Source organism: Massilia frigida (assembly GCF_011682175.1).
GTDB lineage: Bacteria > Pseudomonadota > Gammaproteobacteria > Burkholderiales > Burkholderiaceae_D > Telluria_A > Telluria_A frigida.
In genome coordinates this window covers 1-57,671 of the sequence record NZ_WHJG01000029.1, presented here as the reverse complement: position 1 = coordinate 57,671, position 57,671 = coordinate 1, and the positions used below count along the sequence as shown (strand labels likewise).

At 61.8% G+C, this 57,671-nt stretch carries 34 protein-coding genes (1 of these 34 running past the window's edge); 19 read left to right on the top strand and 15 right to left on the bottom strand.

The window, feature by feature from the left end; genetic code table 11:
- The 7 genes from lanKC to F2P44_RS23670 all read left to right on the top strand — a co-directional run.
- On the top strand, nucleotides 1–2,582 hold the 3' portion of the coding sequence (lanKC, locus tag F2P44_RS23700; protein WP_167089938.1) for a class III lanthionine synthetase LanKC. It extends 97 nt beyond the left edge of the window; the window shows 2,582 of its 2,679 coding nt (coding positions 98–2,679); its start codon lies off the left edge, out of view; the stop codon is at nucleotides 2,580–2,582.
- Nucleotides 2,583–2,632: 50 nt separating this feature from the next.
- On the top strand, nucleotides 2,633–4,267 hold the full coding sequence (locus F2P44_RS23695) for an ABC transporter transmembrane domain-containing protein (protein WP_167089936.1): 1,635 nt from the start codon (nucleotides 2,633–2,635) through the stop codon (nucleotides 4,265–4,267).
- A gap of 269 nt (nucleotides 4,268–4,536) precedes the next feature.
- On the top strand, nucleotides 4,537–5,790 hold the full coding sequence (locus tag F2P44_RS23690; protein WP_223165093.1) for an ABC transporter permease: 1,254 nt from the start codon (nucleotides 4,537–4,539) through the stop codon (nucleotides 5,788–5,790).
- 10 nt (nucleotides 5,791–5,800) lie between these two features.
- Nucleotides 5,801–7,015 (top strand): ABC transporter permease, encoded by a 1,215-nt coding sequence (locus tag F2P44_RS23685; RefSeq protein ID WP_167089934.1) that lies wholly within the window; start codon nucleotides 5,801–5,803, stop codon nucleotides 7,013–7,015.
- A gap of 30 nt (nucleotides 7,016–7,045) precedes the next feature.
- Nucleotides 7,046–8,311, top strand: coding sequence for an efflux RND transporter periplasmic adaptor subunit (locus tag F2P44_RS23680; RefSeq protein WP_167089932.1), 1,266 nt, complete (start codon nucleotides 7,046–7,048; stop codon nucleotides 8,309–8,311).
- Nucleotides 8,312–8,319: 8 nt separating this feature from the next.
- On the top strand, nucleotides 8,320–9,027 hold the full coding sequence (locus tag F2P44_RS23675; protein WP_167089930.1) for an ABC transporter ATP-binding protein: 708 nt from the start codon (nucleotides 8,320–8,322) through the stop codon (nucleotides 9,025–9,027).
- A complete protein-coding gene (locus tag F2P44_RS23670) occupies nucleotides 9,024–10,283 on the top strand; it encodes a TolC family outer membrane protein (RefSeq protein WP_167089928.1) in 1,260 nt (419 codons plus the stop codon). Before F2P44_RS23675 ends, F2P44_RS23670 begins: the two co-directional genes overlap by 4 nt.
- A gap of 14 nt (nucleotides 10,284–10,297) precedes the next feature.
- On the opposite strand, the gene F2P44_RS23665 is transcribed toward F2P44_RS23670, so the two are convergent.
- The 6 genes from F2P44_RS23665 to F2P44_RS23640 all read right to left on the bottom strand — a co-directional run bounded on the left by F2P44_RS23665 (nucleotide 10,298) and on the right by F2P44_RS23640 (nucleotide 18,645).
- Nucleotides 10,298–11,161, bottom strand: a complete 864-nt coding sequence (locus tag F2P44_RS23665; RefSeq protein WP_167089926.1) for an SMP-30/gluconolactonase/LRE family protein — start codon at nucleotides 11,159–11,161, stop codon at nucleotides 10,298–10,300.
- A complete protein-coding gene (locus F2P44_RS23660) occupies nucleotides 11,158–12,219 on the bottom strand; it encodes an aldose epimerase family protein (RefSeq protein WP_370662742.1) in 1,062 nt (353 codons plus the stop codon). The genes F2P44_RS23665 and F2P44_RS23660 overlap by 4 nt, the downstream gene beginning before the upstream one ends.
- A gap of 22 nt (nucleotides 12,220–12,241) precedes the next feature.
- Nucleotides 12,242–13,204 (bottom strand): glycoside hydrolase family 43 protein, encoded by a 963-nt coding sequence (locus tag F2P44_RS23655; protein ID WP_267877625.1) that lies wholly within the window; start codon nucleotides 13,202–13,204, stop codon nucleotides 12,242–12,244.
- A 6-nt stretch (nucleotides 13,205–13,210) separates the two neighbouring features.
- On the bottom strand, nucleotides 13,211–14,578 hold the full coding sequence (locus F2P44_RS23650) for an MFS transporter (protein ID WP_167089923.1): 1,368 nt from the start codon (nucleotides 14,576–14,578) through the stop codon (nucleotides 13,211–13,213).
- Nucleotides 14,579–14,661: 83 nt separating this feature from the next.
- Nucleotides 14,662–17,277: a TonB-dependent receptor gene (locus F2P44_RS23645; RefSeq protein ID WP_167089921.1), complete on the bottom strand. Its 2,616-nt coding sequence runs from the start codon at nucleotides 17,275–17,277 to the stop codon at nucleotides 14,662–14,664.
- A gap of 87 nt (nucleotides 17,278–17,364) precedes the next feature.
- Entirely contained in the window at nucleotides 17,365–18,645 is a 1,281-nt protein-coding gene (locus F2P44_RS23640) for a glycosyltransferase (RefSeq protein WP_167089919.1), read from the bottom strand.
- 139 nt (nucleotides 18,646–18,784) lie between these two features.
- On the opposite strand from F2P44_RS23640, the gene F2P44_RS23635 reads away from it, so the two are divergent.
- Nucleotides 18,785–20,614 carry a DUF885 domain-containing protein gene (locus tag F2P44_RS23635; protein ID WP_167089917.1) on the top strand — a complete coding sequence of 610 codons (1,830 nt, stop codon included), beginning with the start codon at nucleotides 18,785–18,787 and terminating at the stop codon, nucleotides 20,612–20,614.
- A 31-nt stretch (nucleotides 20,615–20,645) separates the two neighbouring features.
- Here the strand turns inward: F2P44_RS23635 and F2P44_RS23630 are convergent, their stop codons facing one another.
- A complete protein-coding gene (locus tag F2P44_RS23630; RefSeq protein ID WP_167089915.1) occupies nucleotides 20,646–21,119 on the bottom strand; it encodes a hypothetical protein in 474 nt (157 codons plus the stop codon).
- Nucleotides 21,120–21,288: 169 nt separating this feature from the next.
- Here F2P44_RS23630 and F2P44_RS23625 point away from each other — a divergent pair, with 169 nt between their 5' ends.
- Nucleotides 21,289–21,495: a hypothetical protein gene (locus tag F2P44_RS23625; RefSeq protein ID WP_308610338.1), complete on the top strand. Its 207-nt coding sequence runs from the start codon at nucleotides 21,289–21,291 to the stop codon at nucleotides 21,493–21,495.
- 19 nt (nucleotides 21,496–21,514) lie between these two features.
- On the opposite strand, the gene F2P44_RS23620 is transcribed toward F2P44_RS23625, so the two are convergent.
- The 4 genes from F2P44_RS23620 to F2P44_RS23605 all read right to left on the bottom strand — a co-directional run bounded on the left by F2P44_RS23620 (nucleotide 21,515) and on the right by F2P44_RS23605 (nucleotide 26,907).
- Nucleotides 21,515–23,707, bottom strand: a complete 2,193-nt coding sequence (locus F2P44_RS23620) for a patatin-like phospholipase family protein (RefSeq protein WP_167089913.1) — start codon at nucleotides 23,705–23,707, stop codon at nucleotides 21,515–21,517.
- Between the two features lie 137 nt (nucleotides 23,708–23,844).
- Nucleotides 23,845–24,147 (bottom strand): YciI-like protein, encoded by a 303-nt coding sequence (locus F2P44_RS23615; RefSeq protein ID WP_167089910.1) that lies wholly within the window; start codon nucleotides 24,145–24,147, stop codon nucleotides 23,845–23,847.
- A 21-nt stretch (nucleotides 24,148–24,168) separates the two neighbouring features.
- Nucleotides 24,169–24,648, bottom strand: coding sequence for a cyanophycin metabolism-associated DUF1854 family protein (locus F2P44_RS23610; protein WP_167089908.1), 480 nt, complete (start codon nucleotides 24,646–24,648; stop codon nucleotides 24,169–24,171).
- Between the two features lie 3 nt (nucleotides 24,649–24,651).
- The gene (locus tag F2P44_RS23605; protein WP_167089906.1) at nucleotides 24,652–26,907 is read right to left on the bottom strand and encodes a cyanophycin metabolism-associated ABC transporter; all 2,256 of its coding nucleotides are present in this window, start codon (nucleotides 26,905–26,907) and stop codon (nucleotides 24,652–24,654) included.
- 289 nt (nucleotides 26,908–27,196) lie between these two features.
- Here F2P44_RS23605 and F2P44_RS23600 point away from each other — a divergent pair, with 289 nt between their 5' ends.
- The 8 genes from F2P44_RS23600 to F2P44_RS23565 all read left to right on the top strand — a co-directional run bounded on the left by F2P44_RS23600 (nucleotide 27,197) and on the right by F2P44_RS23565 (nucleotide 42,693).
- Nucleotides 27,197–29,386, top strand: coding sequence for a cyanophycin synthetase (locus F2P44_RS23600; protein ID WP_167089904.1), 2,190 nt, complete (start codon nucleotides 27,197–27,199; stop codon nucleotides 29,384–29,386).
- A 97-nt stretch (nucleotides 29,387–29,483) separates the two neighbouring features.
- Nucleotides 29,484–32,054 (top strand): cyanophycin synthetase, encoded by a 2,571-nt coding sequence (gene cphA, locus F2P44_RS23595; protein ID WP_167089902.1) that lies wholly within the window; start codon nucleotides 29,484–29,486, stop codon nucleotides 32,052–32,054.
- Nucleotides 32,055–32,513: 459 nt separating this feature from the next.
- Nucleotides 32,514–33,167 carry a CDP-alcohol phosphatidyltransferase family protein gene (locus F2P44_RS23590; RefSeq protein ID WP_167089900.1) on the top strand — a complete coding sequence of 218 codons (654 nt, stop codon included), beginning with the start codon at nucleotides 32,514–32,516 and terminating at the stop codon, nucleotides 33,165–33,167.
- Nucleotides 33,164–33,775, top strand: a complete 612-nt coding sequence (locus tag F2P44_RS23585; RefSeq protein WP_167089898.1) for a lysophospholipid acyltransferase family protein — start codon at nucleotides 33,164–33,166, stop codon at nucleotides 33,773–33,775. Before F2P44_RS23590 ends, F2P44_RS23585 begins: the two co-directional genes overlap by 4 nt.
- A gap of 10 nt (nucleotides 33,776–33,785) precedes the next feature.
- Nucleotides 33,786–34,718, top strand: a complete 933-nt coding sequence (locus F2P44_RS23580; protein ID WP_167089896.1) for a phosphatidate cytidylyltransferase — start codon at nucleotides 33,786–33,788, stop codon at nucleotides 34,716–34,718.
- 230 nt (nucleotides 34,719–34,948) lie between these two features.
- Complete coding sequence (pulA, locus tag F2P44_RS23575; RefSeq protein WP_167089894.1) at nucleotides 34,949–38,095, top strand: pullulanase-type alpha-1,6-glucosidase; 3,147 nt, start codon at nucleotides 34,949–34,951, stop codon at nucleotides 38,093–38,095.
- 199 nt (nucleotides 38,096–38,294) lie between these two features.
- Nucleotides 38,295–40,934: a TonB-dependent receptor gene (locus tag F2P44_RS23570; RefSeq protein WP_167089892.1), complete on the top strand. Its 2,640-nt coding sequence runs from the start codon at nucleotides 38,295–38,297 to the stop codon at nucleotides 40,932–40,934.
- 328 nt (nucleotides 40,935–41,262) lie between these two features.
- Nucleotides 41,263–42,693 (top strand): aldehyde dehydrogenase family protein, encoded by a 1,431-nt coding sequence (locus F2P44_RS23565; RefSeq protein WP_167089889.1) that lies wholly within the window; start codon nucleotides 41,263–41,265, stop codon nucleotides 42,691–42,693.
- 25 nt (nucleotides 42,694–42,718) lie between these two features.
- Here F2P44_RS23565 and F2P44_RS35175 read toward each other — a convergent pair whose 3' ends face one another.
- The 3 genes from F2P44_RS35175 to ahpC form a co-directional block, all read right to left on the bottom strand.
- On the bottom strand, nucleotides 42,719–43,318 hold the full coding sequence (locus tag F2P44_RS35175; RefSeq protein WP_223165092.1) for a PEP-CTERM sorting domain-containing protein: 600 nt from the start codon (nucleotides 43,316–43,318) through the stop codon (nucleotides 42,719–42,721).
- 297 nt (nucleotides 43,319–43,615) lie between these two features.
- Entirely contained in the window at nucleotides 43,616–45,217 is a 1,602-nt protein-coding gene (gene ahpF / locus F2P44_RS23555; RefSeq protein WP_167089887.1) for an alkyl hydroperoxide reductase subunit F, read from the bottom strand.
- 108 nt (nucleotides 45,218–45,325) lie between these two features.
- Nucleotides 45,326–45,889, bottom strand: coding sequence for an alkyl hydroperoxide reductase subunit C (gene ahpC, locus F2P44_RS23550; RefSeq protein ID WP_167089885.1), 564 nt, complete (start codon nucleotides 45,887–45,889; stop codon nucleotides 45,326–45,328).
- A gap of 229 nt (nucleotides 45,890–46,118) precedes the next feature.
- Here ahpC and F2P44_RS23545 point away from each other — a divergent pair, with 229 nt between their 5' ends.
- Nucleotides 46,119–46,412: a nucleotidyltransferase family protein gene (locus tag F2P44_RS23545; protein WP_167089883.1), complete on the top strand. Its 294-nt coding sequence runs from the start codon at nucleotides 46,119–46,121 to the stop codon at nucleotides 46,410–46,412.
- Complete coding sequence (locus F2P44_RS23540; RefSeq protein ID WP_167089881.1) at nucleotides 46,409–46,768, top strand: HepT-like ribonuclease domain-containing protein; 360 nt, start codon at nucleotides 46,409–46,411, stop codon at nucleotides 46,766–46,768. Before F2P44_RS23545 ends, F2P44_RS23540 begins: the two co-directional genes overlap by 4 nt.
- 165 nt (nucleotides 46,769–46,933) lie before the next feature.
- Here F2P44_RS23540 and F2P44_RS36430 read toward each other — a convergent pair whose 3' ends face one another.
- Nucleotides 46,934–57,352: a putative Ig domain-containing protein gene (locus F2P44_RS36430; RefSeq protein WP_187363406.1), complete on the bottom strand. Its 10,419-nt coding sequence runs from the start codon at nucleotides 57,350–57,352 to the stop codon at nucleotides 46,934–46,936.
- Between the last annotated feature and the right edge of the window lie 319 nt (nucleotides 57,353–57,671).

The window sequence follows — 57,671 nt, the reverse complement described above, 5'->3', positions numbered from 1 at the left end:
ACTATCAACCTGGCGAAGAGCTGATCAGCCTGGTCCGCCCCATGTTGGAAGGGCGCGCAGAGCCATGGAAAGTACATCGCTCGGACGTATGGACCCACATCCTTCCCGCCAACCGCACGGAATCGAACAAGCTTCCGGTCCAGGGGTGGAAAATTCACGTGTCTGCCATCGCGGCCAATTGCCGCAACCTGCTTGTCAAGGTTGCAGCCCTGGCGCTTGAGAACAATATTCAATTCAAGTTCGCCAATGACACCGAAACGCTCAAGATGATGACATCGAAGCGATGGTCACGCGGCGGATCCGGAAAATTTATCACGCTATATCCTCCTACCGACGAAAAATTCCGGGAAATCATCGAAAAGGCCTATGCGGTCTTGAAAGATGATATCGGTTCATACATCTTGTCGGACCGGCGCTACAAGGATAGTCGTTGCCTCTACTACCGCTATGGCGGCATTACTTCCGTTACCAAGCTGCTGTACACGAGCGAGAAACAGCCGGTCATTTTCTCACCGGATGGCGAGCAAATTCCGGATAATCGGACACCGTATTTCGAAACTCCCCCGTGGACGTCCGATCCGTTCCCCGAAGAACAGCCTGATCACGCCGAATTCACTCTGAATAACGGGCGCTACCTGGTGACGGAAGCGCTTGGTTTCTCGAATACGGGAGGAGTCTACCTTTCAACCGAAACGGCAAGCGGGCGACAGGTGGTGATCAAGGAGGCGCGCCCGTATATCGAGCTGGGTGAAGACGACATGGATGCCGTGGCGCGCCTGGTTCAGGAAGAAAAAATTCTCCGTTTGCTCGGTGGGACCGGCCTTGCTCCCGAAATCCACGACTCTTTCCGGGACTGGGAGAATTATTACGTCGTTGAAGAGTATTTTCCGGCTCCCGACATACGCCTGGTGATGCTGGAATCAAGCCCCTTGGTGGACACCCGGCCGTCCATCGCCGCCAGTGAAAAATTTTACAATATCTATAAAAAGGCATTTGGCAGTGCCCTGCGCGGCATGGCGCGTATTCACGCACAGGGCATCGTTATCGGCGACGTGTCGCCAAAAAACATCCTGGTTGACCGGGACAGCATGACGGTTCGATTCATCGACCTGGAAGGCGCATTCCGCCCTGGCATTGATGAGCCACAACGCCTGCATACGCCCGAGTTCCGCATCCCATCCAAGGGACGCGAGCTGAACAGCACCTACGACGACGATACGTTCGCGATCGGCGTGATCATGATGTATGCCATCTTCCCGATTGCTGCAATGCAGTTCCTGCGCGAAGATTTATTTAGCGCCGTCTTGCCGAGATTGGTGGCCGATGTGGGCTGGGCGAACACTCCGGCGCTCTCCATCATTACCCAGCTGGTCGATAATAAGATTACTTGCAGCCAGGCTGCCGACCTGCTCGAACAGAGTGAGTACACGATCGAGCAGCCGATCAAGCGGCGCCCCCTGGAACGGGATATGCCGATCGAAATCAGCGATCACATGGCGCGCTTCATTACTTCAAATTATCGGCTTGACAAGATATTCACCCTGTTCCCGGTCGACCCTTTTGGCCAGCGCGACAATCCGAGTTCGTTCGGTTTCGGCGCGACCGGCATTATTCATACGCTGTCGGCGTGCGGTTACGACATCCCCCTGCCCGCTCTCGAACGCCAACGCAATGAATTGGCGGCCCTTAAACTGGACGAGATCACCCCCGGGTTCCTGGTCGGTACCTCTGGCATTGCATGGTGTTCCTTGCTGGCGGGGGATCGGGAAACTGCGGAACGATTGCTCAAGCATGCAAATCACAGCCCGCTGACGCACGCCCATCACTCGCTTTATTTCGGCATGGCCGGCATCGGCATGGCCAATCTCGCCGCCTATCTCCGCTTGAAAGACGGCCGCTACCTGGACGCGGCAGTCAATCTGGCCATGACATTGGAGAAACAATCGAAAGAGAATGAACGCGGCGTGTACTGGGAGGAAGATGGCCAGGTGTGGATCGGTTTCGGTTATGGGCAAAGTGGCGTCGCGCTCTTTTTACTGCGCTTGTCCCAGGTTACCGGCGAGGAAAAATGGCGGGCCATGGGCAAGAAAGCCGTACTGTACGACATGTCCTGGGGCCGTGAACTGGAACCCGGCAACCTGACTGTCGCGGCGAACCCTGAGGACACCAGCACCTACGAACACTACATTGAAGAAGGTAGCGCCGGAATTGTAAAAGTAGCCATTCGCTACGGCCTGTGGGGCAGTGAATTGGATGGATTCATGGGTGATATCGATCGCAAATACGCCAGTTTCGCGGGCGTCATTTTCGGCCTGGCGGGCTTCGCTGACGTATTGATCGATGCCTACCGATATTCCAACGATAAAAAATACCTGACGATGGCGGACTCGTCTCTCCAGGGGATCATCGATCTTTACCTGTTGAAATTTGATGATGGCTACGCGACGCCAGGCGAAAACTTGTTCCGAATTACGTGCGATTACGCTACTGGCGTCGCCGGCGTCATGCGGACATTCCATCGGCGGGCAAACCCGGCGGAGGACGAATTTTGTCTGGATGAACTTGATCAACTTTCAGCGTGATGCAGTGATGACAGCGCCCGCAAGCCAATCCTGATATCGAGTCCCAGCAGATGAACACACAAAGTAAAGACAATCCCGGATCAAGCCGAAAGCTGGACGATTCATCGACATTCCGGAATTTTTTCAGCATGCTTGGCGCGGCAAAACGCCAATACTGGACCGCCTTGTTCTGTAATTGCGTCGCCGCCGGCTCGGAAACGATCATCCATCCCTTGCTGGTCAAGGAGATTTTTGACGGCGTCAATCAGGGAACCGAGCTTAGCCGGTTTGTGATGCTCGTGTTCTTCTATTTATTGCTCGGGGTTGTTCTCAATGTCATCGGCTACTATCTGTCGCTCTGGCAAATGAGAATAGACAACAAGATTGTGGCGGATATCAGCGGCCGGGTCCTGCATGCCTATTATGGCAAGGAGTACGGCGACGTATTGCGGGAAGGTAGTGGTTACTATCTCGCCAGAATCCGATCCGACGTCAAGGATGGCTTGGTACCGATGCTGATCCTGGTACGCCGGGCCACCATTTGTGCCGTCATGTTTGTCGGGCTTATCTCGGTTCTCATCATTCTTTCCTGGCAAGCGTTCCTGATCCTGGCCGCGCTGATCCCGGTTGCCACCTGGGTCAGCGTCAAGGTCAGCAAGAAGATTCGCCACCTGGCGCTCGTCGAGCGCGATAACGAAGCGTCGTTGATGGGGGTTCTTGCCAAATCGGTGGACGCGTTCAAAATGGTCCGCACCTACATGATGGTGCCGCAGACCCTCGACAAGTTCAATCGAACCATGGATGAGACGCTGGAATCCGGCTACCAAAAGCAGCGCGTCATTCGCCGCCTGCAAACTGCGAGTGATCTGACGATGAGCGTGTCCGATGCCTGTTCGATTTTCATCGGCTCCCTGTTGGTATTAAAAAAACAGATGACCATTGGCGCATATTTTTCCTTCATGAACGCATTTTGGCGATCGGCCACCACCTTGATCCAGATCTTCAGCCTGTCGGCTGAGCTGCATGCGCTCGGCGCTATCGTCAATCGCTTGAAGTCGTTTATCGGCGACCAGAATGCCGTCCCGTACCACAAGAGCGGCAGTGCCGTGGCGGCAAGCGGCATCAGCTACAGCTATGCCGATAACCAGGTCATCTCCGATTTTTCAATTCATGTCGAGCCGGGCACGCGCCTTCTGATTGTCGGCAATAACGGTTCGGGAAAAACCACGCTGGCGAACATGCTGGCCGGTTACCTGTCGCCGTCCAGCGGCCAGCTGGAACTGCCCCGGGAAATCAGCGCCGCGACCTTGCCGGTATTATTCCCGCCGATTCGCGTGCGCGACCTGGCAATCAAGACGGAACTATTCAAGCGCTTCATGATCGATAAGCCGGACATCCTTGATGCATATCCCGACCAACTGTCGGCCGGGCAGCAGCAGAAAGTCTCGCTGGCACTGGCTCTTTCGAAAGAGGCGGACCTGTATGTACTCGACGAACCGTTGGCCAATCTCGATATCAACAGCCGTCAAATCGCGATGGCAGCCGTCTGGGAACATACAAAGGGAAAGATTTTAGTGATGATCATGCATGCCTCGGAAGAATACTATTCGATGTTCGATAAGGTCCATACGCTAGGCACCAGTGCAAGCGTGCCATCCAGGCAAGTGCTTGAGGCGGTCGAGACGGAAGAAGCCCAGCCCGGTTAAAAAAGTGCCGATTGAAGCGCCGAAACGCTTCGCCGGGCCGCGATCACATGCAGGGTTCGCGCCCCGATACAGCGGATGAGGAAATCGCAATGCTGCGCCGGGAAACTTGACTTCAATTGCGCCTGGAAATGAATTCTTCAGCGCCTGCCCGGCAACACGGGGCCGGCGACATCCCCCACTGGGTCTTTTTAATTGGTCGGCTTATGTTAAGTTATATTTTAAAAGTAGTTCGGCATAATACGCAGCGCAACAGGGTACTGACTGCCTTGATGGTGCTGGCGATCGCGGTCGGGATCGGCGCAAGCATGACCACGCTCACCGTGATGCGTCTATTGTCAGGCGATCCCCTGCCCGGTCGAAGCCAGCACATTTATTATGCTCAGATCGATGTCAACCCGCAGTCCAAGGGCAAGGAGCCGCCAGACGTCCTTGATTACCAAACGGCGGTCGACCTGTGGAAGGCCGGCCAGGCGGATCAGCAGATCCTGGTCGCAGGCAGCAAGGCCAAGGTGCGTCCGGCCGATGCGTCGCTCCCTGCGCAAATGCTGTCGCTGCGCGCCACGACTGCCGATTTCTTTTCCATGTTTGATGTCCCTTTTCACTTTGGACAAGCATGGAGCGCCGCCGATGACACTGGACGGACGCGGGTGGCGGTCATTTCGGCATCGCTCAATGAAAAACTGTTCGGCGGCGCGAATAGCGTCGGCAAGGTCATTCGCGTAGCGAACGCCGATGTCAAGATCGTCGGTGTGCTCGCAGCGTGGCGACCGGCGCCATTGTTTTATGCCGTCCGCGGCGGCCGCTTCAGTGGCGGCGACACATCGTCGTTTTACAGGCAACCCGATGATGTATTCATGCCTTTTTTTACCAGCCTGGAAGTCAACGGCGGAAATTTCCAACCTTTCAACTGCTGGGCGAAACGCGATCAACTGGAAAATCTGGAACGCGCGCCTTGCACCTGGATTGGCTTGTGGGTTCGATTGGATGACCCGGCCAAGGTTGCCGCCTATAAGCGCTTTCTGGACAACAGCGCGGCGCAACTCAAACAGCAAGGGCGCGTCAAATATGCTGAAAATACGCGCCTTCGGACCCTGGGCGAATGGCTGGACTTTAACCTCGTGGTGCCCGCCGATGTAAAACTTCAAACCGTGCTCGCATTCGCCTTCCTGGCCATTTGCCTGATCAATGTGGTGGCGCTTCTGCTGGCAAAATTCCTGCGCCATAGCCCCGAGATCGGCTTGCGCCGCGCGCTCGGCGCCACGCGCGGCGCGATATTTGCGCAGTGCCTTGCCGAAGCCGCTTGCATCGGTTTTCTGGGTGGCGTAGCAGGCTTGTTGTTAACCCTGTTCGGCCTTTATCTGGTGCGTCAGCAGCCCGTGTCTTATGTCGACCTTGCTTACCTGGACGTGCCAATGTTCTGCATGACGTTCGCGCTGTCCGTGGCGGTCAGCTTATTGGCTGGAATCATACCGGCATTACGTGCCACGCTGATTCAACCCGCAGTACAATTAAACCAGTTATAGAGAGGAGTTTATGCAGATTCGATATGTGCTGGCCGCGTTACGCAAGCATCGCTTGGTGACATTTCTGATTACCCTGCAAATTTCGCTCTCCTGCGCCGTTCTTTGCAATGCCAGCTTTCTCGTCATGCAGCGTATCGAGTCGATGCGCATTGACAGCGGTATTGAGGAACCGTCCCTGGCGCTGATCAAAATCGTCGGCTACGATCAACAGCAGGCGCCCGACTTGAACGCCCGCATGGTCGCCGCTTTGCGTGGCGTGGCCGGGGTCCAGAACGTCAGCGTGGTCAGCGCGGTCCCGTTCGGCGGTGGCGGCCTGAGGGCCGGGGTGCATCTCGACCCCGAACAAAAACAGTCGGCCGGCGTGATCGACTTCTATCTCGGCGATAGTGCCGCCATCGAATCGTTCGGCTTGCGGCTCATCAGCGGGCGCGTGCCATCGAAGGACGAGTACACACCGCTCACCCAACTGTTTCCCGCCAATCCTCCCGTCCTGATCACCAGGAAGCTCGCAGCGAAATTCTGGCCCGGGAAGGACCCGATAGGACAACAATTCTGGGTGACCAACACGGCATTCCGGGTGATCGGTGTGCTGGACCACTTTTCGGCGGTCTATCCGAGTATCAGCGCCGAGGACGATCCCGATTGGACGGTATTCGTTCCGACCGCCAGTGGGGCAGGTTTTGATGGTAAATACCTCATTCGCGGCAATCCGAACGAGATGGCGCGCATCGTCGCCGACGCCAGGAAAATCGCGCAAAAAACCGCTCCCAATCTGATAGTGGACCTGGACGCGAGCCAGAGCCTGCAAGACCTGCGCCACGATTTTTTTGAAAAATCGAACATCATGCTGGGATTGCTGCTGTGCCTGATCGCGGGTTTGCTGGGCACCACCGCATTGGGCATTATCGGATTGGCCAACTTCTGGGTCGCCCAGCGCGGCAAGCAGATCGGGATTCGGCGTGCCCTCGGCGCCACCAAAGGCGACATCCTGCGTTATTTTCAAATCGAAAACTTTATCATCGTCACGCTCGGGATCACTTTGGGAATGCTATTCGCCTATGAAATGAATCTCGGATTGATGCGTTATTACGAATTGCCCAAACTACCACTTGTCTACATGCCGATCGGCGCGCTTGTGCTATGGATTCTGGGCCAGCTGGCTGTCCTGGCGCCGGCCCTGAGCGCCTCCAGCATTTCACCGATGACCGCAATCAAGTCCGCCTGACAACCCAACACGCATAATTTTTCCCGGAAAATGATACCCGATACCTCTGCCCAGGACTCTGCGCTTCCGACCTCCGGACCGCGTAAAAAACGCTTGCTTTTCGCCGGGATACTCGCCATCGCCGCGGCAACCGGCATCGGGTTCCAGTTCAAACATACCGTCAACGGGGGAGCAAGCTACAGCCGTTCGCGTCTGACCACGGCAACTGCCGAGATCGGCGATCTGACCCGCGATGTCTCGGCCGAAGGCAAAGTGGTGGCCGCTTCGGCGCCGACCTTGTATGCGGGTTCGGGCGGATCGATCACCTTGAGCGTCGAACCTGGCAACCCTGTGAAAGCAGGCCAGGTCCTGGCAACGATCACCAGCCCTGAATTAGTAGCCAATCTGGCACAAGCCCGAAGTGCCGCCGACGCGGTCAAGAGCGCCTGGCTGCTTGCCCAGGCGGATACACGCCTGGCGGATGCGAGCGCCGAGGCTGCGGTGCAAACGACCGAATTGGGACTTGCCTCTGCCAGCAACGAACTTGCTCGCCAGACGCGTGCATTCGACGTCGGCGCTACTTCCGGCCTGACAGTCGAACAATCGCGGGATGCCGTGGCGCGCGCCAAAATTGCGTATGAGCAAGCGAAAAAGGCATCGACCCTGAAAAATGACGCGACCCGCTTCGAGCTTGCCGCGCGCCGCCATGCTTACGAACGCGCTCAATTACAGGTAGGCGATTTGGAGCGGCAACAAGAAGAACTGTCGGTGCGCTCACCGGTCGACGGGCAAGTGGGCCAGATTTTCGTCAACGACCGCTCCACGGTTGCCAAAGATGCAAAACTGCTGGCAGTCGTCGATCTGAGCAAACTTGAGGTCCAGGTTCAAGTCGCGGAAAGCCAGGCGCGCGAGCTGACCGCTGGCATGCCCGGGGAAATCAGCGGCAATGGCGGACAGTGGCGCGGCCGCGTCAGCAGCGTGTCGCCTGAAGTAGTCAATGGGGAAGTTTCTGCAAGACTGCGTTTTGATGGGGCGCAACCTGAGGCACTGCGCCAGAATCAACGGCTTTCCGTCCGCGTATTACTCGACAACCGCGCCAAGATACTGCGCATCGCGCGCGGCGCGTTTGTGGAAGAAGGCGGCGGGCGCTGGGCTTACGTGGTCACGGGCGATGTGGCGGTCCGCCGCCCGATACGCCTCGGTGCACAGGGCATGTCGCAAGTGGAGATCTTGGATGGCATTCAGAGCGGCGAAGAAATCATTATTTCAGGTAGCGAACTATTCAAAAACGCCGAACGCGTTCAACTAATCAAGTAGGGTTATCTATGCTTCTGATGCAACATATTGCCAAGGTCTACCGTACCGAGAGCGTCGAAACAAACGCCTTGCGTGACTTTAACCTCAGCGTCAAGCAAGGCGAATTCGTCGCAGTCACCGGGCCGTCCGGATCGGGAAAAAGTACCTTCCTGGGGATCGCCGGATTGGTCGATACGCCCACCGGCGGCACCTATTCGCTCGATGGAACCGACGTGAGCACGATGAACGATAGCGCACGGAGCCGCTTCCGCAATCGCAAGATCGGTTTCATCTTTCAAGCCTTCAATTTGATTCCTGATCTCAACCTGATCAACAATATTGAAGTCCCTTTGGCTTACCGGGGCATCAAAGCCTCCGAGCGTCTGGAACTGGCTGAAGCCGCACTAAAACGGGTCGGTCTCGGCTCCCGTGCAAAGCACTATCCTGGTCAACTGTCGGGTGGTCAGCAACAGCGGGTGGCAATCGCCCGGGCCCTGGCTGGCTCGCCGGCACTCCTGCTGGCCGACGAGCCCACCGGTAATCTCGACAGCGAAATGGCGCGCGGCGTCATGGAACTATTGGAAGAGCTCCACGCTGGCGGCGCAACCATCGTCATGGTAACGCACGATTTGCCCTTGGCCGAGCGCGCCCAACGGATCGTCCGGGTCAAGGATGGCCACGCAAGCGAAGTGACTCGCCTGTCGAGTGCCTTCACTGCCAAGGGAGGCAGTGCGTGAAGCAGTGGGCCTGGATCGCGTTACTTGGCATCGGGCCTCATGTGGCGGCAGCGCCAGTCGACGACTTGCTCACGCTATACACGCATGCTCGCGTCAACTACCCGACGCTGCAAAGCGCCGCCGCTCAAACCCGCCTGGCCAGCGCGGATGTCGATGCCGCCCGTGCGCCATTGCTGCCGCAATGGCAGCTGAGTGTGTCGCAGCAGCGCGCGGGCGGAGCCCCATCCTACAATACGACCAGCAGTAAAATCACGCAGTCGGTGGTGGATGTCGCCGCCCGCGCCAATTTGAACGCCGCGCGCGCCGAGGCGAATGCACAAGACGCCAATTTCCATGTAGCCAAGCAGGCTCTGCTGGCCGAGCTCGCCATTCGCTACTTCGACATGCTGACCGCGGAGAGCCAGCTTGCCACGTACGGCGCCAACGAAGCCGCATTTGCCGAATTGGTACGGCAGAGCGAAGTGCGCGTGGCCGAGGGGCTGTCGGCAGCCGCGGACGTCGATCAAGCCCGCGCAACTCTCGGCCTGGCACAGGCGATTACCCAACAGGCAAAGGAGGCGCTGGCCGACGCCCGCCAGGCACTCCAGCAACTCGTCGGCCGTGCACCGGAACCACTCAAACACTTGAAGAAAACATGGCAGCCTGCCGTGCTTGAGCCCGACCCGCAAGCCGATACCCTGGCCGACCACCCGCAACTTCAAGCTGGCGACGCCAGCATTAGCGCGGCAAAAGAACGCATTCATGCGGCGCAGGCCGGTCATCTTCCCACATTAGCGCTCACTGTCACCTCGGAACGGGCTCCGCGTGACTATCAGCCCCCAAGGACGTCGACGCATTCGGCCGTGGGCCTGCAGCTGTCCATCCCGCTCATGATGGGTGGCGCCACCCTGGCACAAGAAAGGCAAGCCGTGGCAAGGCGAGACATTCAAATCGCGCAAGTCGAAATGACCCGGCGCGACATTACGCGCAACATCAAGGCACAATGGGAGGCAGCACAAGGAAGTATTACGCAAATCAAGATCATCGAAGCGGGGGCGGCAGCGGCCGAGCGCGCGCTTGCCGCCATACGCTCGGGCCAGCAAATCGGCACCCGCACCCTCACCGATGTGCTCAACGCGATCCAGACCAATGGCCAGGCACAACTGCAACTGACCCAAGCGCGCCATCGCCATGTCGTCGCACTGCTGCTGCTCAAGCAGGCTGGCGGACGCTTGAGCGTTGACGACCTTGCAGCAATCAATACCTTGCTGGAATAACCCCAGGGGCACGATCAGCAAATAAACCGGCTCTCCGGCAAGCCGCGCACACCCGGCACCGTCCCCCTGAATAGCCCGCCATCAGCTTGCACCGGATTGGCCAGCCCGACCCTGGCGCTGGTCGCATACAACTGGTCGAGCAGCGCGCCGCCGAATGCCACGCAGCTCGGCTGGCTGGCCGCCAGCGCCACGCTGCGGTCGATGCTGCCGTCCGGCGCATAACGCACCAGCTTGCCCGCGCCCCACTGGGCGTTCCACAGGTAGCCGCGCGCATCCACGCACGAGCCGTCCGGCTCGCCCTCGCCTTGTACCTGCGCAAACACGCGCTGGTTCGACAGCGCGCCGCTGACCAGGTCGTAGTCGCAGCAGCGGATCATCCGCTCCGGCGAATCGCAGTAATACATGGTCGCGCCGTCGGGACTGAAACAGATGCTGTTGGCAATCGCCACGTGCGGCAGTGGCAGGCGCTCCAGGCTCAGGTCGCGGTTGAGCCGATAGAAACCGCCGATCGCCAGGCGCGGCTCGACTTCATTGAAGGTACCGAACACGAAACGTCCCTGGCGGTCGCAGCGCCCATCGTTCAGGCGTGTGCTCAGCCCGGCCTCGACCTCGCAAATCGGCGTGAGCGCCCCGCTTTCCAGCTCGAAGTACGCCAGCTGCGTCGCCAGAGCGACCAGCAGGCGTCCGTCATGGTCGGTGAAGGCGAATGATGCCAGCCGCTCCGGCATGGTCCAGCTGCGCGTGGCGCCCGTGGCAGGATGGTGCGCCCACAGGGTCGACCCCAGAATATCGGTCCAGAAGACCCGCCCGCTACGCTCGCACCACAGCACGCATTCGCCCAGCGCATTGTTGGCGTCGACCATTAGTTCAAGCATCATTTCTCCACCGAAAATTTGTACTTGGATACGGTCGCATATTCCTCGCCGGGGCGCAAGATGGTGTTCGGAAACGTGCGCTGGTTGGGCGAGTCGGGAAAGTGCTGCGGTTCCAGGCAAAAGCCGCAGCGAAAGCCGTAGGTCCGGCCCTTGCCGCTGAGTGTCCCGTCGAGGAAATTACCACTGTAAAACTGCACACCCGGTTCTTCCGTGAACAGTTCGAGCACCCTGCCCGACACCGGCTCATGCACGCGCGCGGCCAGGGTCATCGTGCGCGGCGCCGGTTGGTTGAGCACGAAATTGTGGTCGTAGCCGCTGCCGTGGCGCAGTTGTTCTTCGTCGGCGCCGATGCGCTCGCCGATTGCGTGCGGCGTGCGGAAGTCGAAGGCGCTGCCGGCCACCGGCGCCAGCTCGCCGGTCGGAATCAGGGTACTGTCGATCGGCGTGATGGCGTCGGCATCGATGCGCAGCACGTGGCCGAGGATGTCGCCGCCGCCGGCCAGGTTGAAGTACGCATGCTGGGTCAGGTTGACCGGCGTGGCCTTGTCGGTCACCGCGTCGAAGGCCACCACCAGTTCATCGGCGGCGGTCAGTTCGTACACCACGGTGACGTCGAGCGTGCCGGGATAGCCTTGCTCGCCATCAGGGCTGCGGTAGATCAGGGTGACGCCGACCGACTCGCCTTCTTGAAAGGGAATCGCGCGCCACAGCACGCGGTGGTAGCCCAGCGCCCCGCCGTGCAAATGGTGCGCGCCATCGTTGACGGGCAGTTGCACTACCTGGCCGTCGAGCGTGAAGCGGCCATCGCGCAGGCGGTTGCCGTAGCGCCCGATCAGGGCGCCGAAGTACGGCGACTCCTCCACGTACGGCGTGACGCTGTCGAAGCCGAGCGTGATGTCGGCCAGCACGCCGTTGCGGTCGGGCGCGTGGATTTCGGTGATGATGCCGCCGAAATCGGTGATGCTGACAAGCAGCCCGTTCGGGTTGGTCAAGGTGGTCAGCGTGGCCGCCCTGCCGTCGGGCAGGTGGCCGAATGCGGTTTGCGTGATACTCGCTTGCACGGTGCTCCTCGTTTGGGTTCGCTCAGGCGAGCGACGCACGCCCGAACACGGGCATGCCCTGCTCGTCCCAGCGCAATGGCTTGACGAATGTATGGCGGTCGGGGTTCCACAGCGGGTCGCCGACGATCTCGGTATAGGTACGGGCATGGTACACCAGCATCACCGTGTCGCCATCCTCGGCATAGGTAAAACTGTTGTGGCCCGGGCCGTAGATGCCGTGTTCGTAGCAGGTTTGCAGCACCGGCTCGGCCAGCTTGGTCCATGCGGCCGGGTCGAGCAGGTTGGCGTTCTCGTCGGCCCACAGCAAGCCCATCGCATAATTCTCGTCGGTGGCGCTGGCCGAGTAGCTGATGAAGATCTTGCCGTTGCGCTTGAGCAGCGACGGCCCTTCGTTGACCCAGAAGCCGCGGATTTCCCAGCCGAATTCGGGCTTGCTCAGCATGACCGGCGGCCCTTTCAATTGCCACGGCGTGGCCATCGTCGCGATGTAGAGGTTGGAGTTGCCTTCGATCGCCTCGTCCTTTTGCGCCCACAGGTAGTACAGCACGCCGGCATGGGTAAAGGTGGTGGCGTCGAGGCAAAAGGTATCGATGCCGGTGTCGATCTGGCCCATGAATTCCCACTCGCCCTCGAGCGGGTTGGAGTTGGTGTTGCGCACGGCGTACATGCGGTGCTGGAACAGTTTGTGTTTGATCTCGCGGCTGGGCGCGGCGGCGAAGTAGACGTACCATGCGCCCTGGTTGAAGTGGATTTCCGGCGCCCACAGCAGTTCGCTGTACGGGCCGGAATCGGGCTTGCGCCAGACATCGACTGCGGGCGCGTTTGCCAGTTCCGCCATGGTGCGCGCGCGGCGCACTTCGATGCGGTCGTATTCCGGCACCGACGCGGTGAAATAGTAATAGCCGTCGCTGTGCTTGTAGATGAAGGGATCGGCGCGTTGTTCGATCAGGGGTGTCAGGATCTGCATGGTCGTGGCGTTGTGCATGGTAAGTCAGGTGGCGGCGAGGCCGAGCTTGCGCATGTCGCTCTTGACGTCGCCGTAGTAGCTGTCGGTGATGCGGTATTTGAACATCAGCGCACCCATCAGGAAATGAAAGAAGCCCGGGATCACGGTCAGCATCAGCGCGATGCCGCTCAGCGCCAGCGGAGTCTGCGCCTGGTTGGGGACGTACTGGAAATAGGTCAGCAACAGGCCGACCATGCCGCCGGCCACCGCCATGCCGGCTTTCTGGCACACCGAAATGCCGCCGAAGGCAAAGCCGGAGACGCGCTTGCCGGTCTTGACCTGGCCGTAATCGATGGTTTCGGCAATGGCCGACCAGAACACCGGCGCATGCAGGTCGACCACGAAGGAGAGCGCGAAATACAGGATAAAGGCGAGCACGGCGTCGCCCGGCTTGATGGCCACGTACATCAGCACGCTGATCAGGGCCACGCCCAGCTGGGTGTAGCGGAACAGCTTGACCTTGCAGTACGACTTGGTGATCCAGGTCGAGGCGACCATCGACAGGATCGCCGCCGCCACGCCGGTCGACAGGAAGGCCGATACCATCTTCGGCCCCAGGCCCAGGTAGTAAGTGGCGTAGTAGATGGCGACCGAGCCGCGCACCACATAGCCGATGGTGCCGGTCACGCACACGCCGCACAGGATCAGCCACTGGTCGTTGCGCATCAGCAGTTTGAACTGCTCGGCCAGCGATTGCCGCTCGACCACGTGAATCACCCTTTCGGTGGTGGTGAACACGCAGAACAGGAACAGCGCCACGCCCATCACCGCCATGACCGCCATCGCGGCCTGGTAACCGGCCGCCGCACTGCCCTTGCCCCATTCTTCGGCCAGCAGCGGCACGATGATGGTCACCATGAAGGCGCCGACCTTGGCGAAGAACAGGCGGTAGCCGTTGGCCGACAGGCGCTCCTGCGGGTCGCTGGTCAAGCCGCTGATCAGGGAAATGTAGGGAATGCCGACGCCGGCCGTCATCAGGGTCATCAGGATGTAAGTGCCGTACGCCCACACCAGCTTGGCGTCATATCCCCAGGCTGGCGTGGTGAACACGAAAAACACGCTGACGCCGTAGGGAACGCACAGCCACAGCAGCCACGGGCGGTAGCGGCCGAGGCGCGAGGTGAAGCGGTCGGTCACCTGCCCCATGGCCAGGTCGGCCGCCGCGCCGATGATTTTCACCACCACGAACAGCAGCGCCAGATGCTCGGTGCGCAAGCCGTAGATGTCGGTGTAGAAGAAGGTAATGAGCAGCATCATCGACGAGATCACCACGTTCAGTGCCATGTCGCCGGTGCCAAAACCGACCTTTTCGAGGGTCGACAACTTTTGGGAATTGTTAGCCAGCATATTCATTCAAACTTTCTCAGCCATACAAGGACAGAAAGCGCTGCGTGCCATGTCCACGCAACGCTTCCGGGACGTTCACCAGGCGCGACTTACATCTTGTAGCGCAGCGACAAGCCAAGCACGCGGTCGTAGCGGCGGATATCGCGCGGATTGCTGGCGACGCCATGGTAATCGTGGTACTTGCGGTCAAGCAGGTTCTCCACGTCCATGGTCAGGCTCATCGCTTCGCTGATCTTGTAGGAGACCGAGGCATCCATGGTCTTGATCGGGTCGACGATCAAGTCGAAGCCCAGGCCGCGATAGTTGAAGGTGTCGACATACTTGTCGCGCCAGTTATAGGCCAGGCGGCCGGACCAGCCATCGCGCTCGTACAGGCCGACGATGTTGTACGACAGCCTGGACATGCCCACGAACGGTTTGAGCACGCCGCCGGTATCGGTCAGCTCGCCCTTCATGTAGGTGAGGTTCGCTTGCAGGCCGAAGCCGCCCAGCCAGCCCGGGAGCTTGTCGTAGAACTGCTGGTAGGACAGTTCCGCGCCCTGCAGCGTGCCCTTGGACATATTGCGCGGACGGTTCACGTCGTACACGATGCCGTTATAGCTTTCCTTGGTCGAACTGGTCAGGATGTAATTCTTGAAGTCGTGGCGGAACAGGGTGGCCGTGAGCGAGCCGGTCGGCGCGAAATACCATTCGGCGGCGGCATCGAAGTTCTTGCCTTCGATCGGTTTCAGGTCGGGATTGCCGCCCGTGCCCACCGCTTGCACGGTGGTGCTCGGCACGTTGTAGGACACGCCTGGATTGAACTGGTCGAAATTGGCGCGCTGTACCGACTTGCCCGCCGTCAGGCGCGCCTGCACCTCCGGCAGGATCATGGCCTTGAGCGTGGCGTTCGGCAGCACATCGGTCGACGTTGGCGAGCTCGATACCGGCAAGATCACGTCGTTGGCCTGCGAATAACCGTTCAGCACGCCCTTGGTCTGCACCACGCGCACCCCGACTGTGCCGTCGACCGGAACATCACCGGCGCGGAAACCGTACTTGGCCTTGGTGTAGATGGCGTAGGTGGTTTCCTGGTTGTCGAACTGGGACAGCTTGTCTTCCGCAGTCTTGGCGCCGGTGCCGTTGAACAGGGTGCGCAGCGAACCGATGTTGTCGTGCATGTAGGAAGCGCACGGCGTGACCCACGAGGCCATGCCGTAGTCGCCCGCCATGGGCATCGAATTGCAGGCCAGGCCGGGCACCGAACCCAGAGGAATATTGCGCGGCGCCGGCGTGAAGCCGTTCAGCTCGTGCACATACGCGGCGGTGCGTTTGGCAACCCGCACGCCGGTGGCCACTTCCTTGATGAAGCCATCGTTGTCCGGACTCCAGGTGGCGTCGGCGCGCCAGTCGGTCGAGCGGCTTTCGGCATGGTTGTGGTTATCGAAGAACGTGGTGACCCGGTAATTGTCCGGGTTGGTCATGTCGTAACCGGGATAGGAGAATTGCGCTCCGCCATTCACGTAGGTATTGCCCGTGATGGTAGGCGGGGCCGCCACCAGGTCGACAATCGGAAATTCCTGGCGCACGCGGCTCAGGGTGCGCGCCAGCTCGGTGCTCACGCGCCAGCCCGGCGCCACGTTCCAGCGCGCGCCGATGGCGCCCTGGCTGCCCAGCGAGTAATCGTGCGGCGCCTGGGTCGAGCCCAGCGCGAACGGGTTGGAATTGGTCGAGGTGGCCGTCTGTACCTGGTTGGTGCCGGGAATGAGGGAATAGCTGGAACGCTTGTTCAGGCCGAGCGAACCGACATAGAACTGGCGTTCGGCATCGTGATGGATTTCGGTCGACATGCCTTCGGCGAAAAATTCCAGGTCCGGGTTCGGGCGCCACTGCACGGCAAGGTTGGCCGCCACGCGCTTGCGCTGGCCCTGGTACAGCACATGGCCCAGCTCGTCCGGCGCGGAAATGCCGGCGCCGAGATCGGCGGCACGGTCCTTCGGCGGCGAATTCCAGGTGACCTCATCGTGGTAATTCCCATCCTGGTAAGACAGGCCGAGCAGCGCGCCGATCTCGCCATAGCCGGTTTTCCAGCGGTTCGAGATCATCCCCGACAGGTTGGGATCGTTGGTATTCGACTTGTCGCGGTTTTCCACGCGCGCCGTGACGCTGGCCGCGAAGCCCTTGGCATCGAAGGGGCGCGCGGTGCGCACATCGATCACGCCGGCAGTGCCGCCCTCGACCATGTCGGCGCCCTGCGTTTTATACACGTCCACGCGCTGCAGCATGGCGGCGGGAATGTCGGCCAGGTACAGGCTGCGTCCTTCCTTGCCGGCGGTGAACATTTCGCGGCCATTGAGCAGGGTCACCAGGCCGGGCAAGCCGCGGATGACGACTTCGCGCGCTTCGCCGTTTTCACGGCGGATCTGCACGCCGGTGATGCGGCCGAGCATTTCGGCGACGTTCTTGTCCGGGAACTTGCCGGCTTCCTCGGCGACGATGGAATCGAGCACTTCATCGGCATTGCGCTTGATGGCCTGGGCGCTCTGGGCTGCCTTGCGCACGCCGGCGACGGTGACCACGCTGGTGCCCTCGGCCGGGACCGCATCCTGCGCCCACACCGAGGCGCCGCTCAACATGCCGGCGCCGGCCAGCGCCGCCACGGTCATCTTCAAGGTCAAGGGGGTGCGGGAAATGGCCGTGACGGGGCCTTGTGCGTGCAGTGTCATACGTCTCCTTGGCGTTCTAGTTATATGATTCCTGGGTATTTTCAGCCCTTGAACCGGATAGTAAGGAAAGCCAAAGAATCAATCCAATCATATTTTTCCGGTTTTCGATACCGTTTTTGATATGGATTCCAGCACGCCACCGAGCTCGCTCCCCGCCGCCAGGCGCGCTTTTAATGCTGAGCAACCGATATGCACCTCTGGCGATTGCAGCAACTGGCGCAGGGCGTCGGCCAGCGCGCGCGCGCTGGCACGGCCCGCCTTGAGCGTCAGGCCGGCGTGCAGCGCCGTGACGCGCGCGGCATTGTCGAACTGGTCGTAGGCCATCGGCACGATCAGCTGGGGCGTGCCTGCGCGCATGGCTTCGGCCGTGGTGCCGATGCCGCCGTGGTGCACCAGCGCCGCCGCGCCCGGCAGCAAGGCCGACAGCGGGCAGTAATCCTGCCAGAAGGCCGATGCCGGCAGCGTCGCCGGCACCTGCGCCCTGTGCGGCGTGAGGAACACGATGCGCCGTCCCAGCGTTTGCGCCGCTTCCAGCGCATTGGCGAAAAACGCGGCCGCCTGCAAGTTGCCGGTGCCATGGGTCACGATGAGCGGAGCACTGCCCGCGCGCATGAACTGCACCAGCTCCGGCGCCATCGACGCGCCCGGGTGCGGGTCGTACAGCGGAAAATCGCCGCACACCAGCGCCGACGGCCAGTCCGGCTGGCGCCCGACCAGCCACTCGGGAAACAAGGTCACCGACAAATCGGGCGCGCCAGACAGCGTATCCATATAACTGGAGATCGGTGAGCGCCCTTGCAGCCGGCGCGCCGCGTTCACGTCGGGCAGGGCCACCGGATTGATCGCCGACGCCTCGACCCCGCGCCACATCCAGCGCCGCACCGCCAATGGCATCCAGCGCGGCACCGCGAACGGCCCCAGCACCGGCAGATCGTGGACCGTGCGCAGATTGGACGGCGCCAGGATCCCGGCCACGATGCTGATGCCGGGCCGATCCGCCCGGCACAGATCGGCATGCGCCACGATCAGCGGATGGACCAGCATCGTGCACGGCTGATCCGGCGGCAGGGCTGCCATGAAAGCGCGCATCTCGTTCATGCCAGGCTGCATGGCGCGCCAGACCACGCCGAAACCGCGCCGGGGATGCCACAGGTCGGGATCGTTCAGGACGGCCGGATCGGCCGGCATGGCATGAAACGCCAGGCCGGCCTGATGCACCAGCGCTTCATGCATGGCGGGCGCGAGAAAGGTGACGGCATGGCCGCGCTCGCGCAAACCGAGCCCAAGCCTCAGGAAGGGAAACAGGTCGCCGGCCGTGCCGGTGGTAACCACGACAATATGCGGCAAAACGGTCGAATAATCGGACATGGCGCTTCCATAAGAGGATGGACCTCCCGGCGGCCGGAACGGCCCGAAAGGCCGCTCATCATACAGTGCCGGCACTGCCCAGCCACGCGCATTTGCGCTATTCTGTTCCCGTCTCCACCATCCACATCAAGGAATCTTCATGCGTTTGCGCTTTTCCCGCCCGCTGCTCGGCACCACGGCATTGCTGGCCGTGCTGATGTCCCCGCTCTCCCCTGCGACCGCCGCACCATCGGCCAATCAAAGCGCGAGCACCGCACCCGCGCGCGCCACGAGTCAGTTGCACAAGCTGGCGGATGCGTTTTATCAGGCGCGCGCCCGCTTCGATCCGCTGCTCATTACCGCCAACGGCGACAGCCGCTATAACGACCAGCTGGGAATGAGCATATCGCCGAAAAGCCGCACCCGCCAGTTTGCCTTGTACCGCCGCATGCAGACGCAATTGAAAGCCATTGACCGCACGCGCCTGGGCGACAAGGAACAATTGAATTACGACCTGCTCGCATTCGAGCTGGAAAGTGGCCTGGGCCTGGAAAAATTCCCCGAGCACCTGCTCCCGCTGAACCACTTCGAGAACGTTCCCGGCACCCTGGCCAATTACGCCAGCGGCACCGGCTCCCAGCCATTGAACACGGTGGCCCAGTATCAGGATTACCTGAGCCGGCTGAACCAGCTCCCGGCATGGATCGACCAGGCCATCGCCAATATGCGCGAGGGCGTCAAGCGCGGCATCGTGCAGCCGAAAGCGATGACGGTGGCGATGCTGCCCCAGTTCCAGCAATTGCGCAGCGCCACGCCGGAAGCGAATATCTTTTACACGCCGATCAGGAATCTCCCTGCGGCGTTTTCGCAGGCGGACAAGGAGCGCCTGACTGCGGCCTATCGCAGCACGATTGCGAACAAGCTCTCCCCTGCCCTGGACCGGCTGGCGATGTACCTGGAAAAGGAATACCTGCCGGCCAGCCGGGCCAGCGATGGCTGGAGCGCCCTGCCCAATGGCGCGGCGTGGTACCAGGCGCAAATCAAGGACCGCACCACGGTATCGATGAATCCGGAAGAGATTCACCAGCTGGGATTGAAGGAAGTGGCCCGCATCGAGCAGCAATGGGCGCTACTCGGTCCCAAGCTCGGTTACAGCGGCCCACCGGCGGCGCTGCCGCAATGGGTCGAAGCACAGGACAAATTCAAGCCATTCAAGACCGAGGCCGAGGTGCTCGACGCCTATCGCCAGATCGACGCCAAGGTCAGGGGTAAACTCGCGCCGCTGTTTTCGCTGCTGCCGAAAGCGCCGCTCGAACTGCAGCTCGAACCGGAATTGAGCCGCGCCACGGCGTCCGACCATTACACGCCGGCGGCGGCGGACGGCTCGCATCCGGGCGTGTTCTGGGCGGTGGTGAACGACCCCAAACAATACAGCCGGACCGGCATGGTCACCCTGTACCTGCACGAAGGCCAGCCCGGCCACCATTTTCACGCCGGGCTGCTGAAGGAACTCGACGTACCGGACTTCCGCAAATTCAATACCGAAAACCCGAATATCGGCTCATTTACCGAAGGCTGGGCCCTGTATGCGGAAACGCTGGGCCACGAATTCGGCTTGTACGACGATCCGGAAGCCTACTTCGGCCACCTGAACGATGAATTGCTGCGCGCCGTCAGGCTGGTGGTCGATACCGGCATGCACGCCAAAGGCTGGACCCGCGAACAGGCGATTGCGTACGCGCGCGAAACGCTCGGTTACAGCGAGGCGCGCGCCAAGAACCAGATCGAGCGCTATATGGTGTGGCCGGCGCAGGCGCTGAGCTACAAGATCGGCGCGCTGAAAATCCTGGAATTGCGCGAACGCGCGCGCAAGGCGATGGGCGACAAATTCAGCCTGCCCAAGTTTCACGAAGTGGTGATCGGCGACGGCACCCTGCCGCTGCCGCTGCTCGAAGCGCGCCTGGATCGCTGGATCGCATCGGCACAATAGCGGCACGCGGGATGGGGGGCTACGGCTCCCATCATTCGCGGCAGCTCATATCGGCCCCGGTCCACAAATCGTGCCGCAGGTGATAGGCTTGCAGGACTTTGATGCCGGGCACGAACACCGGGTCATAGCGAAGGAAATAAAGCAGGTTCATCACCAAACCGATCTTCTGCATTTCAACGGGCTGGACTTCGCTGCTGCTGTCATTGTTACCATGATGCCTGGTATAGGGAGGCTTGAACTCCCAGCATTTCCCATGAAAATGCCTCGTGCGCATGGGCTCGCACAGCAATTCGCATGCGACGCAGCGCGAAAAGCACAGAAGATTCATCATATCTTCATCCAGATCGTGGATACGCGCGTTGGCCAGCAGAATATCGCCAATACGCCCATAACGCACGCCGATTTCTTCCTCGCTCAGGTCTTCCTCGCATTCGAGCAGGGCGTACTCGATCTGCTCGACCATCGCAATATCGGCCAACATCAGTGAAATGTCGTGTGTTTTCATTCATTGATTATAGTAGCGCCCTGAACACACATGGGAAATTCACTGACATGCAAGCCAACCGTTATCTCGTCATCGACTTTGAAGCCACCTGCAATACAGCGACTTCCTTTTCTGTTCCTGGGGCGACTACGACCTGAAACAGCTGCGCCAGGACTACGCATTCCACAACGTGCCCTATCCGATCAGCGGGTCCCACGCGAACGTCAAGCGCATGATGGCGGAACGCCAGAAACTGTCAAAAAAGCCGGGGCTGGGCGAAGCCATCCGGATGGCCGGCATGACCTTCGCCGGCGCGCACCATCGCGGCATCGACGACGCCCGCAATATCGCGCGCCTGCTGCCTTACATCGTCGGCGAAGCACGCCTTCGCCGTTGAGGTTCGGGAGAGCGCTCCTTTATGGCTTGCCGAAGAACAGATAAAACGTCTGGTTGCCGCGTTCGCCAACGCCAACCGCTACGGTGAATGGCCCAAGGGCGGTATTGACCGCGCCGAACACCGAGCCGGCAAACTGGGCGCGTTCCATCTGGTCGCCATTCAAGCGGCGCGTCATCTTGCCCAGTTCGACCGAACCACCCAGGTACACATTGCGGGTGCCCAGCAAGGTGGTCTTGAGCGTGTACACGCCGCGCCCGAACAGATAATCGCCGCCCAGGAGCTGGCGCGCCTGGTAACCGGACAGGTTCAGGAATCCGCCCAGCGAAAACAGCTCCATCAGCGGCAATTCGTCGCCCCATAGATGGCCGGCGCGTCCGGCCACGCTGAACCTGTGCGAACCCCGGTTCCAGGCCATTTCGTGGCCCGCTTCGAGGCGCTTGTATTCGACCGTGGCGCCGACCGAGGTCGGGGCAATCCGGGCATTCACGAAGCTGTAATTACCGGTCGATGGAAACACCCAATCGTCCAGCCGGTCCTGCACGTATTCGAACTTGATCACGCCGATCTGGCTTTTCGCGGTGGCCAGCTGCGCCACGCCGATGCTCGGATCGGCCCGTTCGGTACCGCGCTCCAACCCCACCTTGAAGGTGCTGTCGTCATCCACGTGATTGACCAGGTCGACCCCGATGGACGCCTGTTTCGCGCTGTACGTCGCCACCGCCTTGTCGTTGATGATCAGGTTATCCTTGTTTTGCGAAAAGCGCACCGTGGGCGCCACGTACCAGCGGCTTGCGCCGCCCAGCGGCTGATACAGCTGCGAGGTGAAGGAATTGAACTGGCCCAGCGAGACGGTATTGCGCCATTCCAGCCCGGAGCGCGTCAGCCATTTGCCACGGTGCGCCAGCAGGATCGTAAAGTCGCTTTCGCCGGCCAGGTCGGTCGACAAGCGCACGCCGGCTTGCAGGTAATTCGGACCCCATTCCTTTTCGACCGGTTCGATCACCAGCGTGCGCCCGTCCGGGCCATTCTCGAAACGGTGGGTGACGTTTTCGAAGTCGCCCGTCGAATACAGGCTGTTCATATTCGCGTGCAGTTCCGCCGTGCTGAATGCCTGGCCCGGCTTGATCGAGAATTTGCGGTTGATGAAATTCGCGCTGACATTTTTCAGCTGCTTGGTATCGATGCGCACCGAATTGACCTTGACCGCGGCCGGATGGCGCGCCGCGCGCGCGGCCAGGTGCGCCTTGAAGTCGGCTTCGGACAAGGCCAGCGGCGCCAGGCGCTCCGCCGCCACGCGCGCGGCGGCCGCGCCCATGTCGATGGTCTTGGCGGAGTTTTCAAAGTCGGCCGCGCTGAAGTCGCCCAACTGCGGCAGGATCAATACGTCGCGCGGCGTCAATTCGCGCAGCGAGGCCTCGACATTCTGTTCGGTGAGAATATTGAGCATCTGTTGACCCACGCCGAAGGCCGAAACGATCTTGTCGCGCTTGAGCAGCGGCGTGCCGAGATTGACGGCGATGACGATATCGGCGCCCATCGCGCGCACCACGTCGACCGGCAGGTTGCGTACCAGCCCGCCGTCGAGCAGCGCGCGGTTGTCGATGTCAACCGGGGCGAACACGCCCGGCACCGACATGCTGGCCCGCATCGCGCGCGCAATGCCGCCGCGTTCGAGCACGACCATCTTGCCGGTTTCGATGTCGGTGGCGATGGCGCGAAAAGGAATATCGAGTTCGTCGAAATGCGTGACATCGCCCGTCTTGGCGGCCAGCGTATTAAAAAAGAATTCGATCTGCTGGCCGTAATTCAAGCCGCGCGGCAGGCGCATTTCGGCGTCGGAAAAGCCGATCTCGCCGCTGACGATATTCTTGCGTTCGGTCGCCTTGGCGTAGGTGGAGCGTTCCCCGCGCGGCGGGCTGTCGGTGAGGACCTTGTCCCATTCGACGGCGGCGATGCGTTTTTCCAGTTCGCCCGGACGGTTGCCCATGGCGTAGGCGCCGGCCACGATCGATCCCATGCTGGTGCCGACCACGTAGTCGACCGGGATGCGCATGTCTTCCAGCACCTTGAGCACGCCGATATGGGCCACGCCGCGCGCACCGCCGCCGGAGAGCACCAGGCCGATCTTGGGGCGCTGGGGAGTGTCGTCAGCGAGAACGGTGGCGTGGAAGACAGCGAGGAACAGGAGGAAGGAAGCGTGGAGTGCGCGCATGAGTTGGCGGGTCGATGTGGGTAGGCCGATGATCGGCGCGCAGGTAGCAGCGCTAGCAGTCGCGCCCTGACAACGATATTCATACGTACCTTGGATCCCCGCCTGCGCGGGGATGACGGTCTTGCGACTAACGTTCGTTATTCGGGGCGCAGCGGGGTGAAGGCATCTTTTCCGACCACGGTGTTCCACTTCCGGATTTTATAGCCGGTCACGATGCCATGAATCAGGTAGGGATCGGCCTTGGCGAACGCCTCGATCAGCGCCGCCGACTCGCTCTGGAAAATGAGAAACGACATATCGGCCGGATCGGAACAGGCGCCGGCGAGGATCAGGTCGCCGCGCTCCTGCGCTTCCCATGCCAGTTTCAGGTGCTCGTCGCGGTACTGGCCGCGACGTTCGAGATAATCCGGGGCCAGGTCGTAACATAACAAATAGTGCATGCAATCTCCATCAAAACGCCATCATAAAAACCGGTCGAGAATCTTCCGGCTGTGCTTGTCGATGGTGAACATATCGCGGATCAAGAACTGGATGCCGTGGTTATCGGCCACCAGCAGCGACGCGTCGCCGATCCGGCGAATATCCTCTTCGCCCTTGAGCGTAAACGCGGTATCGCCCCGGTCGGTCTTGACTTCCCATGTGCATGGCGTGGCAAAACTGCTGACACTGACAATATGGTGAATCACCGGCATGAATTCGCGCCCATCGAGTTCATCTTGCACCAATTCGCGGATCGCCGCTGGCAATGCCCCCAAATCGTCGATCCAGCCGACTTCCTTGCCGTTCGATAGCACCATCGAAATGCCCTGCTCCGGCGCCTGGATCGGGAATGCCCGCACCGGCGCCACGCCGTAATGCACTTCGCCGTCTTCCGCCGTCAGTGTCAGCTTGCCGAAGCTGTCGCGGCTTAATGTAAATATCGAGCTTGCTGCGCTTGCCATGTCTTAATCCCCATCCTTGTCGTCCATATCCGTATCGACGTTGCGCGCCTGCGCCTCGTACAGACGGAAATAGGCGCCTTCGCGCGCCATCAATTCGTCATGGCTGCCCTCTTCCATCACCACGCCCCGGTCCAGCACCACCAGGCGGTCGGCCCGGTGCAAGGTCGACAGGCGGTGCGCGATGGCGATCGTGGTGCGGCCCTGCACCAGGTTATCGAGCGCTTTCTGGATTTCTTTTTCGGTTTCCGAATCGACCGAGGAGGTCGCTTCATCCATGATCAGGATGCGCGGATCGATCAGCAGCGCGCGCGCGATCGAAATGCGCTGGCGTTCACCGCCCGACAAGCCCTGCCCGCGCTCGCCGACCATCGAATCGTAGCCCTGCGGCAGGCGCAGGATGAATTCGTGCGCGTGCGCCGCGCGCGCCGAGGCGATGATTTCCTCGCGCGTCGCATGCGGCTTGCCGTACGCGATATTTTCAGCGATGGTGCCGAAGAACAGGAACGGCTCCTGCAGCACCAGCCCGATATTTTTCCGGTAATCGGACACCGCAAACGAACGGATATCGACGCCATCGAGCAGAATCGCCCCTTCCGACACGTCGTAGAAGCGGCAGATCAGATTGACCAGGGTACTCTTGCCCGATCCGCTATGCCCCACCAGGCCGACGAATTCGCCCGCCTTGATATTGAGCGAAATGCCGCGGTTGACCGCGCGGTTGCCGTAACGAAAACCCACTTCGCGCAAATCGATGCGCCCTTCGATCTTGTCGAGCTTGACCGGATTGCTTGGCTCCGGAACACTCGACACATGGTCCAGGATATCGAAAATCCGCTTGGCGGCGGAGGCCGATTTCTGCGTCACCGACACAATCCGGCTCATCGAATCGAGGCGGCCGTAAAACCGGCTGCTGTAGGTAATGAACAAGGTCAGCACGCCGACCGTGATATTTTTGTTCGATACCAGCCAGATGCCGAATACCCACACCACCAGCAAACCGAGTTCGGTCAGGAACGACACGGTCGGCGAAAACAGCGACCAGACCCGGTTGAGTTTATCGTTGACGGCCAGGTTATGTTTATTCGCGTCGCGGAAACGGGTCGCTTCGCGCTGTTCCTGGGCGAAGGCTTTCACCACGCGCACGCCGGGAATGGTATCGGCCAGCACATTGGTCACTTCGCCCCAGACCCGGTCGATTTTCTCGAAACCGGTACGCAGGCGGTCGCGCACGATATGGATCATCCAGGCGATAAACGGCAGCGGCACCAGGGTAATCACGGCCAGCATCGGATTGATCGAGCACAGGATCACGCCGGTCATGATAATCATCAGCACGTCGGACGCGAAGTCGAGCAGGTGCAGGGATAAAAACACGCAGATGCGGTCGCTGCCGCTGCCGATGCGCGACATCAGGTCGCCCGTGCGCTTGCCGCCGAAATACTCGAGCGACAGCTTCATCAAATGTTCGTAGGTGGCCGAGCGCAGGTCGGCGCCCATCCGTTCCGACACCAGCGCCAGCACATAGGTCTTGCCCCAGCCCAGCAGGTAAGCCAGCACGGCCGAGCCGAACAGGCCGGCCATGTACATCCACACCAGTTGCTGGTCGACCGGCTGCCCGTTCTGGAACGGGATCAGCACGTTATCCATCAGCGGCATGGTCAGATACGGCGGTATCATGTGCGCCGCCGTGCTGGCCAGCATCAGGAAAAAGCCCAGCCCCAGCTGCCCGCTGTACGGCTTGGCGAAGCGCCACAGGCGGAACAGGGTCCAGGTCGACGGCGGCGTGTACAGCACCTTGGTGCAGATCGGACATTCATCCTGGCCCGGTTCGAGCGGCGCCTTGCAGCTCGGGCACACATTCTGTTCGGCCATTTGCACCGGCAAGCCGCTCAGGAAACTGTCGCGCTGCTCGCTGAAATGGTCGAGCACGCGGATGGCGTGCAAGTTCTGCCCCAGGGTGAAGCGCCAGGAGCTCAGCAAACCTTGTTCGTCAAACAATTGCAGATGGCCGACGCCGGCATGATCGTGGTGCGTGAGCGACAATCCGGGCCGGAAAGCCCACTCGCGCCACGCGGTTTCGCCCGGCGCGCGCGCCAGCAGACGGTGGCTGGTGACCAGCACCAAGCCTTTTTTGAAGCGCAATTTGTCATCGAGGTCAACCTCGACGCCACTTAAAACGTTTTCCCCAGGTGCAAGTATTTTGGCGACGTCAGCCTGCCAGTGTCCAGGCAGGGAAAGCGGCCCGGAGGGCGTCGTCATAGGAGAAACAGATGGATCTATAGTCATCGTAGTGCGGTTCCGGCTCTGGGCCACGAATTTACGGGCGGAAATTGTTCAACGTGGGAGCAATCAGGAAGGCTCCCGGAGATGCCGTACCGGAGCGCTGCGGGGCAGGCCCGCGCGACGCGTTCGGGAATCCAGACTGGCAGAAATCGGTTCAGCACGGTAAGCTTCGTCTCTAGCAAGTATACAACATGATGCGCTTTGAAAAGCCTTACAAGGTCTTGGGGCGTGAACAACGCCAAGCCTGTTATCAAGAAATAACGACATGACAAAGAAGAAAGAAATCAGTGTTCTGCGGGTAAGTCACCTGCGCGGACCCAACATCTGGACCTATCGCCCGGTCATCGAGGCGTGGCTGGATATCGGCGCGCTCGAAGATTTTCCATCGAACCTGCTGCCCGGATTGTACGAACGCCTGACCGCCTGGCTGCCCGGCCTGGTCGAGCACCGCTGCGGCGTGGGCGAGCGCGGCGGCTTTTTGGAACGCCTGCGCGAAGGCACCTGGTCCGGCCACATCCTCGAACATGTCGTTCTCGAACTGCAAAACCTGGCCGGCATGCGCACCGGCTTCGGCAAGACGCGCTCCACCGGCCAGCCTGGCGTGTACAAGATGGCCTTCCGCACGCGCCAGGAACAAGTTGGCCTGGCCGCGCTCGACACCGGGCGCGCGCTCCTGATGGCCGCCATCGACGACACCGCGTTCGACCTGGACGCCGCCGTCGCCATCCTCAAGGACATCGTCGACCGCCAGTGCCTGGGGCCCAGCACGGCCCACATCGTCGAAGCGGCCACCGAGCGCAAGATCCCCTTCATTCGCCTGACCGACGGCAACCTGGTGCAGCTCGGCCACGGCGCCGCCCAGCGCCGCATCTGGACCGCCGAAACCGACCGCACCAGCGCGATTGCCGAAAGCATCGCCAGCGACAAGGACCTGACCAAGACCCTGCTGCAATCGTGCGGCGTGCCGGTGCCCGAGGGCAGCCTGGTACGCAGCGCCGCGCAAGCCTGGGAAGAAGCGCAGGACATCGGCCTGCCGGTGGTGGTCAAGCCCTACGACGGCAACCACGGGCGCGGCGTCTCGCTCAACCTGATGACCCAGGCCGACGTTGAAAAAGCCTACCACCTGGCCGCGCGCAAGGGCGAAAGCGCCAGCGTGATCGTCGAGCGCTTCATCCCCGGCGACGAACACCGCCTGCTGGTGGTCGGCACGCGCATGGTCGCTGCCGCCAAGGGCGAATCGCTGTGGGTCACCGGCGACGGCGTCGGCGACATCATCGCCCTGGTCGACAGCCAGATCAACATCGACCCGCGCCGCGGCGTTGGCGAAGATTCGCCGCTCAACCTCATCGCGCCCGACATCTCCGCCGAAATCATCCTCGAACTCGAACGCCAGGGCATGAGCGCGCACTCGGTCCCGCTGGCCGGGCAAAAAGTATTGATCCAGCCGAACGGCAACGTCGCCATCGACGTCACCGACCAGGTGCACCCCTCGATCGCGCACGCCGCCGCGCTGGCCGCGCGCATCGTCGGCCTGGACATCGCCGGCATCGACCTGGTGGCCGAAGACATCACCCGCCCGCTCGACACCCAGCGCGGCGCCATCATCGAAGTCAATGCCAGTCCGGGCCTCTTGGCCCACCTGAAACCGGGCCAGGGCGAAGCGCGCCCGGTCGGCACGGCCATCATCGAGCACCTGTTCGCCGAGGGCGAGAGCGGGCGCATTCCGCTGATCGGCGTGACCGGCACCAGGGGCACCAGCCTGATTGCGCGCCTGATCGGCTGCCTGGTACACCTGACCGGCAAGCACACCGGCGTGGCCAGCGGCCAGGGCCTGTTCCTCGACCAGCGCCAGGTCACCGGCGACGACGCCATGACCTTCGAGGCCGGCCAGCGCCTGCTGATCAACCGCACCGTCGAAGCGGCTGTTTTTGAAAGCAATGCGCACACCATCCTGGCCGAAGGCCTGGCCTACGACAAATGCATGGTGGGCGTGGTGACCGACATGGATGGCCAGGAAGCGCTGACCGAATTCCACATCCATGACGCCGACGGCATGGCCAACGTGCTGCGCACCCAGGTCGACGTGATCCTGCCCGACGGCGCGGCGGTGCTCAACGGCGCCGACGAACGCGTGGCGGCGCTGGCCGAACTGTGCGACGGGCGCGTGATCTTCTACGCGCTCGACCCGGAGCTGCCCGTGATCGTGGCGCACCGCGCCGCCGGCGAACGCGCGGTCTTCATGCGCGGCCAGGAGGTGGTGCTCGGCGACGGCGCCCAGGAAACGGTGCTGTTCCAGATGTCCACGCTCAAGCCGGGCACCGCCAAGCATCCCGACACGGTGCTGGCGGCGGTGGCGGCGGCCTGGGCACTCGACGTACCGGCGGCCCTGATCGGCGCCGGCCTGCGCACCTTCGACACGGCGCCGAACAACACAGCCAAAAAAGCCAAACTTTAACAAAACAGCGCCCGGCCGGAAACGGCCTGGCTGCCGGCAGTGTCAACGCCCGAGGGCGCAGCGACGCACCAGCGCAACACTTAGGATGAAACGGTTTATGGAAGTATCTCGCGTACGGGCCCTGCGTGGTCCCAACCTCTGGAGCCACCACACCTCGATCGAAGCGATCGTTGCCTGCACCAGTGGCGAACAGGATATCGACGCCCTGCCCGGCTTCGAAAAGCGCCTGCGCGCGCTGTTCCCGCAAATGAGTTCGCTGCAAACGCTCGGCCACTACGACCCCATCGCCATGGCCCAGGTGCTGGAACTGGCGGCGCTGTCGCTGCAGGCGCAAGCCGGCTGCCCGGTCACCTTCAGCCGCACCACCGCCACGCCCGAAAAGGGCATCTACCAGGTCGTGGTCGAGTACTCCGAAGAAGCGGTCGGCCGCCTCGCCATGGACCTGGCCGCGCAACTGTGCGCCGCCGCTGCCGATGATACCCCGTTCGACCTCGGTGCCGCCCTGCTGCAGCTGCGCGACCTGGATGAAGACGTGCGCCTGGGCCCGAGCACCGGCGCCATCGTGCAAGCCGCGGTGGCCCGCAATATCCCGTTCCGGCGCCTGACCGATGGCAGCCTGGTCATGTTCGGCTGGGGCAGCCGCCAGCGCAAGATCCAGGCCGCCGAAATCGACAGCACCGGCGCGATTGCCGAATCGATCGCGCAAGACAAGGAACTGACCAAGAAACTGCTGCACGCGGCCGGCGTGCCGGTGCCGCTGGGCCGCGTGGCCGCCGACCCGGACGACGCCTGGGCCGCCGCGCTGGAAATCGGCCTGCCGGTCGTGATCAAGCCGAAGGACGGCAACCAGGGCAAGGGCGTGACGGTCAACGTCACCACCCGCGAACAGCTGGTGGCCGGCTACCACGCCGCCGCTGAATTCCGCGACGATATCCTGGTCGAGCGCTACCTGCCCGGCCACGATTTCCGCCTGCTCGTCATCGGCAACAAGCTGATTGCGGCCGCGCGGCGCGACCCGCCGATCGTCGTTGGCGACGGCAAGCACAGCGTGCGCGAACTGGTCGACCAGGTCAACCTCGACCCGCGCCGCGGGAATGGGCATTCGACCTCGCTGACCAAGATCCGCTTCGACGACATCGCGCTGGCCAGCCTGGCCAAGCAAGGCCTGGTGGCCGAATCGGTGGCGCCCAAGGGCCAGCGCGTCATCCTGCGCAACAACGCCAACCTCTCGACCGGCGGCGCCGCCAGCGACGTCACCGACGACGTCCATCCCGAAGTGGCCGCGCGCGCGATTGCCGCCGCCCACATGGTGGGCCTGGACATCTGCGGCGTCGACCTGGTGTGCGACAGCGTGCTCAAACCGATCGAAGAACAGAACGGCGGCATCGTCGAAGTCAACGCCGCCCCCGGGCTGCGCATGCACCTCTCGCCCTCGTTCGGCAAAGGCCGTCCGGTGGGCGAAGCGATCATCTCGTCCCTGTTCGCCGATGGCGACGACGGCCGCATTCCCGTGGTGGCCGTCACCGGCACCAACGGCAAGACCACCACGGTGCGCCTGATTGCCCACCTGCTCACCGCCGGCGGCCTGCGCACCGGCATGACCAACACCGACGGCGTGTACATCGAAGGCCGGCGCATCGACAGCGGCGACTGCAGCGGCCCGCGCAGCGCGCGCAACGTGCTGCTCCATCCCGACGTGGATGCCGCCGTGTTCGAGACCGCGCGTGGCGGCATGCTGCGCGAAGGGCTCGCGTTCGACCGCTGCCAGGTGGCCGTGGTCACCAACATCGGCGCTGGCGACCATCTGGGCCTGAACTACATCACCACGGTCGAAGACCTGGCGGTGCTCAAGCGCGTGATCGTGCAGAACGTCGCCGATGGCGGCGTGGCGGTGTTGAACGCCAACGACCCGGTGGTGGTCGGCATGGCCAACAACTGCCGTGGCAGCGTCACCTTCTTCACGGCCGACAGCGGGCATCCGGTCATGTCGACCCACCGCGCCCAAGGGCAGCGCGTGGTCTACGTGGACGGCGGCATGCTCGTTGCCGCGCAAGGCAAGCAAGAGCACCGCATCGCGCTGGCCGACGTGCCGATCACGCGCGGCGGCAGCATCGGCTTCCAGGTCGATAACGTGATGGCCTCGGTGGCGGCGGCATGGGCGGTCGGCACGGCGTGGGACGACATCCGCGCCGGGCTCACATCGTTCGCCAACGAAAGCGACAACGCACCGGGGCGCTTCAACGTCTTCAGCTACCGTGGTGCCACCGTGATTGCCGACTACGGCCACAATCCGGACGCCATCCTGGCGCTGGTCGGCGCGGTGGAAAGCATGCCGGCCAAGCGGCGCTCGGTGGTCATCAGCGGCGCAGGCGACCGGCGCGACGAAGACATCCGCCAGCAGACCGAGATTCTCGGCGCCGCGTTCGACGACGTGCTGCTGTACCAGGACCAGTGCCAGCGCGGGCGTGCCGACGGCGAAGTCGTCGCGCTGCTGCGCCAGGGCCTGACGGGCGCCGTGCGCACCACGCACGTGGACGAAATCAACGGCGAGTTCGTCGCGATCGACACGGCGCTGGCGCGTCTCGGCGAAGGCGACCTGTGCCTGATCCTGATCGACCAGGTCGACGAAGCGCTGGCCCACATCGCCGGCCGCATCGCCCAAGGCTAACCGCCAATCACAATTACCCAACCGGGGTCAGAGCTCCAATTAGAAATAATTGCTCAATCAGAGTCAGAAAACCCGCAAAATCCAAGGGTGACCTCCTACAACCGGGGTCTGACCTCTGATTAGAAATTATTTCAAACGAGCAACTGGCCCAGCGCGGATAAATCCTCACGCAGCGAACTTCGCCCCTCTGGGGCGGGCTCCCGATCAACCAGATCAACGACACGTCCGACTAATTTGATGTATTTGATGCAGCAGTGCAATTAATTGCTAATCAGAGGTCAGACCCCGGTTGTGTCTAGCTAAGCCTGACGCTGGGTTTATGATGCAACACCGCAATTAATTGCTAGTCAGAGCTCTGACCCCGGTTGTGCATGAATTGCACAAAGCAAAAATATTAACGTTGATAGACAGTTAAATAACAACTACACTAGGGCGCCTTTACTTCCAATAATAGATGCCATGACGCAACACGATGAATCGGACCGCAGGCCCATTACCGTCCGCGATGCCGGCTGGGCACGGCGGATTGCACGATTGCTGGCCGGCAAAGGCATCAGCCCGAATCAGATTTCCGTTCTGAGCATCGTCTTTGCCGCCCTCGGCGCCGCCGCACTCATCCGTGGCGGCCTCTTCATGCAGAATGCCGCCCCGTTCCTGGTCGCCGCCGCGCTGTGCATCCAGGGCCGCCTCTTGTGCAATCTGTTCGATGGCATGGTGGCGGTCGAGTACAACAAGGCCACGCCGCTCGGCCCCGTGTTCAACGAATTCCCCGACCGTATCGCCGATTCCCTGCTGCTGGTGGCCGCCGGCTATGCGGCCGGCGATCCCGTGCTCGGCTGGCTGGCAGCCCTGGCCGCCGCCCTGACCGCGTACGTGCGCGTGTACGGCGCTTCCTGCGGCCTCGGCCACGATTTCCGCGGCCCCATGGCCAAGCAGCACCGGATGGCCGTCCTCACCGTGGCTTGCCTGGCCGCCGCTGCCGTGCCGGTGCTTCCGCTCGGCTACCCGACCATGGGCGTGGCGATGGCCATCATCGCCCTGTTAAGCCTGGTCACCTGCGTGACCCGCACGCTGGCCCTGTGCCGCCAGCTCGAACAGAAAGCCAGGCAGTGAACCCCTTCTTCCGCATACAGCGCGACGCCTTGCTCGGCCTGCAGCGACTGATCGTGGGCGGCGCCGCCTTTTACGACGTGCCTCCCGTCCATCCCTGCGTATTTTTCGCCAATCACACCAGCCATCTGGATACCACGGGCCTGCTGGCCGCCATCCCGCCGGCCATGCGCGACCGCACGCGCCCGGTTGCCGGCGCCGATTACTGGGACAAGACGGCGCTGCGCCGCTACATCGCGCACCGCTTGCTCAATGTGGTGCTGGTCGACCGCGCCAAGGGCGGCGCCGACGCATTGGTGCCGCTGTCCCAGGCGCTCGACCAGCAGGATTCGCTGATCGTGTTCCCCGAGGGCACGCGCAAGGATGCGACCTTGCCGGGCGAGTTCAAATCGGGGCTATACCACTTGAGCAAGGATCGGCCGACCCTGGCCCTGGTGCCGGTGTACCAGCAAAACCTGCACCGCGCCCTGCCCAAGGGCGCCCCGCTGCCGCTGCCGCTGCTGTGCCGCTCGCACTTCGGCGCGCCGCTGTACAACGACCGCGGCGAGGACAAGGACGCCTTCCTCGCCCGCATGCACCAGGCCGTGTGCGACCTGGCCGATACTTTCTGAGACGCCCCCGATGACTCCCCAATTCATACTCACCGGCCAGATCCTGCTGGCGATCCTGGTGGTCGCCTCCAGCGTCGGCTTCGTGCTCCGCCTCAAAAATCCCGGCAGCGCGACCATCGTCAACCTGAACGCCCGCATCAACGCGTGGTGGGTCATGGCCGGCGTGCTGTTTTCGGCGCTGGTCCTGGGCCGCTATGTGACGATCGTGGTGTTCGGCTTCTCCTCGCTGATGGCGCTGCGCGAATTCCTCACCCTCACGCCGACCCGCAAGAGCGATTACTGGCCGCTGTTCATCGCCTTCTTCATCGCCCTGCCAGCCCAGTACTGGCTGCTGTGGACCCAGTGGTACGGCTTGTTCGCGATCATGATCCCGGTGTATATCTTCTTCCTGATCTCGGCCGCCAGCGCGATCAGCCAGGATACCGAGGACTTCCTGTCGCGCAATGCGCGCATCGTGTTCGCGGTGATGATCTGCGTGTACGGCGTCAGCCACGCGCCGGCGCTGCTGATGCTCGACATCCCGAGCTTCGAAGGCCACAACGCCCAGTTGCTGTTCTTCTTCGTCTTCATCGTGCAGATCAGCGATGTGCTGCAGTACGTCTTCGGCAAGCTGTTCGGCAAGCACAAGCTGGTGCCCAAGCTGAGCCCGAACAAGACCTGGGAAGGCTTGATCGGCGGCGGCCTGGCGACGATGGGGATCGGCGCCCTGCTGGCCTTCGTCACGCCGTTCACGCCCCTGCAGGCGGCCGGCATGGCCGCGCTGATCGTCATCGGCGGCGTCATGGGCGGCCTGGTCATGTCGGGCGTGAAGCGCTCGCTCGGGGCCAAGGACTGGGGCACGGGCATCGCCGGCCACGGCGGCTACATGGACCGCCTCGACTCGCTCGGTTTCGCCGCCCCGGTCTTCTTCCACATCGTGCGCTGGATCTGGGCCCTGCCCTGAGCTGTTCGTAGCACAAGTACCTCCCGCCCCGCCTTCCCATCCTTACAAAACAGCCATCCCGCCCCGCCCTCACCGGCGGCGGCGGCCGGCGTTCGCCTTGATTTTCTTATAACTCCAGAAAAGATGTGTAGTAATATTACATCGGCTTCAGCCTCTCGCCAGCGGCGCCACAAAAACGATGTACCAAGCACAAGGGCGCCGCTGCACATCCCCCTCTTCAGGAGTTGCACATGCATTCTCTAGGTAGTATTACTTCACGCCTCACATCGCCATATCAGCGCCTGCTCAGCGCGAGCTTGTGCGCCAGCCTGCTGGCCGCCTGTGGCGGTTCCGATTCCACCAGCGCCCCCGAAACCCCGACAATGATGTCGGAGTCGGTCCAGCGCGCATCGGTCGCAGTCGCTGCCGTGGCACCCGGCACCATCCGCATGCACTACCGGCGCGCCCAACGCGACGAAGCCCAGTGGGGCGTATATTCCTGGTCCGGCCCGGCCAAGCCCAGCGTGGAATGGATCAAGGACCGCTTCATGCTGGCCGCCAGCGACAGCTACGGCGGCTATGTCGACATTCCGGTCGACGCCACCAAACCCAAAATCGACTTCCTGCTCACCAACGGCAGCGGCAACAAGAACTGCGCCAGCGACCAGGCCGGCGATTTTGCGGCGGACATCGCCACCCGCGGCCAGGAAGTCTGGCTGCTCGAAGGCGACTGCAAGGTCTACGCCAGCGCCCCGGCGATCAGCTTCGGCAACCTGGCCAACGCCGCCGCGCACTGGCTCTCGCCCGATACCGTGGTGTGGCCGGGCACGCCGGCCGGTGGCAGCTACAAGCTGTTTTACGCGGCCAACGGCGGCTTGGGTTCCGCGCCGGGCGGCGTTACCGGCGCCGATGGCAGCATTGAGCTGCGCGTGGCCGGCGCCCTGACGCCGACGCTGCAAACGAAGTATCCGCACCTGGCCGCATCCACCGCGTTGACGCTATCGGGCGCCGACGTGGCCGGCCTGCCCGCCAAAGTCAGCGGCCAGTTCGCCATCGCCCAGTTCGACGCGGCGGGCAAGCTGGTACAGGTCACGTCGCTGCAAACGAGCGGCCTGCTCGACGCCCTGTTCGCCCCGGCCGCCGCCAACAGCGCGCTCGGCGCCACCTTCAACCGGGCCGGCGTGCCGACCTTCCGCGTGTGGGCGCCGACCGCCAAGTCGGTCGCGCTCAATGTGTACGCGAACGCCGGCACGGCCAGCGCCAGCAGCGTGCCGATGACGCGCGACGCCGCCAGCGGCGTGTGGCACTACACGGCCCCCAACGCCGCCTGGACCAATCGCGCCTACTACACCTACACGGTCAATGTGCTGTCGCGCTGGGCCAATAACACGGTGGTGAGCAACGTGGTCACCGATCCGTATTCATTGAGCCTGAACGCCAACGGCCAGCGCAGTTTCATCGCGAACCTCGACAGCGCCGCGCTCAAACCGTTCGGCTGGGACTATCATCCGATTCCACGCCTGGAGCATCCGACCGATATCTCCCTGTACGAACTGCAGGTGCGCGATTTCAGCGCCAGCGACATGACGGTGCCGGCCAGCCATCGCGGCAAGTTCCTCGCATTCACCGATGTGCACTCGAACGGCATGCGCCACCTGCGCGCATTGCAGCGCGCCGGCATGAGCCACATCCACCTGCTGCCAAGTTTCGACATCGCCAGCGTCAATGAAACCGGCTGCGCCACGCCCACAATTCCGGCGGCCGCGTCCAATTCGGAGGCGCAGCAAGCCGCCGTGGCGGCCGCCGGCGACAGCGACTGCTTCAACTGGGGCTACGATCCGGTCCACTACAGCGCGCCCGATGGCAGCTTCGCGACCGACGCCAGCGATGGCGCGGTGCGCGTGCGCGAGTTCCGCGCAATGGTCAAGTCGCTGCACGAACAAGGCTTGCGCGTGACGATGGACGTGGTCTACAACCACACCAGCGGCTCGCAGCAAGGCCCGCTGTCGGTGCTCGACAAGATCGTGCCGGCCTATTACTATCGCCTCAACCCGAGCGGCGCCATCACCAACGACAGCTGCTGCGCCGACACCGCCGCCGAAAACGCGATGATGGCCAAGCTGATGACCGACTCCGTCGTCACCTGGGCCACCGACTACAAGGTCGACAGCTTCCGCTTCGACATCATGGGCATGGCGCCGCTGTCGGTCATCACCAGGCTGAAAGCGACCGTCGACCGCGCCGCCCAGCGCGACATCTACCTATATGGCGAAGCCTGGAACTTCGGCGTGGTCGGCAACGACGCGCGCTTCGTGCAGGCGCGCCAGGCCAATATGTTCGGCAGCGGCGTCGGCTCGTTCAACGACCGCCTGCGCGATGCCGTGCGGGGCGGCGGCTGCTGCGATGGCGGGGCGGACCTGATCAGCCAGCAGGGCTTCATCAATGGCGCTTTTTATGACCCGAATGCGGCCAGCACCCAAACCAAGGACGACCTGCTGCGCCTGGGCGACTTGATCAAGGTGGGCTTGTCGGGCACCTTGCGCGACTACAGCTTCATCGACCGCACGGGCGTCGTGCGCAAGAATGCGGAGATCGATTATTTCGGGCAAAAGGCCGGGTTTGCGGCCAGTCCGGCCGAGACCATCAACTACGTCGAAGCGCATGACAACCAGACCCTGTTCGACCTGAACGCCTTCAAGCTGCCGCAGGCGACCAGCCTGGCCGACCGCGTGCGCGTGCAGAACCTGGGCGCGGCGATCAACATGCTGTCACAGGGCGTGCCGTTCTTCCACGCGGGGCAGGAGATCCTGCGTTCGAAGTCGCTCGACCGCGACAGCTACAACGCGGGCGACTGGTTCAACCGTCTCGACTTTTCATACCAGTCGAATAACTTCGGCGTCGGTTTGCCGATGGCCGGCGTGAACAAGGCCAACTGGGAATTCATGTCCCCGATCCTGGCCAATGCGCTGATCAAGCCCGATACGGCGGCAATTGTATCGGCGCGCGATTACTTCCTCGACCTGCTGGAAATACGCAAGGACACCACCCTGTTCCGCTTGCGCAGCGCCAGGGATGTAAGCGAGCGGCTCAGGTTCCACAACGTCGGGCCGCAGCAGATCGCCGGCTTGATCGCGATGAGCATCGACGGGCGGCGCTATCCGGGCGCGAAATACGGCGGCGTGGCGACCTTCTTCAACGTCGACAAGGTCGCCAAGACCATCACGATCGATGAACTCAAGGGACGCAGGCTAGCCGTGCACAAGGTGCAGCGCAAGTCGGACAATGACCGTCTCGCCAGGACGGCGACGTACGAGCGCACCAGCGGCACTTTCACCATCCCGCCACGCACGACAGTGGTGTTCGTGGAGAATGGCCCGTTCTGGCAAAACGACGACTAGGCCGGCTGACGATGTTGCTTAGCCGGGGTCTGACCCCTTAGCCGGGGTCAGACCCCGGTCAAGCAGCACATGAAATCCGTGCTGCCGATACCAAGATCGGTATCGGCAGCGGCAAAAACATGATTGGAGCAATTTCTGCGTGTCCCCTATGATTCGGGCAAATAAGAGCATTTAGCTCAATAACAATCATCGGAGACCCATGAATAATCGCGCCCTCGCCTGCGGCCGCGCCCGCACGGCCCGTCCCATCGTCCTCAAATCCCTGGTCGCGTCCCTGCTCGGCGCCGGCATGCTGAGCCACGTCTCGGTAGCCGCCCAGGAAGCCCTTCCCATTCCCGCCGATACGGCCGTCGTTACCGTCAGCGGCGTGCGTAAAGCAGCGCAAAGCGCGCAGACGATCAAGAAGAACGCCGACCAGGTGGTCGATTCCATCGTCGCCGACGATATCGGCAAGTTCCCCGACAAGAACGTGGCCGAAATCCTGCAGCGCGTCACTGGCGTGCAAGTCACGCGCGGCGGCGGCGAAGCCGGCACCGTGATCATCCGCGGCTTGGGCGGCGTGGTCGCCCTCCTCAATGGCCGCGAATTTTTTTCCGACACCGGCCGCAGCCTGTACCTGTCGGACGTGCCGGCCTCCATGCTGCAACGCATCGACGTCTACAAGACCCAGGGCGGCGACCTGCCCGAAGGCGGCACCGCCGGCGTGATCGACGTGCGCACCAACCGCCCGTTCGACTTCAAGGGCAGGCAGGTCAACCTGAATGCGCGCGTGGAGAACCGCGACAAGGCCAAGACCAATAATCCCGACCTGAGCGCGATGGTCAGCGACCGCTGGAAGACCGGTATCGGCGAGATTGGCGCGCTGGTCGGCCTGTCGTACCAGCGCGGGCGCTACCACGATGAAGTGGCATTCGCCGGCTTTCCGATCCCGATCGATAATGGCGTGACCGGCGCCGAGAACTTCGGCCGCTTCATGGGGAACGGCGACCGCAAGCGCGAGGCGGGCAATTTTGCGCTGCAATGGCGTCCGAGTCCGGCCGTGGAAGTGTTCGCGGAAGGCTTCCGCACGAATATCGATCACCGCTTCCAGAACAATTTCATGATCGGTTTCCCGCCGCACTTCGCCGGCGCGACCATCACGAGCAAGCCGGGCACGAACAATCTCGACACCATCACGCGCCTGAACCAGGATGCGCCAGGCTTCTCGTCGACCCAGGCTTACCAGCACGATGTGAGCAACGAGCAGGTGGCCGTGGGCGCGCGCTGGGATGCCACGCCGGCCCTGCGCTTGACCACCGAAGTGGCGCGCACCGCCAGCTACTTCAAGGAGCGGCGCGTGATTTTCGACTTCGATTACACGGCGCGCGGCTTCGTGGGCGCGGTGCGCTCGGGCGGCGGCTACCTGGACTTCCCGGGCACGAACATGGAAGACCCGGACGACGCAAATTTTCGCGTACGCGGCGGCACCGACATCGCCAACGCGCGCCAGGGCACCTCGAACGACTGGCGCGGCGATGTGGTCTACGACGCCAGCGAGAATGGCGTGCTCAGTTTTGTGAAGGAACTGGCCGGCGGCGTGCGCCTGGCCGAGCGCAAGGCGTCCTCGCGCGGCATCCGCGACATGTGGTACGCGAATAGTCCGCAAAATGGCGTACCGGCCAGCAGCTTTCCTGGCTTGTGGACGCGGTCGGCACCGACCGGCGGCAATTACGGCGTGAACCGCTACGTGGTGGCCGACCATAACTACATCCTCGATCATACCGACGTCGTGCGCACCATCCTGACCGGCTCGCCCACGCAGCTGGAAGACAATCCGCTGTCGTACTACAGCGACGTGGAGCGCACCTCGGCCTTGTACGCGAAGGCCAAGTTCGGCTTCCACATGGGCGTGCCGATCAGCGGCGTGGTGGGCGCGCGCGTGGTGCGCACCGAGCAGACGCTCAAGGGCAATTCGTCGATCGTCGGCGTGATCGCGCCGGTGTCGGTCGATACCAGCCGCACCGATGTGCTGCCTAGCCTGGCGCTGCGCGCGGATCTGGCGCCGACCCTGGTGGCGCGCCTGATTAGTGGCCGCGCGGTCGAGCGGCCGGCGTTTGCCGACTACAATCCCGCGCTGCGGCTGACCGAAGGGGTGGCGGCGACGCCGACCTCGTCGGGCATCGTCGGCACCGGCGCGGCGGGCAATCCGAATCTGCGGCCGACCAGGTCGGACAATATCGACGTGGCGCTGGAGTGGTATTTTGCGCCGACGGGTTCGTTGACCGGGACCATTTTCCAGCACAAGTTCACCGACCGCTCGGTGGAAAAGGCGGCGCGCGAAATCATCAACGGCCGCGAGTACGATGTGACGCGCCGCTACAACCTGAGCAAGGCCAATCTGGAAGGCGTCGAGTTGAGCTACCGGCAATTCTACGACTTCCTGCCGGGGATGCTGAGCGGGCTGGGGCTGGAGGCGAACTTCACCTACATCACCGGCAAGCAGACCAATCCGGACGGACGCGAGTCGACCTTCCTGGGGATGTCGAAAACCTCGTATAACCTGGTGGGGCTGTACGAGAAGGAGGCGTGGTCGGCGCGCCTGGCATACAACTGGCGCTCGAAGTTCATGGCGGAGGAACGCTATCGGGGCAATGACAAGCTGGACTTGTATGTGGCACCGCTGCGCTCGCTCGACGGGTCGCTGTCGTACCGGATCAACAAGCAGCTGACCGTGACCCTGGATGGGAACAATCTGCTGGACCAGCCGTATCACGATTATTTCAACAAGGACCCGGGCCTGGTGCGCGACACGCGCCGTTACGACCGGGCGGTGGGCCTGGCGCTGCATTACAAGTATTAAGTCCCCCGTCGTTCCCGGCCTTGGCGGCCCCCTTGGCGGGAACGCATGCGTTCCCCCCAATTTCGTACCGTAACTGGCGGCTCGACAAACTTGGGTTGCCGTGGAGGCGCCTGGCCCTGCGCGGGAAGTCGGTTCTGCCAATGGCAGGAACGACGGGGAAGGTGGAACAACGGCTTACAGGTTACAGAAACGCACCAAGCACGCCGCAATCGGCACAATCCCCCACCATCGAGCGCCTCCCTTCGACAGCATTCCCCCCGCAATGGTAAGCTCTTGTTTTTTGACAAACACGCATCGCGATCCCCTGCGAACCACGTAGAAAGCTTCCATGAAACAGAACTATATCAACGGCGCCTGGGTCGACGGCGCTTCGTCGTCCGCCAACATCAATCCCTCGAACACGACCGACATCATCGGCCACTACGCCCAGGCCGACGCCCAGCAAGCCGAGCTGGCGATCGCCGCCGCCGCTGCCGCCGCACCGGGCTGGGCCCTGTCGAACATCCAGATGCGCGCCGATGCGCTCGACAAGATCGGCAGCGAAATCCTGGCCCGTAAAGAAGAGCTCGGCACCCTGCTCTCGCGCGAAGAAGGCAAGACCCGTCCGGAAGGCATCGGCGAAGTCGCCCGCGCCGGCGCCATCTTCAAATTCTTCGCCCAGGAATGCCTGCGCCTGCGCGGCGACAAGCTGCCGTCCGTGCGCCCCAACCTCGACGTGGAAGTCACGCGCGAGCCGGTCGGCGTGGTCGGCATCATCGCGCCGTGGAACTTCCCAATTGCCATCCCATCCTGGAAAATCGCACCGGCGCTGGCCTACGGCAACTGCGTGCTGATCAAGCCGGCCGAACTGGTGCCCGCCAGCGTCTGGGCCCTGACCGACATCATCAGCCGCGCCGGCCTGCCGCCGGGCGTGTTCAACCTGGTGATGGGCCGCGGCAGCGTGGTCGGCCAGGCATTCCTGAATGACCGCCGGGTCAACGCAATCAGCTTCACCGGTTCGGCCGCGACCGGTGCCAAGGTGGCGTCCGCCGCCATCGGCCGCATGGCCAAGGTGCAGATCGAAATGGGCGGCAAGAATCCGCTGATCGTCCTCAACGACGCCGACCTCGCCACCGCCGTCAACTGCGCGGTGCAGGGTTCGTTCTTCTCGACCGGCCAGCGCTGCACGGCGTCGAGCCGCCTGATCGTCGAAAAAGGCATCTACCCGGCATTCGTGGCCGCCATGCGCGACAAGCTGGCCACATTGAAAGTCGGCGACGCCCTCGGCGACGGCATCGACATCGGCCCGGTGGTCGACCAGAGCCAGCTCGACCAGGACATGGAGTACATCGGCATTGGCCGCGAAGAAGGCGCCACCCTGGCCTTCGGCGGCGAGCGCGTGGAATGCGCGACGCCGGGCTTCTTCCTGCGCCCGACCCTGTTCACCGATTGCAGCAACGACATGCGCATCAGCCGCGAGGAAATCTTTGGCCCGGTCGGCATGGTGATTCCGGCCGACAGCTACGAGCATGCGCTGGCGATGGCCAATGATACCGAGTTCGGCCTGGCCAGCGGCATCGTTACCACCTCGCTCAAGTACGCCACCCACTTCAAGCGCCACGCCGAAGCGGGCATGGTGATGGTCAATGTGCCGACCGCGGGTGTCGACTACCACGTGCCGTTCGGCGGACGCAAAGGGTCGAGCTACGGTTCGCGCGAACAGGGCACGTACGCGGCCGAGTTCTTCACCACCGTCAAGACCGCCTACTGCGGCGTGTAAGGACCTGCTGCGCTGCCCTCGCCGCTCACCGGGCGAATGGCAGCGCGGCAGCACCGTGCCGCTCGCTGCTCGACACCGTCCGGTTGGCGCCCACGCCAGCGGCGCGGCGCGCGGCAAAGCCGACCATGCACAGGCCAAGGAGCAGCACCGCATAGGTGTCGGGCTCGGGCACGGCACTGGCCGGATCGAGCCGCAAGGTGCCGCACTGGCCGCCCCTGCAGCCGCTGGCGGCGATCTGCTGCCAGTCGTTGCTGGCGCGTGCCTCCTGCAACAGCCAGCCGCAGGCGGGATCGATCAGCGTGGTCAGGTCGCGCAGGACGCCGTTTTCATACAGGAAAGCGCGCTGCACGCTCTCGCTGTTGCCTTCGCCAACGATCTGGCCCAGGTTATTGATGTCGAAGGCCATGCTGCCGCCCTCCTTGCCGCCCAGGGCGCCGAGCTCGCGCATGGTGCCGCTGGCGTCGGCATAGGCGCCAGGCACGTGACCGCTCAGCTTGATGTCGCGCGCGCTGCAGCCGGCGGCGCCGACCGTGGCGACGCTGTAGCGCGTCGCCGCCGGGGCTGCCAGCGGCAACGCGAGGGCGGCAATCAGGACCAGTCTGAAGCAATGCCTGGGGATGAGCATGGAGGACTCCTTGACTGAAATCGGATGGGTTCGATGAACGCGAACCTGGCCCGGGCATTGCGCCGTGACGCGCGCATGGCCCGCTTCAAGAATAGGCCGGTGCGTGCGGGCGCGTCTGCGCCATATCACGCTGCGGCGGCACGCACACAGCGTCCCGTTTGCGGAAAAAGCGGTGCGGCGGACAGTCGCATTTCCTGGGCAAAAGTTCATTGGCGCCGGGCAGCCCAGTTCGCAGGCGCAAAAAAACGCCCGGTTTCAAGCCGGGCGGTTTTTGTGTGAGGCGAAGCACTACTGCGATCAGGCTGCCAGCGCGACTTCCTCTTCATTGGCAACATTGCTCACCACCGGTTGACGAATCAGGTAGTCGAACGCGCTGAGTGCGGCTTTCGATCCTTCGCCCGCAGCAACGACGATCTGCTTGTACGGCACCGTGGTCACGTCGCCGGCGGCAAACACGCCCGGCACACTGGTGTGGCATTTGGCATCGACAACGATCTCGCCATACTTGCTCAGTTCCAAAGTCCCTTTCAGGAATTCGGTATTCGGCACCAGGCCGATTTGCACGAACACGCCTTCCAGCGCCACATGGTGATCCGCACCGGTGGTACGGTCCTTGTAGCCCAGGCCATTGACCTTTTGGCCGTCGCCGGTGATCTCGGTGGTTTGGGCGTTCACGTGGATGGTGACGTTGGACAGGCTCTTGAGCTTGTTGACCAGTACCGCATCGGCTTTCAGCGCATCGGCAAACTCGACCAGGGTCACGTGCTGGACGATACCGGCCAAGTCGATTGCCGCTTCCACGCCGGAGTTGCCACCGCCAATCACGGCCACGCGCTTGCCTTTGAACAAGGGCCCGTCGCAATGCGGGCAGTAGGCCACGCCCTTGTTCTTGTACTCGGCTTCACCAGGCACGTTCACATTGCGCCAGCGGGCGCCGGTCGAGACGATCACGCTGCGGGCCTTGAGCACGCCGCCGTTCTGCATGTGCACTTCGACCAGGCCGCCCGGCGTGGCGGCGGGAACGATGCGTTCGGCCCGCTGCAGGTTCATGATGTCGACTTCGTAGTGCCGTACCTGCGCCTCAAGCGCGGCGGCGAAGGTGGGGCCGTCCGTTGCCAGCACCGAGATATAGTTCTCGATGGCCATGGTGTCGTTGACCTGGCCGCCGAAGCGTTCCGCCGCCACGCCGACACGGATGCCTTTGCGGGCCGCGTACACCGCTGCCGCCGCGCCGGCCGGGCCGCCGCCGACGATCAGCATGTCGAAGGCGGACTTTTGATTGAGTTTCTTCGCTTCGCGTTCAGCCGAATTCACGTCGAGCTTGGCGACGAGTTCTTCCACGGTCATGTGACCGGATGTAAACATCGTGTCATTCTTGAAGACCATCGGGACCGCCATCACCTGGCGCGTCTCGACTTCCGACGGGAACAAGCCACCATCGATGATCACGGTGCGGATCTTCGGATTGAAGACCGCCATCAAGGTCGCTGCCTGCACCACGTCGGGGCAATTGTGGCAGGACAGGGACATGTAGACGTCGAAATCCATTGCTTCGTCGAGCGCCTTGATGGCCTCGATTACTTCGGGTTCCACTTTCGGCGGATGACCGCCGGTCCACAGCAGGGCCAGCACCAGCGAGGTGAATTCATGGCCAAGGGGAATGGCGGCGAAGCGCACGCCGTGGGTTTCGCCTTCGCGGGCGATCACGAACGAAGGCTTGCGGCTATCGGTGCCCGACTCGTCAACACTGACTTTATCGGACAGGCTGCTGATCTCGGCCAGCAGTTCCCGCAGTTCGGCACTTTTTTCGCTGTGATCGAGCGTTGCGATGAGACGAATCGGCGCACGCAGGTTCTGCAAATAGCCTTGCAACTGGGTTTTGAGGGTGGCGTCAAGCATGTTGATATCCGTAAGAAAGTGCCTTGAATTAAATCCGGGAACCGTCGGGCTGGTTCCCGGTGCAGGAAAGGCAGCGCAAGGCGCCGCGCCCTCCCTGTTTGCTGCTATTTAGATCTTGCCGACCAGGTCCAGCGATGGGGTCAGGGTCTTCGCGCCTTCATTCCACTTGGCCGGGCACACCTGGCCTGGGTTGGCGGCAACGAACTGGGCAGCCTTGAGCTTGCGCAGGGTTTCCTTGACATCGCGGGCGATGGCGTTGTCATGGATTTCCAGGGTCTTGATGACGCCTTCCGGATTGACGATGAAGGTGCCGCGCAGTGCCAGGCCTTCTTCTTCGATGTGCACGCCGAACGCGCGGGTCAGCGTGTGGGTTGGATCGCCCACCAGCGGGAACTTGGCCTGGCCGACGGCTGGCGAGGTTTCGTGCCAGACTTTGTGCGAGAAGTGGGTATCGGTGGTGACGATGTAGACTTCCGCGTTGGCTTTCTGGAATTCGGCGTAGTTCTGGGCCGCATCTTCGACTTCGGTCGGGCAGTTGAAGGTGAACGCGGCAGGCATGAAGATCACGACCGACCACTTGCCCTTCATCGACTCGTTCGAGACTTCAACAAATTTGCCGTTGTGGAAAGCTTGGGTTTTGAAAACCGGAATTTGCGTATTGATCAGCGACATGGGTATCCTCGTGCGTGAATTTTGTGGGTTAAGAAAAACTATCGAATGAGAAGCTCTCATTGGTTATTATGATACGACAAGATAGGCTGAGCACCTCATTGTTTGTATTAATGAGGGTCATTGGAATTTTGTTGGACAGCCGCCGACGAGCGGGCCGAATTCGCTTTTTCCCCGCCGTTGACGGCGCGGTTGCTCGCGTGCGCGCGCGGGTCCATGCTAGTATCGATCCATGAAACCGTCCCAGGCCCTCTCCCTGTATCGCGAAGAACTTCGTGCCCTTGCGCTGGAGCGTGGACTGGTGGAGGTGCGCGTGTTCGGTTCGACGGCGAGAGGCGACGATCGGGAAGATAGCGATCTTGATATTCTCTTAGTAGTCGATGCGAATGGGACTTTGTTTCCGGCGATGGGATTCATTCTGGAAGCGCAACGCAGGTTTCCCGCCGTTGCCATTGACGCAATTACGAACATCATGGCCAAGCCCGAGGTTTTGAACGCGGCAATGCGTGAAGGATTTTTGTTGTGAGCAGTCCCGTCGTCAAAGCGAAAGCCCGGATCGCGGATGCACTGAACGCCGTGGACTTGGTGGAACAGCGATTGAAAAATGTCTCACAAGCTACATTGGCTGGCGACAGCATTCTCCTTGACGCGTGCGCGTACAGGATTGGCGTCATCGGAGAAGCGATCAGCTATGCGAAAACATTTGCGCCAACTGTCTTCGTAAAAAACTCGCCGCGAAATTTTTCTTGGGACGAGGTCGCGGCACTACGAAACCACCTCTACCATGATTACAACATGGTCACTGCGCAGGCGGTGCTGATGTTCGCGAAATCGCTTGCCGAGCTAAGGCTCGCTTTGGCAAATGCGCAAGGCGCACTCTAGCCTTGGCCTATTCCGACGAGGTAGCGCTCTGAAGACCGGACCATGCTTTTCAATACCAATTCGACATGAACGCATTACTATAAGCAATCAAAAAAACCGCCTGGTGTGACCCAGGCGGCTTGCAGGGTGATGAAGCGCTTATCCCCCCTCTTGAACTACAGTCAATTACCCAAGCTGAGGCGACAGGTCGCGCAATGCCGAACCCGCCTGCAGCGGCTGCGCAGTGACACCAAACGCCGGGCTCGACAACAGAGCGCCGGCCGGCAGCATCGACATCGAGGTCAGATTGCCGTTCCTGGCGTACTGGTAAGCGAGGTCGCCGCCCAGTGCCGCCGCATCGCTGCCGCTCAGGTAAAAATTGAGCAAGGAGGTCGACAGGGCCCAACTCGTCAACGCCGGATTGGCAGTGCGGGCAGCATCAAACGCCCCGACCAGACCATCAAAGTTGAACTGCTCGACTTTCTTGTTGTTCAGCTTGTTGGCCGACGCAGCGTTGTAGTCGCTGCCGCCTTCAATCACCACCTGCAAATTGGCAACGCTGCGATTGGCGGGTGCCGCGTACCAATCCTTGAAGGTGATCTGTTCGGCAGCTCCGGTCACCAGCACCAGGTCGTTAGCGGTTTTCTTGAACAGCAAATCCGCGTACAGCACGCCCTTGCCCAGGGAAACGGTATTGTCCTTGCCAGTGCTGGCATTGACCACATCCTGCCCGTCCCCGCGGTTGAAGGCGATGATATCGGCCCCGTCGCCAGTGACGATCGCATCGTTGCCGGCGCCGCCGATCAACATCTCCTTGCCAGCGCCACCGGTGAGCGTGTCGTTGCCGGTGCCACCATCGAGCAGATTATTGCCGAGGGTGTCAGTGAGCGTATCGATGCCGGCACCGCCCTGAAGCAGGTCGTTGCCCGCATCACCGTTCAGCGCATTGTTGGCGCCATTGCCGACGAGCAGGTTGTTGATCGCGTTACCGCTGCCGCCAATCCCGTTCGCGCCTGTCAGGAACAGCGCTTCGATATTGGCGCCCAGGACACTGCTCACGCCGGATTTGACGGTATCGATGCCTTCGTTCGCCAGCTCGGCCACGGTATCGCCGGCATTGTCGACAATGTACGTGTCGTTGCCGGCCCCGCCGCTGAGTGCGTCCGCCCCGGCGCCACCATCGAGCAGGTTGTTGTTGGCATTTCCCTTGATTACGTTGTTACCGGCATTGCCCTTGCCATCGACCGCCAGGCTACCGGTCAGGGTCAGGTTGTCGAGGTAGGCGCCCAACTCGTAATTCAAGCCCGTCTGCACGGTGTCGACGCCGACGTAGTTGCCTTCGTTGACGATATCGCCAGCGTTGTCCACGATGTAGAGGTCGTTCCCGGAGCCACCGTTGAGGATATCGGCCCCGCTACCACCGTCGAGCGTGTTGTCGCCCGAGTTACCGGTCAACACATTGTTCAGCGCATTGCCGGTGGCATTGATCGGCGCCGTGCCCGTCAGGGTCAGTGCCTCGATGTTGTTGCCCAATACCGTGGTCAGGCCCGACTTGACCGTGTCGTTGCCTTCGTTGGCAGCTTCCACTGCCACGTCGGCCGCCTGATCGAACACATACACGTCGTCGCCCGCCCCGCCGCTCATGGTGTCGCTACCGAGGCCACCGTCCATGCTGTCGTTGCCCTCGCCGCCGTTGAGCTTATCGTTGCCGTCTAGGCCATTGAGGATATCGTTACCTGCACCACCGTTCAACTGGTCGGCACCGGCGGTGCCGGTCAGTGTCAGGTTTTTGACGCTGACGACCAGATCGAAGACATCGCTGGCGCTCAGATTGCCGGCATCGCGGGCGGTGACTTTCACGCTGAACGTTCCGGCAGCCGGCGCGGTGCCGCCAAATGCCCGCGTCGTGGCGTTGAACGACATCCAGCCAGGCAAAGGCGTGCCGTCGGCCATGGTGGCGCTGTAGCTGAGCACGGTTCCCGCATCCGGATCGGTGAACGCGCCAGCCGGCACCACATAACTGAATGCCGTACCCAGGGCGTTGGCCTGGTCAGCAAGCGCGGCCGCCAGGACCGGCGTGCGGTTGGCCGGGCTGACGACCAGCGGCAAGTCGATATAGCCTCGTCCGCCATGGTTGTCCGTTCCCCACAGCTTGACCGGAACCGAGCCCACGTCGGTGGCGGTGGGCGTGCCGCTGAAGGTCCGCGAGGCAGCATCGAACTTCAGCCATGCCGGCAAGGGCACGTCGTTGGCCAACGATGCGCTGTAGGCGAAGGTATCGAGCGGGTCCGGATCGACCATGGTATTGGCTGCGAGGGTGAAGGTGAGCGGCTTGCCCACCTCCGCCTTGAACGGCGCCACGGCCCCCGGGCCGCGTACAGGCACCTTGTTGGCGGTGCTGATATCGACCAGGGTTTGTATCTTGGCTTGATCCCATACGGCACCGCCGACAAACTCGACGCGCTCGATCTTGTTGTTAACGATCGCCCCATCCTTGCTCACGTCTGCAATGAAGTACTTGGAGAACGTCACTTGATCCGTGCTCCCCTTGATTTGCAGAAGCAGATTGTCGCCACTGCGTTGCGCAATGACGTCGGCTTCTGCGATGTCTTTGCCGAAGCGCAGCGTATCGATGGCGCCAAGCACATCGTCGTTGATGACCACGTCCTTGCCGTCGCCACGTTCGACGACATACACATCGTTGCCCGCGCCGCCGGACAGGGTATCGTCGCCGGCACCGCCAAGCAGTTGATCGTTGCCTGCAAGGCCGGACAGTGTGTTTTTCAGCGTATTGCCCTTGATGACGTTGTCCAGCGCGTTGCCAAAGCGCGAGAGCGCGCCGCCGGTCAGTGTCAGGTTCTCGATGCCATCAAACAAAACGGATTGGGAGCTGATACTTGTTTCGACCGTATCGTTACCGCTGTCATCGACAGCCACGTCGTCGATGTTGTCGATGACGTAGGTATCGTCGCCCCCGTGGCCGTAGAGATAATCCCTGCCGGCGCCACCGTCGAGGCGGTTATTGCCCTCATTTCCATGGATCGTATTGTCTGCCACATTGCCAGTGGCATCCATGTTTGCCGTTCCCAGCAATTCCAACGATTCCACATTGGCGGGCAATGTAAAGCTCGCGCTGGAATTGACCCTATCGTACCCGCCGCCAGGCAGTTCAACGACGATATCGAGCGTGCTGTCGGCCACGTAGTCGTCATTGCCGGTACCTCCGGCCATGGTGTCGGCGCCCATGCCGCCATCAAGCGTCTGGCTACCCAGCCCGGCGCTGATGTTATTGTTGAGGTTATTACCATTCAGAACGCTCTGCGTTCCTTCACCGCTGAACACGAGGTTGTCGACATTGGCTGGCAGTGTGTAGTCCGGCAGCGCTGTTCGCACGGTATCGATACCTTCGTTGACGTTCTCGATCACGGAATCGTCGCCATCATTGATGACATAGGTATCGTCGCCCGTGCCGCCTTCCAGGGTATCGCGGCCCAAACCACTTTCGAGGTCATCGTTGCCGCCGAGTCCCTTGATCAGGTCGTTGCCAACCCCGCCCTTCAAGGTATCGTTGCCGGCAGTGCCTGTGACGATGTTGTTGGCGCTGACGACAATATCGAACACATCCGATGCGGTTTTGCCACCCAGATCAGTTCCAGTGACTTTGACGCTCACCGTTCCGGCGGCGTTGGACAAGCCATTGAACTGACGGGTGACCGGATCGAAGGTCAGCCATGTCGGCAGCACGCCACCGGATGCGAGGGTTGCGCTGTACGCGACCACATCGCCTTTGTCGACGTCCGTGAACACGTCGCCCAGGGTGAACTGGAATGGCGTTCCTTGCGACGTGACGAGGTCGGGTATGGACGACTGGACCGTGGGTGCAATGCTCACGGGGCCAATGTTAATAAAAAATTGGCGCGCGGTGGTGGCGCCGTACAGGTCCGTGCCGAAGAGGTGGAACGCCACCGTGCCCTGGTCATTGGCTCCAGGAGTACCCCACAGCTTCATCGTGAGGGGATCAAATTTCAGCCATGCGGGCACCGCAGGGGCGCCAAGTATTGCGCCGACAGTAAAGGACAACACGTCATAATAATCCGGGTCGACGATCCGGTTCGTGGGCAACACCACGCTGAACGTACTGTTGACGTTGCCGTTCATGTCGAATGCCCAGTCGGATATGAGCGGTTTCGTGTTCGTGTGGGGAACCGCCATCTGGTCGATGACCGCCGTACTCCAACTGACGCCCTCGGCAAATTGCACCTGTTCGATCTTTCCAGTGCGTACCCCGTTGGCTTCCAGGAAATAATCCTCGACAAACAAGGTATCCTTGGAACTGCGGATGGTCAGCACCAGCTTGTTTTCCCAGCGCTCGACCAGCACATCGCTGGCCTGCACGTCGTCTGCGAAGCGGATGGTGTCGACCTTGCCGGGCGCCGTGTCGCTGGTGAAGATGAAATCCGGGCCGTCGCCGTGGCCGAACACGAAGGTATCATTGCCGGCGCCGCCCACCATGCGGTCGCGCCCCGCGCCGCCGTCGAGCACGTCGTCGCCGGCGCCGCCGTCAAGCGTGTCGTTGCCTGGTCCGCCGGACAGGCTGTCATTGCCCTGCATGCCAAGCAAGGTATCCTGGCCTTTGCGGCCGGTGATGACATCGTTGCCTGAAGTGCCGTCGAGCTTGTCGTCCAGGTCGGTGCCTTTGAGCACCTGTTGCAGGACCATGGCTTGGGTCCACAAGGTGCCGTCGGCAAAGGCGATCTGCTCGACCGCCAGATTCAGGTCGGTTCGTGCGCTGAAATAGCTCCAGATGGTGACCCCGTCACCACTGTTGCCGAAATTGAGGCGCAAGGTGGGGCCGTCGCGCACGGCCTCCACATCGGCCGGTGACAGACCGGCGCCGAATTCGAGCCGGTCGACGTCCGGTGTCGTGACGGCCGGGCTGACGTCGGAAATGGTATCTTTACCGTCGCCCTTGTTGAAGCGGTAGGTGTCCGCGCCGGCGCCGCCGATGAGGTCGTCGCTGCCGGTCCCGCCTGCGAGGGTATCGTTGCCGGCGCCCGCGTCGAGCCGGTCGTTGCCGGCGCCGCCGTCGAGCAGGTCGTTTCCATCGGTGCCGTACAGCTTGTCGTTACCGGCCGAGCCGACCAGCAAAAATGGCAGGATCTGGGCCAGGGTCCAGGTTGTGCCGTCGGCAAACTTGATGGCCTCGACCTGCGACAGTGCGAGCTCGTCAGCCTTGAAGTAGTTCAACACGCGCAAGCTGTCGCCGCTTGCCGGCAGGCTCAGTATCAGGTCGTTGTCCAAGCGCGTCGGCTTGACGTCGCCCACTGCGACCCCGGGCAGGAACTCGATGGTGTCAATGCCTGCCTGCGACGGCAGGTCCTGGTTGTCGATGGTATCGTTGCCGTAGCCTTTGCCGAAGACATAGGTATCCGCACCGCCTCCACCCTTGAGCAGATCGTTGCCGACTCCACCGTCGAGGCGGTCGTTGCCGAAGGCGCCGAGCAAAGTGTCGTTGCCGCCGAGGCCCTTGAGGCTATCGTGGCCCCAGCCGCCCTCTTTCACATCGGCGGCGTCGGTGCCGGCGTAGACCTGATTTGGGTCAATCATGATCGGAAGCAGCGCGGAAGCCGTTCCGCCGTTGATGTCGCTGGCCTTGACCAGCACCTTGTACTCGCCCACCGCTGGCGGCGTGCCCGACAAGGTGCGGGTGGCAGCGTCGAACTTCAGCCACGCCGGCAGCGCGCTGCCATCGGCCGCGGTGGCGGCATACGTCAGCACGTCGCCGGCATCGCCGTCCGTAAAACTCCCTTGCGGGATGGTAAATTTCAACGCTTCGTTTGCCGCCCCGCCTGGCAACTGGGACCAGGCACCAAACGTCGGTACGCGATTTTCAACATCGAGTTTCATCAGGGTTTGCGCACTCAGACCGTGCGCGTCAGTGGCCGTGATGGCCAGCACGAGCCGTTCGAGTGCAGTCGGGGTACCGCTCAGCACCCCTGTTTTGGCATTAAAGTTCAGCCAGGATGGCAGGCTCGCGCCCTTGTCCAAGGTCACACTGTAGGTCAGCGCATCACCGTCGGGGTCAGCAAACAAGCCGGCAGGCACCAGGTAGCTGAGCGGCGTACCACGCGATGCCTTCGCATCGGGCGGAGTCGATTTCGACTCCGGTTTGCGATTGGCTGCACCGACATCCACAGCAATACCGATTCCGGTGCCGGCACCATAATCGTCAGTCGCAAGCACCGTCAGCTCCAACCGACCGACGCTGGCGTCATCCGGTATGCCAGACAGCGTACGGGTCGCGGCATCGAATTTGAGCCATGCAGGCGCAGTCGGCTGGTCCCGCAGCGTGACAGTATAGTGGAGCGTGTCGTCCGCATCCGGATCGGTCAAATTGTTCGCAGCGAGAGCGTACCTGAACGCATCACCCGAACGCGCCTTGAGAAGTGGCACGCCAGGGCCAGCAACCGGGGATTGGTTATTTGCCTGACGAGCAAGGATGGCCGCGATCTTCTCCGGGGTCCAGACCACGCCATTGGCGAACTCGATGCGGTCGACCTTGCTATCGGACACGATTGTTCCCGCAATCGTATTAGCAGCAAAATAGTTTCTTAGGGAGACTTGATCGTTACTACCTTTGATAATCAAGACCAGATGATCCACGTCACGCGAAACGATGACATCCGTGTCCGCAATGTCCGCACTAAAACGCAGGGCGTCCAAAGCCTGTGGGATCACCAGATTGCCGGTATTGCGCAACAGATCGACGTTTTCGATGGTGTCTTTACCGTCGCCACGGTTAAACAGGTAGACATCGTTGCCGGCGCCACCATTGAGCACATCATCACCCGCTCCACCAAGGAGCTTGTTATCACTACCGTTGCCAACCACTTGATTTGCCAGCTCATTTCCCGTGCCATCAATGGCGCTGTTGCCCGTCAGTGTGAGGTTTTCGAGATTGTCACCAAGCTGGTAGCTGACGCTGCTGTTGACATTGTCGACACTCGTACCGGCTGCCACTACGACGGACGGATTACTGATCATCATCAACTTGCCTCCGATTTGATCCGGGCTGCTCCCTGATGACGATTGTTTGCCGGCAGCTACCGTTGACGGCGGCGCAGTTTCGCGGATGATATCGCCCTCGTTGTCGACGTTGTACACATCGTCGCCATCACCGCCATCGAGCACGTCGGCACCGGTGCCGCCATCAAGGATGTCGTTCCCGGCACCGCCCAGCAGCACGTCGTCACCGCCACCGCCGCCGAGCTGATCGTTACCATCTCCGCCGTCGAGGAAATCGTTGCCATTGGCCTCGATGGGCAGCACGCTCGCCTCATCGTCGCCGAGCAAAATGTCGTTGCCCGCGCCGCCGATCAGATTATCCTTGCCGCCCCCACCGATCAGTTGATCGTCGCCTTCGCCGCCGTCGATCATGTCGTCGCCCTGGAAGCTGCCTTCGAGAGCCGCGCTTCGCTCATCCCCGAACAGAACGTCTTTGCCGCTGCCGCCGCTCAGCGTGTCATCCCCGCCGCCGCCTTGGGCATAGTCGTCGCCATCTTCGCCGCCAAGATAGTCGTTCCCCCATACGACCGCGCCTTCGCCCGCCCCAACGCCGGACGCAGGAAGATCGCCATACAAGTTATCGTTGCCTGCGCCTCCGAACAAGGAATCGTTCTTCGCGCCGCCACTCAGATTATCGTCGCCATCCTCGCCATCGAGGTAGTCGTTGCCCTGGAACTCGACCTTGACGTGGCCCGCAGAGGAGGTGCTGTCGGCGGAATCGCCCCACATATTGTCGCTGCCGATGCCGCCGAACAAGACATCGTCACCACCGCCGCCGGTCAGGAAATCGTCGCCTTCCTCCCCATCGAGGTAGTCGTCGCCCCAGATCAGGGCATTGTCGCTGGGTGAGGTAAGATTGGCGGCGCTGGTATCGCCCCATAAACTGTCAGCGCCCGAGCCACCGTACAAGGTATCGTTCTTGCCACCGCCTTCTAGGTAATCGTTGCCACCCTCGCCGTCGAGGTAGTCTTCACCGTGGTATTGAGGCGCGGCGTACGATTTGTCATCAGTTTTTCCTGAGGTGTCACCGGAAATATTGTCGTTGCCGGCCCCCCCAAACACGACGTCGGAGCCGCCCTGCCCGGACAGGCGGTCGTTACCAGCCCCGCCATCGATAAAATCGTGGCCATGCATTGACGTCGGAAGGGTGGTAAAAAGATCCGGTGTGCTTATCCCATCGCCATCGATAGCATCGTCGCCATCGTTGCCTTCCATTACGTCATCGCCCGCGCGGCCGGAGATCCTGTCGTCACCCGTGCCGCCAAGTAGACGATCGGCGCCGTCGCTGCCAACTATGGCGTCATTGCCGGCACCGCCGTCAACATAGTCAGGATCGCTGCCGGAAGGATCGTTACTGCCGCTCCAAGTGGCTGTTTGGTTAGGTTCATCTCCCTTTGTCATATAAACGCCCCAACCCGCACCGGCAGCGATTGGCGTCGCGCCCTCAGGTGGAGTAAAGCTGTCATCCGGTCTTCTGCGACGGCCCACGTTTAGCGTTGACGCGCTTGAAATAAAGTCGTTTCCATTTCCGCCCACAATGCGATCACTGCCCGTTCCGCCGCCGAGCATGTCGTCACCATCGCCACCGTCGATATCGTCGGCATCTTTGCCGCCGTCAAGCGCGTCGTTGCCGCCAAAGCCGAAAATTTTGTCGCGCCCATTGCTGCCGTAGATAACATCGGAGAAATTCGGCTGCGCGATCGCATTGGTCAGCGTGCCGTTGGCCTGCCATATCGACGTCGACCAGTCATACAGATCTGTAGGACTGCTTGCTGCGGGGCTTTGATCGCCTTTGTAGGTCCGCGTGAGTTCGCCACTATCCTTCAAGGCGAGGTTGAAGGTGTTCGTCGTCGCAGTGCCATCCTTGCCGGTAACCATTGCCATCACAGTCGCATTGAGGTCGGCGCTCAATGCGCCATCCTGCACCAGTGCGAAGGAGACCTGCGTTTGTCCTTCCACCAAGGGAATGACCGCGCCGCTGGCTGGAACCGTGATGTCGCCAAGAATGGCTTTCAAGGTATCACCGGCGCCACCGATATTCAGGGTGACGCTCTGCCCTGCCTTGGCGGCCTGGTTCAGGTAGACCGTGAAGGTGCGCCCGGTGCCTTCCACCACATCGACGCTGGCGCCGGCCAGGCTGCCCGGATCGAACGTGGGCTGCCGCCAGAGGTTGTCGCCGCCGCCGACCTTGATTGCTGCCTTGACAGTGTTATCGAGCTGGATGCCCAGATAGCCGCCGGCCTGCGCCCTGGCGAGATCGAAATTGCCGATAGTAACGCTGTTCTTGCCGTCATCACCCTTGACGATGACCAGTTTCTTGCCTGTGCTGCTTTCGGGGTCGTCCAGCAACGATAGCGTGGCTGATACGCCGCCACCCATCTCGAAGCGCCACTGGTCGCGCTTGCCGTTGCCGACGCCTTTGCCAATGGTGACGCCATCGATCTGGACATGTCCCACCCCGCCGAGATCGTAAATAACGTCGTTGCCGTAGTCGCCGCTGAAGACGTAGGTGTCGTTACCTTCGCCGGCGTTTAACAGGTCGTTGCCGACGCCACCGTCAAGTTTGTCGTCGCCACTGCCACCGAGCAGCTTGTCCTTGCCGGTACCGCCGTTGAGAACGTCCGCGCCGTCATTGCCTTCAAGATGATCGTCACCCGCGCCGCCGTTGACGATGTCGGCACCGCCGCCGCCAAACAAGCTGTCGTCCCGTCCGCCCCCCGTGATATCAGATTCACTCTGATCGCTACCGAACACAACAAATTTTGCGGACGTGACATCTTCCTTGCGCCTAACGATCAATTTGCTTGCACGGTCAATCCAGACTATGCCGTCATTATCGTAACTGGTTGCCGACTTATCGGCAGCACTTTCCGCGCCGACGGTTAAATCATAGCGCCCATTTTTGATACTGTAATACAGTTTTCTTTTAGCCAGATCAGCACGTGTGTTGAGATACTCGTTGCTCAGACTCGCATCGCCATGAAGAAAATCCTTAGTTCCGAGTTGAAGATCCTTGTTGAATTTTTCAGCAAGCTCGGGATTGACTGCTTGCAGTTGCGCTAATGCCTTGTCGGCGCCAATAGACAAGGCGAAAGGCGTCAAGTACACGACACTGAGTAATGCACCGAAATCTTTTCTGGCATCGGACCCTGTCGTTTCCGGTCCGGAAAGCTGCATCTTGCCGAGCAATCCCTTGTAAGCGGTGCTATTCGTGACTGCGGTAAGGACTTCATAGAACTTCGTACGCCCCGTATACTCAGCCTCGTTTTCTTTTGCTTTGAAATCCAGTGTAGCCCATGTCCCTCCACTCGGGCTACCCAAGAGCTGGCGGTACTTGTCTTTTCCGAGGAACATGCCCGCGAGTGCATTCACAACATTTTCCAGTACATCGCCTTCCGCCGCGCCTTGACCACCACCAATAGCACCCCCACCTGCCACCGAGAGATTTGAGGCTGCCGTCAACACATCGCGCACAAGTCGGGTTGCTTTGTCACGAGTTCCGTCTGCGCTTGTCACAAGATTGAGCAGCGAGGCCTGCACGTTAAGTGAATCTACCAACAGTACGAGGCTGTGCGTGTCACCGAACGATTTTGTGTCGTAGCCACTCTGCAATAGCTGTACATAACCGTCGAGAAGAGTTGCCTTCAGTACATCCCATGGATAACCACCGCGGAATTCTGGCTGATCTTCGATGAAAACTGGTACGTGAGTCCCGAGATGCCACTGACTATTGAGCCTCTTGCAAAACTAGCGGAACGGATGAAAATTGCTTGGCAGCGCAAGCGAAAAGGTGGGGGTGGGCGCCCATTTCTGGCATGATTTAGTTTCTAACGCTTAATCAAAACGCCCACACCATGAA

Excerpts from the sequence above, each read along its gene's own strand:
- ahpF (WP_167089887.1), bottom strand. The coding sequence starts at position 45,217 with ATGCTTGACGCCACCCTCAAAACCCAGTTGCAAGGCTATTTGCAGAAC.
- F2P44_RS23675 (WP_167089930.1), top strand. The coding sequence starts at position 8,320 with ATGCTTCTGATGCAACATATTGCCAAGGTCTACCGTACCGAGAGCGTC.
- F2P44_RS23650 (WP_167089923.1), bottom strand. The coding sequence starts at position 14,578 with ATGAATATGCTGGCTAACAATTCCCAAAAGTTGTCGACCCTCGAAAAG.
- F2P44_RS23685 (WP_167089934.1), top strand. The coding sequence starts at position 5,801 with ATGCAGATTCGATATGTGCTGGCCGCGTTACGCAAGCATCGCTTGGTG.
- pulA (WP_167089894.1), top strand. The coding sequence starts at position 34,949 with ATGCATTCTCTAGGTAGTATTACTTCACGCCTCACATCGCCATATCAG.
- F2P44_RS23635 (WP_167089917.1), top strand. The coding sequence starts at position 18,785 with ATGCGTTTGCGCTTTTCCCGCCCGCTGCTCGGCACCACGGCATTGCTG.
- F2P44_RS23570 (WP_167089892.1), top strand. The coding sequence starts at position 38,295 with ATGAATAATCGCGCCCTCGCCTGCGGCCGCGCCCGCACGGCCCGTCCC.
- F2P44_RS23600 (WP_167089904.1), top strand. The coding sequence starts at position 27,197 with ATGACAAAGAAGAAAGAAATCAGTGTTCTGCGGGTAAGTCACCTGCGC.
- F2P44_RS23695 (WP_167089936.1), top strand. The coding sequence starts at position 2,633 with ATGAACACACAAAGTAAAGACAATCCCGGATCAAGCCGAAAGCTGGAC.
- F2P44_RS23615 (WP_167089910.1), bottom strand. The coding sequence starts at position 24,147 with ATGCACTATTTGTTATGTTACGACCTGGCCCCGGATTATCTCGAACGT.
- F2P44_RS23645 (WP_167089921.1), bottom strand. The coding sequence starts at position 17,277 with ATGACACTGCACGCACAAGGCCCCGTCACGGCCATTTCCCGCACCCCC.
- F2P44_RS23690 (WP_223165093.1), top strand. The coding sequence starts at position 4,537 with ATGGTGCTGGCGATCGCGGTCGGGATCGGCGCAAGCATGACCACGCTC.
- F2P44_RS23620 (WP_167089913.1), bottom strand. The coding sequence starts at position 23,707 with ATGCGCGCACTCCACGCTTCCTTCCTCCTGTTCCTCGCTGTCTTCCAC.
- F2P44_RS23640 (WP_167089919.1), bottom strand. The coding sequence starts at position 18,645 with ATGTCCGATTATTCGACCGTTTTGCCGCATATTGTCGTGGTTACCACC.
- ahpC (WP_167089885.1), bottom strand. The coding sequence starts at position 45,889 with ATGTCGCTGATCAATACGCAAATTCCGGTTTTCAAAACCCAAGCTTTC.
- F2P44_RS35175 (WP_223165092.1), bottom strand. The coding sequence starts at position 43,318 with ATGCTCATCCCCAGGCATTGCTTCAGACTGGTCCTGATTGCCGCCCTC.
- F2P44_RS23605 (WP_167089906.1), bottom strand. The coding sequence starts at position 26,907 with ATGACGACGCCCTCCGGGCCGCTTTCCCTGCCTGGACACTGGCAGGCT.
- cphA (WP_167089902.1), top strand. The coding sequence starts at position 29,484 with ATGGAAGTATCTCGCGTACGGGCCCTGCGTGGTCCCAACCTCTGGAGC.
- F2P44_RS23590 (WP_167089900.1), top strand. The coding sequence starts at position 32,514 with ATGACGCAACACGATGAATCGGACCGCAGGCCCATTACCGTCCGCGAT.
- F2P44_RS23545 (WP_167089883.1), top strand. The coding sequence starts at position 46,119 with ATGAAACCGTCCCAGGCCCTCTCCCTGTATCGCGAAGAACTTCGTGCC.
- F2P44_RS23610 (WP_167089908.1), bottom strand. The coding sequence starts at position 24,648 with ATGGCAAGCGCAGCAAGCTCGATATTTACATTAAGCCGCGACAGCTTC.
- F2P44_RS23580 (WP_167089896.1), top strand. The coding sequence starts at position 33,786 with ATGACTCCCCAATTCATACTCACCGGCCAGATCCTGCTGGCGATCCTG.
- F2P44_RS23680 (WP_167089932.1), top strand. The coding sequence starts at position 7,046 with ATGATACCCGATACCTCTGCCCAGGACTCTGCGCTTCCGACCTCCGGA.
- F2P44_RS23655 (WP_267877625.1), bottom strand. The coding sequence starts at position 13,204 with ATGCACAACGCCACGACCATGCAGATCCTGACACCCCTGATCGAACAA.
- F2P44_RS23665 (WP_167089926.1), bottom strand. The coding sequence starts at position 11,161 with ATGATGCTTGAACTAATGGTCGACGCCAACAATGCGCTGGGCGAATGC.
- F2P44_RS23565 (WP_167089889.1), top strand. The coding sequence starts at position 41,263 with ATGAAACAGAACTATATCAACGGCGCCTGGGTCGACGGCGCTTCGTCG.
- F2P44_RS23630 (WP_167089915.1), bottom strand. The coding sequence starts at position 21,119 with ATGAAAACACACGACATTTCACTGATGTTGGCCGATATTGCGATGGTC.